The 53,409-nt window shown below is 64.7% G+C and carries 65 protein-coding genes and 1 tRNA gene (2 of these 66 only partly in view); 25 read left to right on the plus strand and 41 right to left on the minus strand.

All coding sequences use genetic code 11. From position 1 onward, the window contains the following. The 4 genes in view from RH831_RS01220 to RH831_RS01235 are tightly spaced (at most 54 nt apart) and all read left to right on the plus strand, a layout consistent with a single transcriptional unit that may run on beyond the window. Nucleotides 1–50, plus strand: partial view of an ABC transporter permease subunit gene (locus tag RH831_RS01220; protein ID WP_310552471.1) — the 3' portion only. The gene continues 739 nt to the left of window position 1, outside the view; only the last 50 of its 789 coding nucleotides appear in the window; the start codon falls outside the window, past its left edge; the stop codon is at nucleotides 48–50. Nucleotides 51–104: 54 nt separating this feature from the next. Then, nucleotides 105–1,298, plus strand: a complete 1,194-nt coding sequence (locus RH831_RS01225) for an MBL fold metallo-hydrolase (protein ID WP_310552472.1) — start codon at nucleotides 105–107, stop codon at nucleotides 1,296–1,298. 2 nt (nucleotides 1,299–1,300) lie between these two features. Beyond that, nucleotides 1,301–1,783 carry a YeeE/YedE thiosulfate transporter family protein gene (locus RH831_RS01230; protein ID WP_310552473.1) on the plus strand — a complete coding sequence of 161 codons (483 nt, stop codon included), beginning with the start codon at nucleotides 1,301–1,303 and terminating at the stop codon, nucleotides 1,781–1,783. After that, the gene (locus RH831_RS01235; protein ID WP_310552474.1) at nucleotides 1,780–2,196 is read left to right on the plus strand and encodes a DUF6691 family protein; all 417 of its coding nucleotides are present in this window, start codon (nucleotides 1,780–1,782) and stop codon (nucleotides 2,194–2,196) included. Before RH831_RS01230 ends, RH831_RS01235 begins: the two co-directional genes overlap by 4 nt. On the opposite strand, the gene RH831_RS01240 is transcribed toward RH831_RS01235, so the two are convergent. Genes RH831_RS01240 through RH831_RS01250 form a run of 3 tightly spaced genes read right to left on the minus strand, consistent with a single transcriptional unit; the run spans nucleotide 2,188 to nucleotide 5,301 of the window. Then, nucleotides 2,188–3,522 (minus strand): MFS transporter, encoded by a 1,335-nt coding sequence (locus tag RH831_RS01240; protein ID WP_310552475.1) that lies wholly within the window; start codon nucleotides 3,520–3,522, stop codon nucleotides 2,188–2,190. The two genes, RH831_RS01235 and RH831_RS01240, sit on opposite strands and share 9 nt — an antisense overlap. A 45-nt stretch (nucleotides 3,523–3,567) precedes the next feature. After that, complete coding sequence (locus RH831_RS01245) at nucleotides 3,568–4,767, minus strand: cation:proton antiporter (protein WP_310552476.1); 1,200 nt, start codon at nucleotides 4,765–4,767, stop codon at nucleotides 3,568–3,570. Between the two features lie 36 nt (nucleotides 4,768–4,803). Beyond that, nucleotides 4,804–5,301 carry a TrkA C-terminal domain-containing protein gene (locus RH831_RS01250; protein WP_310552477.1) on the minus strand — a complete coding sequence of 166 codons (498 nt, stop codon included), beginning with the start codon at nucleotides 5,299–5,301 and terminating at the stop codon, nucleotides 4,804–4,806. A 150-nt stretch (nucleotides 5,302–5,451) separates the two neighbouring features. Between RH831_RS01250 and RH831_RS01255 the strand changes: the two genes are divergently transcribed. Genes RH831_RS01255 through RH831_RS01270 form a run of 4 tightly spaced genes read left to right on the plus strand, consistent with a single transcriptional unit; the run spans nucleotide 5,452 to nucleotide 8,620 of the window. Further along, nucleotides 5,452–5,964 (plus strand): ester cyclase, encoded by a 513-nt coding sequence (locus RH831_RS01255; protein ID WP_310552478.1) that lies wholly within the window; start codon nucleotides 5,452–5,454, stop codon nucleotides 5,962–5,964. A gap of 51 nt (nucleotides 5,965–6,015) precedes the next feature. Further along, the gene (locus RH831_RS01260; protein WP_310552479.1) at nucleotides 6,016–6,987 is read left to right on the plus strand and encodes a metal-dependent hydrolase; all 972 of its coding nucleotides are present in this window, start codon (nucleotides 6,016–6,018) and stop codon (nucleotides 6,985–6,987) included. Between the two features lie 46 nt (nucleotides 6,988–7,033). After that, nucleotides 7,034–7,576, plus strand: coding sequence for a hypothetical protein (locus tag RH831_RS01265; protein ID WP_310552480.1), 543 nt, complete (start codon nucleotides 7,034–7,036; stop codon nucleotides 7,574–7,576). 33 nt (nucleotides 7,577–7,609) lie between these two features. After that, the gene (locus tag RH831_RS01270; protein WP_310552481.1) at nucleotides 7,610–8,620 is read left to right on the plus strand and encodes an aldo/keto reductase; all 1,011 of its coding nucleotides are present in this window, start codon (nucleotides 7,610–7,612) and stop codon (nucleotides 8,618–8,620) included. Here the strand turns inward: RH831_RS01270 and RH831_RS01275 are convergent. Together RH831_RS01275 and RH831_RS01280 are read right to left on the minus strand one after the other, a co-directional pair. Next, nucleotides 8,617–10,443: a DEAD/DEAH box helicase gene (locus RH831_RS01275; protein WP_310552482.1), complete on the minus strand. Its 1,827-nt coding sequence runs from the start codon at nucleotides 10,441–10,443 to the stop codon at nucleotides 8,617–8,619. The two genes, RH831_RS01270 and RH831_RS01275, sit on opposite strands and share 4 nt — an antisense overlap. A gap of 33 nt (nucleotides 10,444–10,476) precedes the next feature. After that, complete coding sequence (locus tag RH831_RS01280) at nucleotides 10,477–11,637, minus strand: anion permease (RefSeq protein ID WP_310552483.1); 1,161 nt, start codon at nucleotides 11,635–11,637, stop codon at nucleotides 10,477–10,479. Between the two features lie 87 nt (nucleotides 11,638–11,724). Here RH831_RS01280 and RH831_RS01285 point away from each other — a divergent pair, with 87 nt between their 5' ends. Further along, a complete protein-coding gene (locus tag RH831_RS01285) occupies nucleotides 11,725–12,144 on the plus strand; it encodes a universal stress protein (RefSeq protein ID WP_310552484.1) in 420 nt (139 codons plus the stop codon). Nucleotides 12,145–12,177: 33 nt separating this feature from the next. On the opposite strand, the gene RH831_RS01290 is transcribed toward RH831_RS01285, so the two are convergent. Then, a complete protein-coding gene (locus tag RH831_RS01290) occupies nucleotides 12,178–12,936 on the minus strand; it encodes a winged helix-turn-helix transcriptional regulator (protein WP_310552485.1) in 759 nt (252 codons plus the stop codon). Nucleotides 12,937–13,243: 307 nt separating this feature from the next. Between RH831_RS01290 and RH831_RS01295 the strand changes: the two genes are divergently transcribed. The 6 genes from RH831_RS01295 to RH831_RS01320 all read left to right on the plus strand — a co-directional run bounded on the left by RH831_RS01295 (nucleotide 13,244) and on the right by RH831_RS01320 (nucleotide 17,810). Next, nucleotides 13,244–13,438 (plus strand): hypothetical protein, encoded by a 195-nt coding sequence (locus RH831_RS01295; RefSeq protein WP_083258777.1) that lies wholly within the window; start codon nucleotides 13,244–13,246, stop codon nucleotides 13,436–13,438. Nucleotides 13,439–13,483: 45 nt separating this feature from the next. Then, on the plus strand, nucleotides 13,484–14,167 hold the full coding sequence (locus RH831_RS01300) for a TrkA family potassium uptake protein (protein ID WP_310552486.1): 684 nt from the start codon (nucleotides 13,484–13,486) through the stop codon (nucleotides 14,165–14,167). A 33-nt stretch (nucleotides 14,168–14,200) separates the two neighbouring features. Beyond that, complete coding sequence (locus tag RH831_RS01305; protein ID WP_310552488.1) at nucleotides 14,201–15,775, plus strand: TrkH family potassium uptake protein; 1,575 nt, start codon at nucleotides 14,201–14,203, stop codon at nucleotides 15,773–15,775. Further along, nucleotides 15,772–15,990 (plus strand): hypothetical protein, encoded by a 219-nt coding sequence (locus RH831_RS01310; protein WP_310552489.1) that lies wholly within the window; start codon nucleotides 15,772–15,774, stop codon nucleotides 15,988–15,990. Before RH831_RS01305 ends, RH831_RS01310 begins: the two co-directional genes overlap by 4 nt. Nucleotides 15,991–16,098: 108 nt before the next feature. After that, nucleotides 16,099–17,403, plus strand: a complete 1,305-nt coding sequence (locus tag RH831_RS01315; RefSeq protein ID WP_310552490.1) for an amidohydrolase — start codon at nucleotides 16,099–16,101, stop codon at nucleotides 17,401–17,403. A gap of 95 nt (nucleotides 17,404–17,498) precedes the next feature. Beyond that, the gene (locus tag RH831_RS01320) at nucleotides 17,499–17,810 is read left to right on the plus strand and encodes a hypothetical protein (RefSeq protein ID WP_310552491.1); all 312 of its coding nucleotides are present in this window, start codon (nucleotides 17,499–17,501) and stop codon (nucleotides 17,808–17,810) included. Nucleotides 17,811–17,861: 51 nt separating this feature from the next. Here the strand turns inward: RH831_RS01320 and secY are convergent, their stop codons facing one another. The 25 genes from secY to RH831_RS01445 are packed head-to-tail and all read right to left on the minus strand — an operon-like array spanning nucleotide 17,862 to nucleotide 32,023. Further along, nucleotides 17,862–19,343, minus strand: coding sequence for a preprotein translocase subunit SecY (gene secY / locus RH831_RS01325; RefSeq protein WP_310552492.1), 1,482 nt, complete (start codon nucleotides 19,341–19,343; stop codon nucleotides 17,862–17,864). 3 nt (nucleotides 19,344–19,346) lie between these two features. Further along, entirely contained in the window at nucleotides 19,347–19,811 is a 465-nt protein-coding gene (locus tag RH831_RS01330; RefSeq protein ID WP_310552493.1) for an uL15 family ribosomal protein, read from the minus strand. Between the two features lie 2 nt (nucleotides 19,812–19,813). Next, on the minus strand, nucleotides 19,814–20,278 hold the full coding sequence (rpmD, locus tag RH831_RS01335; RefSeq protein ID WP_310552494.1) for a 50S ribosomal protein L30: 465 nt from the start codon (nucleotides 20,276–20,278) through the stop codon (nucleotides 19,814–19,816). Beyond that, a complete protein-coding gene (locus tag RH831_RS01340; RefSeq protein ID WP_070364314.1) occupies nucleotides 20,278–20,916 on the minus strand; it encodes a 30S ribosomal protein S5 in 639 nt (212 codons plus the stop codon). Before RH831_RS01340 ends, rpmD begins: the two co-directional genes overlap by 1 nt. Next, nucleotides 20,913–21,470 carry a 50S ribosomal protein L18 gene (locus RH831_RS01345; RefSeq protein ID WP_310552495.1) on the minus strand — a complete coding sequence of 186 codons (558 nt, stop codon included), beginning with the start codon at nucleotides 21,468–21,470 and terminating at the stop codon, nucleotides 20,913–20,915. The genes RH831_RS01340 and RH831_RS01345 overlap by 4 nt, the downstream gene beginning before the upstream one ends. Further along, on the minus strand, nucleotides 21,470–21,931 hold the full coding sequence (locus RH831_RS01350) for a 50S ribosomal protein L19e (RefSeq protein WP_070364312.1): 462 nt from the start codon (nucleotides 21,929–21,931) through the stop codon (nucleotides 21,470–21,472). Before RH831_RS01350 ends, RH831_RS01345 begins: the two co-directional genes overlap by 1 nt. Beyond that, complete coding sequence (locus RH831_RS01355) at nucleotides 21,924–22,640, minus strand: 50S ribosomal protein L32e (RefSeq protein ID WP_310552496.1); 717 nt, start codon at nucleotides 22,638–22,640, stop codon at nucleotides 21,924–21,926. Before RH831_RS01355 ends, RH831_RS01350 begins: the two co-directional genes overlap by 8 nt. A gap of 1 nt (nucleotide 22,641) precedes the next feature. Further along, entirely contained in the window at nucleotides 22,642–23,178 is a 537-nt protein-coding gene (locus RH831_RS01360) for a 50S ribosomal protein L6 (protein ID WP_070364310.1), read from the minus strand. Nucleotides 23,179–23,180: 2 nt separating this feature from the next. Further along, a complete protein-coding gene (locus tag RH831_RS01365) occupies nucleotides 23,181–23,573 on the minus strand; it encodes a 30S ribosomal protein S8 (RefSeq protein WP_070364309.1) in 393 nt (130 codons plus the stop codon). 2 nt (nucleotides 23,574–23,575) lie between these two features. After that, a complete protein-coding gene (locus RH831_RS01370) occupies nucleotides 23,576–23,731 on the minus strand; it encodes a 30S ribosomal protein S14 (protein WP_070364308.1) in 156 nt (51 codons plus the stop codon). Next, nucleotides 23,728–24,252 (minus strand): 50S ribosomal protein L5, encoded by a 525-nt coding sequence (locus RH831_RS01375; RefSeq protein WP_070364307.1) that lies wholly within the window; start codon nucleotides 24,250–24,252, stop codon nucleotides 23,728–23,730. Before RH831_RS01375 ends, RH831_RS01370 begins: the two co-directional genes overlap by 4 nt. After that, complete coding sequence (locus tag RH831_RS01380; RefSeq protein ID WP_310552497.1) at nucleotides 24,252–24,974, minus strand: 30S ribosomal protein S4e; 723 nt, start codon at nucleotides 24,972–24,974, stop codon at nucleotides 24,252–24,254. Before RH831_RS01380 ends, RH831_RS01375 begins: the two co-directional genes overlap by 1 nt. Beyond that, on the minus strand, nucleotides 24,971–25,327 hold the full coding sequence (rplX, locus tag RH831_RS01385; protein WP_310552498.1) for a 50S ribosomal protein L24: 357 nt from the start codon (nucleotides 25,325–25,327) through the stop codon (nucleotides 24,971–24,973). The genes RH831_RS01380 and rplX overlap by 4 nt, the downstream gene beginning before the upstream one ends. Nucleotides 25,328–25,329: 2 nt before the next feature. Then, complete coding sequence (locus tag RH831_RS01390; RefSeq protein ID WP_070364304.1) at nucleotides 25,330–25,728, minus strand: 50S ribosomal protein L14; 399 nt, start codon at nucleotides 25,726–25,728, stop codon at nucleotides 25,330–25,332. After that, a complete protein-coding gene (locus RH831_RS01395; protein WP_310552499.1) occupies nucleotides 25,728–26,060 on the minus strand; it encodes a 30S ribosomal protein S17 in 333 nt (110 codons plus the stop codon). The genes RH831_RS01390 and RH831_RS01395 overlap by 1 nt, the downstream gene beginning before the upstream one ends. Next, nucleotides 26,051–26,413 (minus strand): ribonuclease P protein component 1, encoded by a 363-nt coding sequence (locus RH831_RS01400; protein ID WP_310552500.1) that lies wholly within the window; start codon nucleotides 26,411–26,413, stop codon nucleotides 26,051–26,053. The genes RH831_RS01395 and RH831_RS01400 overlap by 10 nt, the downstream gene beginning before the upstream one ends. Before the next feature lies 1 nt (nucleotide 26,414). Beyond that, the gene (rpmC, locus tag RH831_RS01405) at nucleotides 26,415–26,633 is read right to left on the minus strand and encodes a 50S ribosomal protein L29 (protein WP_310552501.1); all 219 of its coding nucleotides are present in this window, start codon (nucleotides 26,631–26,633) and stop codon (nucleotides 26,415–26,417) included. Then, nucleotides 26,630–27,517: a 30S ribosomal protein S3 gene (locus RH831_RS01410; RefSeq protein WP_310552502.1), complete on the minus strand. Its 888-nt coding sequence runs from the start codon at nucleotides 27,515–27,517 to the stop codon at nucleotides 26,630–26,632. Before RH831_RS01410 ends, rpmC begins: the two co-directional genes overlap by 4 nt. After that, nucleotides 27,517–27,987 carry a 50S ribosomal protein L22 gene (locus RH831_RS01415; protein ID WP_070364299.1) on the minus strand — a complete coding sequence of 157 codons (471 nt, stop codon included), beginning with the start codon at nucleotides 27,985–27,987 and terminating at the stop codon, nucleotides 27,517–27,519. Before RH831_RS01415 ends, RH831_RS01410 begins: the two co-directional genes overlap by 1 nt. 2 nt (nucleotides 27,988–27,989) lie before the next feature. Further along, nucleotides 27,990–28,412, minus strand: a complete 423-nt coding sequence (locus RH831_RS01420; protein ID WP_310552503.1) for a 30S ribosomal protein S19 — start codon at nucleotides 28,410–28,412, stop codon at nucleotides 27,990–27,992. A 1-nt stretch (nucleotide 28,413) separates the two neighbouring features. Next, the gene (locus tag RH831_RS01425) at nucleotides 28,414–29,133 is read right to left on the minus strand and encodes a 50S ribosomal protein L2 (RefSeq protein ID WP_310552504.1); all 720 of its coding nucleotides are present in this window, start codon (nucleotides 29,131–29,133) and stop codon (nucleotides 28,414–28,416) included. Between the two features lies 1 nt (nucleotide 29,134). After that, entirely contained in the window at nucleotides 29,135–29,389 is a 255-nt protein-coding gene (locus RH831_RS01430; protein ID WP_310552505.1) for a 50S ribosomal protein L23, read from the minus strand. Then, nucleotides 29,386–30,135 carry a 50S ribosomal protein L4 gene (gene rpl4p / locus RH831_RS01435; protein WP_310552506.1) on the minus strand — a complete coding sequence of 250 codons (750 nt, stop codon included), beginning with the start codon at nucleotides 30,133–30,135 and terminating at the stop codon, nucleotides 29,386–29,388. Before rpl4p ends, RH831_RS01430 begins: the two co-directional genes overlap by 4 nt. 3 nt (nucleotides 30,136–30,138) lie before the next feature. Beyond that, entirely contained in the window at nucleotides 30,139–31,152 is a 1,014-nt protein-coding gene (locus tag RH831_RS01440) for a 50S ribosomal protein L3 (RefSeq protein WP_310552507.1), read from the minus strand. Nucleotides 31,153–31,156: 4 nt separating this feature from the next. Continuing rightward, entirely contained in the window at nucleotides 31,157–32,023 is an 867-nt protein-coding gene (locus RH831_RS01445; protein ID WP_310552508.1) for a putative RNA uridine N3 methyltransferase, read from the minus strand. 213 nt (nucleotides 32,024–32,236) lie between these two features. Between RH831_RS01445 and RH831_RS01450 the strand changes: the two genes are divergently transcribed. Further along, nucleotides 32,237–32,455, plus strand: a complete 219-nt coding sequence (locus RH831_RS01450; protein ID WP_310552509.1) for a hypothetical protein — start codon at nucleotides 32,237–32,239, stop codon at nucleotides 32,453–32,455. Nucleotides 32,456–32,512: 57 nt separating this feature from the next. Further along, a tRNA-Gly gene (locus RH831_RS01455) sits at nucleotides 32,513–32,583 on the plus strand. Between the two features lie 585 nt (nucleotides 32,584–33,168). On the opposite strand, the gene RH831_RS01460 is transcribed toward RH831_RS01455, so the two are convergent. Then, complete coding sequence (locus tag RH831_RS01460; RefSeq protein WP_310552510.1) at nucleotides 33,169–34,086, minus strand: DMT family transporter; 918 nt, start codon at nucleotides 34,084–34,086, stop codon at nucleotides 33,169–33,171. Nucleotides 34,087–34,135: 49 nt separating this feature from the next. Next, entirely contained in the window at nucleotides 34,136–34,390 is a 255-nt protein-coding gene (locus RH831_RS01465; RefSeq protein WP_310552511.1) for a hypothetical protein, read from the minus strand. Nucleotides 34,391–34,495: 105 nt separating this feature from the next. On the opposite strand from RH831_RS01465, the gene RH831_RS01470 reads away from it, so the two are divergent. Beyond that, nucleotides 34,496–34,741 (plus strand): hypothetical protein, encoded by a 246-nt coding sequence (locus RH831_RS01470; RefSeq protein WP_310552512.1) that lies wholly within the window; start codon nucleotides 34,496–34,498, stop codon nucleotides 34,739–34,741. A 49-nt stretch (nucleotides 34,742–34,790) separates the two neighbouring features. Here the strand turns inward: RH831_RS01470 and RH831_RS01475 are convergent, their stop codons facing one another. Together RH831_RS01475 and RH831_RS01480 are read right to left on the minus strand one after the other, a co-directional pair. Continuing rightward, nucleotides 34,791–35,861 (minus strand): PKD domain-containing protein, encoded by a 1,071-nt coding sequence (locus RH831_RS01475; protein ID WP_310552513.1) that lies wholly within the window; start codon nucleotides 35,859–35,861, stop codon nucleotides 34,791–34,793. A 394-nt stretch (nucleotides 35,862–36,255) separates the two neighbouring features. After that, nucleotides 36,256–39,177, minus strand: coding sequence for a right-handed parallel beta-helix repeat-containing protein (locus RH831_RS01480; protein ID WP_310552514.1), 2,922 nt, complete (start codon nucleotides 39,175–39,177; stop codon nucleotides 36,256–36,258). Nucleotides 39,178–39,559: 382 nt separating this feature from the next. On the opposite strand from RH831_RS01480, the gene RH831_RS01485 reads away from it, so the two are divergent. From RH831_RS01485 to cruF, 6 genes are all read left to right on the plus strand, one after another. Further along, the gene (locus RH831_RS01485) at nucleotides 39,560–40,348 is read left to right on the plus strand and encodes a hypothetical protein (protein WP_310552515.1); all 789 of its coding nucleotides are present in this window, start codon (nucleotides 39,560–39,562) and stop codon (nucleotides 40,346–40,348) included. 192 nt (nucleotides 40,349–40,540) lie between these two features. Continuing rightward, nucleotides 40,541–42,625 (plus strand): hypothetical protein, encoded by a 2,085-nt coding sequence (locus RH831_RS01490; protein ID WP_310552516.1) that lies wholly within the window; start codon nucleotides 40,541–40,543, stop codon nucleotides 42,623–42,625. A gap of 97 nt (nucleotides 42,626–42,722) precedes the next feature. Next, nucleotides 42,723–43,658, plus strand: coding sequence for a methenyltetrahydromethanopterin cyclohydrolase (gene mch / locus RH831_RS01495; RefSeq protein WP_310552517.1), 936 nt, complete (start codon nucleotides 42,723–42,725; stop codon nucleotides 43,656–43,658). A gap of 49 nt (nucleotides 43,659–43,707) precedes the next feature. Further along, complete coding sequence (locus RH831_RS01500; RefSeq protein WP_310552518.1) at nucleotides 43,708–45,243, plus strand: phytoene desaturase family protein; 1,536 nt, start codon at nucleotides 43,708–43,710, stop codon at nucleotides 45,241–45,243. Nucleotides 45,244–45,246: 3 nt separating this feature from the next. Beyond that, entirely contained in the window at nucleotides 45,247–46,074 is an 828-nt protein-coding gene (locus RH831_RS01505) for a prenyltransferase (RefSeq protein WP_310552519.1), read from the plus strand. Beyond that, nucleotides 46,067–46,909, plus strand: a complete 843-nt coding sequence (gene cruF, locus RH831_RS01510; RefSeq protein ID WP_310552520.1) for a bisanhydrobacterioruberin hydratase — start codon at nucleotides 46,067–46,069, stop codon at nucleotides 46,907–46,909. Before RH831_RS01505 ends, cruF begins: the two co-directional genes overlap by 8 nt. Here the strand turns inward: cruF and RH831_RS01515 are convergent. From RH831_RS01515 to RH831_RS01535, 5 genes are all read right to left on the minus strand, one after another. Then, nucleotides 46,880–47,833, minus strand: coding sequence for a phytoene/squalene synthase family protein (locus tag RH831_RS01515; RefSeq protein WP_310552521.1), 954 nt, complete (start codon nucleotides 47,831–47,833; stop codon nucleotides 46,880–46,882). The two genes, cruF and RH831_RS01515, sit on opposite strands and share 30 nt — an antisense overlap. A gap of 72 nt (nucleotides 47,834–47,905) precedes the next feature. After that, nucleotides 47,906–49,516, minus strand: coding sequence for a GTP-binding protein (locus RH831_RS01520; protein WP_310552522.1), 1,611 nt, complete (start codon nucleotides 49,514–49,516; stop codon nucleotides 47,906–47,908). Between the two features lie 31 nt (nucleotides 49,517–49,547). Next, nucleotides 49,548–50,345: an orotidine-5'-phosphate decarboxylase gene (pyrF, locus tag RH831_RS01525; protein ID WP_310552523.1), complete on the minus strand. Its 798-nt coding sequence runs from the start codon at nucleotides 50,343–50,345 to the stop codon at nucleotides 49,548–49,550. Further along, nucleotides 50,342–50,713, minus strand: coding sequence for a hypothetical protein (locus RH831_RS01530; RefSeq protein ID WP_310552524.1), 372 nt, complete (start codon nucleotides 50,711–50,713; stop codon nucleotides 50,342–50,344). The genes pyrF and RH831_RS01530 overlap by 4 nt, the downstream gene beginning before the upstream one ends. Continuing rightward, nucleotides 50,713–51,159 (minus strand): DUF2240 family protein, encoded by a 447-nt coding sequence (locus tag RH831_RS01535; RefSeq protein WP_310552525.1) that lies wholly within the window; start codon nucleotides 51,157–51,159, stop codon nucleotides 50,713–50,715. Before RH831_RS01535 ends, RH831_RS01530 begins: the two co-directional genes overlap by 1 nt. 89 nt (nucleotides 51,160–51,248) lie before the next feature. Between RH831_RS01535 and RH831_RS01540 the strand changes: the two genes are divergently transcribed. After that, nucleotides 51,249–51,638, plus strand: coding sequence for a 30S ribosomal protein S8e (locus RH831_RS01540; protein WP_310552526.1), 390 nt, complete (start codon nucleotides 51,249–51,251; stop codon nucleotides 51,636–51,638). Here the strand turns inward: RH831_RS01540 and RH831_RS01545 are convergent, their stop codons facing one another. Next, nucleotides 51,639–53,409, minus strand: the 3' portion of a protein-coding gene (locus RH831_RS01545) for a CDC48 family AAA ATPase (protein ID WP_310552527.1). 458 nt of this gene lie beyond the right edge of the window; the window shows 1,771 of its 2,229 coding nt (coding positions 459–2,229); its start codon lies off the right edge, out of view; the stop codon is at nucleotides 51,639–51,641.

Below are 53,409 nucleotides of genomic sequence, written 5' to 3' on the forward strand. Positions count from 1 at the left end.
TGTTGCTCGTGATCGCCAGCGCGGAGTGGTTTCGCCGCCGAGACGTGTGACCCCTTGCAGGGGCACACAGCCTTATACTCGTCCGGAACGAATTCGTGTCAGCGATGCACGAGCGCGATACTGGAGCGGCCGTTCCCGAACCCGAGGCCCCCGTCGAGTCCATCTCCCCGGCGGCGCTCCGCGAACGGATCGATCGGGGCGATCCGGTGACGGTCCTCGACGTGCGGACCACAAGTGACTTCGAGGAATGGCATCTCGAAGGCGAGTCCGTGACGGTGGAAAACCGACCGTACTACGAGTTCCTCGAAGCGCCGGGGCTCCCCGAGGATCTGCCACGGGGCGACCCGCTAGTCGTCGTCTGTGCGGAAGGGGACGCCAGTGACTACGTGGCCGGCGAACTGCGGTCGGCCGGTCGGGACGCCGTCACCCTCGACGGTGGCATGGCCGGCTGGGCGCGCATCTACGACCGCAACGAGATTGCCGGCTACGACGGCCCCGGAGTACTCTACCAGTACCACCGCCCCTCGACGGGCTGTCTCTCCTATCTGCTCGTCGACGGTGGGGAGGCCGCAGTGGTGGACCCGCTGCGGGCCTTCCGGGACCAGTACGTCGAGGACGCCGCCGCGCTGGGCGCGGACCTGGTATACGCGATCGACACACACTGTCACGCGGACCACGTCAGTGGCGTCACTGCCCTCGCAAAAGAGGGTGTGACCGGTGTCGTCCCGGAGCCGACCACCCAGCGCGGGATGGAGGCAGACGTCGACTTGCTCCGCATCGAGGACGGTGACGAACTCATAGTCGGAGCGGCGACGATCGAAACCAGGCACACACCGGGGCACACCAGCGGTATGAGTTCCTATCTCGTCGGCGAAAGCGTAGTGCTAACCGGTGACAGCCTGTTCGTGGACAGCGTCGCCCGGCCGGACCTGGAGGCCGGCGACGAGGGGGCCCCCGAGGCCGCCAGGCAGCTCTACCGGAGCCTCCAGGAGCGGATCCTCTCCCTCGATCCGGACGTGATCGTCGCCGGCGGGCACACCGCCCCAAGTGACTCACCTGGGTCCGATGGCACGTTTACGGCACGGCTGGGCGCGCTCGTCGATCGGATGGCCGTCCTCTCGAAGTCCGAGGACGAGTTCGTGGAGCACGTCCTGGCCGACATGCCACCGCGGCCGGCCAACTTCGAGCAGATCATCGCGGCGAACCTCGGCAAACAGTCCGTCGACGACGAGGAGGCCTTCCGCATCGAACTCGGGCCGAACAACTGTGCGGCCGGTCACGGGACCTCGACCGGGTAAGGATGGTCCTTGGCCCACCCCTCGGGTTGTTTCCAAACGGAATTATCCACTACGCCGTTGGCGGTATCCTCGTTGGCCTGGGTGTCGTCGTCATCTACCTCGGTACTGGCCTGACTCCCGGAGCGAGCACGTTCCTCGAATCCGCCCTCTCTTATGTTTCGGATCGGGAGTGGTTCCAGCGCCCCTCGCTCACTGCCTCCCGGAGCTGGCGGCTCGTGTTCACCCTCGGAATCGTCTCGGGGGCGGCCCTGTACGCACTCCTCCTGGGCGAGGGAGTCTGGACGACCGAGGTCCAGCTCTGGCGGCTGGCGGTCGGTGGCTTCCTGGTGGGTGTGGGCACCCGAGTCGGGAAGGGGTGTACCTCCGGCCACGGGATCTGTGGCATCGGGTCACTCTCCGGGACCTCGATGGTAAACGTCCTGCTCTTTCTTTCCGTCGCCATCCTGACCGCCGGGGCGGTCGCCGCACTGGGGGTGAGTCCATGAGCGACCGCGGACTCGGCTTCCTACTGCTGGTCTACGTCGGCGGCCTCCTCTTCGGCCTGGGACTTGCGGTGAGCCAGATGGCCCGACCGGAGGTCGTCCTCGATTTCCTCCAGCTCGAGGACCTGGGCCTGCTCTTCGTCATGGGTGGGGGCGCAGTCCTCGCCGGCGTCGTGTTTGCGATCGCGAGTCGGTCGGGCCGGGCCGCCCCGCTGACCGGCCGGCCCTACGGCTTGCGACTCCGCGAATTCGACCGGAACGTCGCCATCGGCGGCGTGATCTTCGGGGTCGGATGGGGGCTCTCGGGCATCTGCCCGGGCGCGGCCTACGCGAGCGTTGGCATCGGCAACTACCCGATCCTGGTCGCCATCGCGGGCATGTTCGCCGGCGCGTACGTCCAGGGCGTGTTACGCTGAACGGGCCGAAAGCGCCCGGAGCGACCCGACGAGAACGGCCCCAGCCACCACCAGCCCACCCGCGGTGGCGAAGGCAACGACGTATCCGAAGGTGGCGAGCCAGCCGCCAAGCACGCTGCCGATCCCGCCGGCAAACGCCCCCAGTGCGGTATAACTCCCCAGCACCTCCCCACGGACGCCCGGGGTCGCGAGTCGGGAGACGATCGTGGTTCCGACCACCAGAATGACGGCCCAGGTGAGTCCGATCGCGGCCAGCAACACACCGAGCATAATCGTCCCAAGACTGGTTTGGCCGACGCCAGCGAGCAACGCGACCAGCGGGAAGAGCAGTCCACGAACGAGTAGCGCCCCGGACTGGAGGAGCCGAACGTCCAGGCGATCCGCGAGTGTGCCCACACCCTCATAGAGCACAGCCGAGCCGAGACTGGAGACCAGGTACAGCGCGAAGACCCGCCCAGCGTCGAGGCCGACGGCGGTCAACAGGTGTGGCAGTGGCGCCCAGAACATCGCAAAGCCCGTGAAGAAGAGCGCGGCGGCGAGGAGATAGATCCCGAGAATCGAATCCAGTCTGGCGCGCAGCCGACCGGGACTGATCGCCCGCGTCGACCAGTAGATGCGGTTTGGCGACATCGCGAAGGTCGCCTCCCGAACCCCGCGCCCGGAGCGTTCCACCAGCCGGGCGATTCGACGGATCTCCCGTTCGCTTTGCGGACCGCCCGCCGGTCGTGGAAGGGTCCGCGCAGCGCCGATCGTACTCGCCGCGGCGAGGCCTGCGAGAAGAAAGAAGAGCAGCCGGGAGATCGTCTGTGGCTCGAACACCCGTGTCGTCACGAGCGGGACGACCGTCCCCAGGACCAGTCCCGCGGCCCAGCCATACCCCTGAAACTTGTTCACCCGGCCGATCTGTCGGCTCCAGGCCGACTCCGGTCGGTCGGCGACCACCAACATCGTCACGACCGGTCCGACCGCAGCCACCACCAGCCAGAGCACCGTGTTCGCCGCGATCACCGCGGGAATGGACTGGAGAAACGGGAGGATCACGAGCACGACGGTGACGGTCCCCAGTGTCACCAGCACCAGCGAGCGACGGTGGCCGACGTGACTCGCCAGTCGGCCGAACAGGATAGCCCCGGGAACACCGGCAAAGGCCGCCATCGCGGCCAGGATTCCCAGTTCCGCCGGGCCGGCCCCGAGCTGGACGATGTAGAGCGGAACCAGAAGCGACGCCCCGCCGAACGCCGCGGCTCCGAGCGCCCAGGCGAGAACCCACCCTTCGGTCCCCGGGGCCGCTGACGGTTCGGCGTTCGCTGGGGACGGCTCGGTCACTGACTGTGCGTTGGATCGTCGCCGTCAAAAATCTGGGCGGCCGTTTCAGGCAAACCGCCGACTGACCGCGTTCTCGATCGGGGTGGCATACTGCATCAGTGTGGTCCCCAGCACGCTCATCACGAGCACGTAGCCCACCGCGAAGGCATAAATCGTCTCCGCGAGACCGGTCGACAGCACCCCGCCCGCCCCCGAGAGCGCGAGCGCGGCGATGATGAGCGTGAACTCGCCCCGGGTCGTCATGCCCAGGGCAACCCGAGTCGAGCGACGGACGTTCAACCCGTAGATCCGGCCCGCCAGGTAGCCACTGGCGAGTTTCGTCGGGGTGGTCAGGAAAACGGCCAGGACGATCAGGCCGAGGACCTCTCCCAGCAGGAGCGGGTCGGTCACCAGGCCGATCCAGAAAAAGAAGATCGCGGCGAAGACATCCCGAACCGGTTCGAGTAGGGTCTCAAGCCGCGAGACGTGCCCGGTCGCCGAGAACGCCATCCCGACGAAGAAGGCCGCGACGGCCTCACTCACGCCCAGTAGGAGCCCGAGTCCGGCGATGGGCACCACGAGTCCGAGCGCCCGAAGCACGAGAAACTCCCGGGAATTCGTCTCGAGCAGCGCCTCGAACACCGGCGTTCCGTACTGGACGACGACCAGTAAGCCCAGCATGAAGCCCACGGCGACCCCCATCGACTGGACAGTCTCCGCGAGATCGCTCCCACCGGCCAGCATCGCAGAGGCCACCACGAGATAGAGTGCGATCAGGAGGTCCTCGGCGACCAGGGTGCCCAGGATCGGGCTGGCCTCGTCGTTGGCGATCCACCCGAGGTCGATCAGCGACTTCGAGATGATCGCCGAGGAGGAGATGTAGACCGCACCGGCGATCAGGAACGCCGGCAGGACGGCCCGGAAGAGGACATACCCCAGCAACAGCCCCACCCCGAAGTTGATCGCGAAGTCGATCGCGCCGGCCGCACTGATTCGGGCCCGATCGGCCAACAGTCGATCGAGATTGAACTCCAGGCCCAGGAAAAGCAGGAGGAGCACGATCCCCAGTTCCGCCCCGAGTTCGACGAACGGCGTGGTCTCCAGGGAGATCGGGCCGAGCCGACCCGCGACGAAGGGGTTGAGCACCATCCCGGCGAGGATGTAAAACGGGATGACCGACTGGTCGATCCGGGCCGCAAGCGCCCCGACGAGCCCGACGGCTGCGAACAGCAACCCAAGCTCCAGCAGGGCCGTCTCAGTCGCCACGGGCCCACACCTCCGGGTCGATCCAGTCCAGGGCCATCACTCCTCCGTGACCTCGTCGGCGACCAGCGCCTCGAAGTCGAGGACCTGGGACTGGGTCCCGATCACGACGAGGACGTCCCCGGGCTCGACGGTGGTGTCCGGCCCTGGCGAGGTAATGATCTCGTCGCCACGCTGGATGGCGACCACGAGGACGTCACTGCCCTCCCGAATAGCCGACTCGCCCAGCGAGCAGCCGGCGAGTTCCGAGTCGGGGGTGACGGTGTACCACTCGAGGACGGTGTCCCCCGGGAGCATCGTCCCCTCGTGATCGACTTCGACTGGCTGGAACTTCGCGCCCTCCAGGATCGAGCCGATGGTCTGGGACAGCTGATTCGAGGCCGTAAAGATCTTCTCCGCGTCGGCCTCCGGGTTCGACTTGCGGTAGACCTCCCGCTTGCCCGTGTTGTGGATCACGATGACCAACTGGGCCCCGTCGCCGATGTCGATCTCGAACTTCCGACCGACGCCGGGCAAATCGGTCTCGTAGACGGTCATGGCGTGGGGTTGTCGGCCCGACACATTAAGCGGGTGGGGCGGCCGATCCAAGATTGGTTCTCACTGGCGGAGAATTGCCAGCATTACCTTATACTTTCCCAACATGTTAGAACACGTCGGTGCCCGGTTGGCACCGCAGGGGAGAGGACGATGACAGAAGGGGACACCACGGAACAAACGATCAAAGAGACAGAGCGCAGATTCGTCGAGGAGGTCTGGAACGGTCGACAGTACGATCGAATCGCGGAGATGCACACCGAGGACTTCCTCGGACACTGGTTCGATCCGGAGCAAGACCCGACCGATCTGGCGGGGCTCGAACGGTTCATCAAGACCGCCCACGAGGGGTTCTCGGATTTCGAGATGACGATCGAGTTCATGCACGTCGACGAGTCGACAGTCACCGCCGGGTTCACCGTCACCGGAACCCACGACGGGGAGTACATGGGTATCCCGGCGACCGATGAGCCGGGGGACACGCGAGGGATCTGGGTGCACAGATACGAGGACGGCAAGATCGCCGAGGCCTGGGCGGCCTGGGACGCCCTCGGGCAACTTCAGCAACTCGGGGTCATTCCGGAACAGTTCTCCCTCGCCTCGTTCCTCGAGACCGGGGCGAGCCTGGCGACACGGGGTATCCTCAAGCGGAGCCACTCGGACTGACACGAGCGCCGGCCACAACACCCAGGATACTCCGTCACGAAGGGGGACTCGATGTTCGTCGGCCACGAGTTTTTGGCACTCGCCGCCGGAATCGCCCTCGCCCGAGCCGCCGGCCTGGAGCGCGAGCGGGCACTCACAGTCGGGCTCGTGGCCGGCGTGAGCGCCGCGCTCCCCGACCTCGACGTTCTCGTCGCCGTCGTGGGCGCTGCGGGGGCCCTCGCGGAACTGAGCGTCGCCGGCTGGGAACAGTTCTGGGTCGCCTCGGAAGGGATCCATCGGGGAGTTACCCACACGCTTCTCGCGAGTGCCAGTGCCGCCGTGGTGCTCGCCGCGAGTGCCGTCGGCCAGCGGGCAGCGAGACAGGGCCGCCGCCTGGAGGTATCCGGAGCCATCGCGGTCGGGGCCGCGACGGTGTTCGCGGTACTCGCTTTTCTTGGCCCGGCCGTGCCAAGGACGGGCTGGCTGGGCTACAGCCTCATGCTCTTCGGGGCGATCGTGGTCGGCGGGCTCGTCGGCTCGCGGTCGATCCTCGGTTGGCGGCCCGTCCTCGGTGCTTCCCTGCTCGGGCTTCTCAGTCACCCCTTCGGTGACGTGTTCATGGCGAGTCCGCCACAGGCCTGTTACCCGCTGGGACCGTTCATGACCGCCCCGATCAGGCTGGCCGCCGATCCCACGCTGAACCTGCTCGGGATCGCACTGGTCGAACTCGGGGCGGTCTGGATCGGGCTGTTCGCGGTGGCCCGCGTGCGGGACCTGAATATCGTGCGTGCGATCGACCGGCTGGCACTCGCCGGCCTGACGTTTCCGCTCTTCATGGCATTGCTTCCGACACCGACGATGGCCGCGGCCCACTGGCTGGGGTTCCCACTCGTGCCGTTTGCCCTGCTGGGGCTCGTCCCACTGCGCGACAGCGAGCGAGCGGCTGACGAGCGGCTCTACCGCTCGATCGCGACCGGGACCGCCACGCTCACCCTGGGCCTGCTCGCCTATGGACTACTCCTGCTAGCTCCGGGGCTGGTCTGAACCCGACCGACACAAAACACATGAGTGGATGGCGCAACCTGCAAACATGACCGCCCTCCCACATGTCTCCCTCCACGCCGTCGTCCTCTTTCTCTCGGTGGTGATCGCGGCCATTGCCACCCGCCTGACACTCGCCGCCCGGGGCTCACCAGAAGCTCCCCACCGGTGGCCCCAGGTCTTTCTCGACCGACTGCTGGGTGGGTTGCGAGCGGGGGGCCGAGAGCGGTACTACTGGGTCGGAATTTTGGTCTACGGGGCCGTCGTCTCCGGGCTTCACTTCGGCGGCCTGCACTTTGCCGTGTACGACGCGATCGCCCAGTGGGATCTCTTTACCCACGCTCTGAGCGGGGCCGGCGTCGCCGCGATCCTCCATCTCACCTTCCACCAGGAGAGCCGGCAGTCCCAGTGGTGGATCCTGCCGGCCGTCCTGGCCATCGGGGCCGGCTTCGAGGTCTACGAGTTCGTCTTCAAGAGCTTCTGGCACACCTGGTCCTGGCAGTTCTACCTCACGGACACCGTCCTCGATCTCGTGGTGAACGTCCTCGGGGCGGGCGTGTTCGTCGGGCTGGCCGCGCTCCAGGACAGTTGAACCTTTTTGGCGACCCGCGCCAATTTACTGTCCATGACGGATTTGGCGTCGATTGACCTCGACTTCGTCAAACTCGGTTCAACCGGCATTCAGACCAGCGAACTGCAGTTCGGAACCTGGCGGTTCGGGCGGGAGACCCAGGAAGGGAACGTCGAGATCGACGAACAGCGGGGCAAGGAACTGCTATCGGCCTACGAGACCGCGGGCGGCCGCTACATTGACACCGCCGACATCTACGGCGGCGGCCAGGCCGAGACGTGGATCGGCGACTGGCTCGAAGATCGGGACCGCGAGCGGTTCACCATCGCCTCGAAGATCTACTGGCAGACCCGCGACGGGGATCCGAACAGCCGGGGCACGAACCGCAAGAACATTCGCCATCGCATCGACGCGCTGCTGGACCGACTGGGCACCGATTATATCGACGTCCTCTACATCCACCGCTGGGACGACACCACGAGTGCCCGGGAGCTGATGAAGACGCTGAACGGGCTCGTCGAGGCCGGAAAGGTCCACTATCTGGGGGCTTCGACGCTTCGCCCGAACGCCTGGAAAGTCATCAAGGCAAACCAGATCGCCCGTCGGGAGGGCTGGGAGCCCTTCACCGTCCTGCAGCCCCGGTACAACCTGGCCGATCGGGAGATCGAGGGCGACTACCTGGAGATGGCCCGCCGGGAGGACCTGGCGGTCTGTCCCTGGAGCCCGCTCGGTCAGGGCTTTCTCACCGGGAAGTACAGCCGCGAGGATGGGCTGACCGGCGAATCCCGGGCCGCTGAGTCGGACCGCTTCCAGGCGAACTACCTCACCGAGGCGAACTTCGACCTGCACGAGGAACTCGACGCCGTCGCCGAGGAAGTCGGGGCAACCCCGGCCCAGACGGCCCTGGCCTGGCTCATGCACCGGGACGGCGTGACCGCACCGATCGTGGGGGCCCGGACCGTCGACCAGCTCGAAGAGAACCTGGGCGCGGCGGCCGTCGATCTGAGCGACGAGCAAGTCACCCGGCTCACGGAGGCAAAGCCGGGACCCTACGCAGGACTCTAGTCCGAGCCGAGCGTGCGCTCGGTGACAGGCACTCCCTTGCTCGAGAGGTGATGCATCTGCTGGACGGCGAAATCCGACTCCCGTGAGCCCTCGGTGGCGAGGACCACGACCGAGGCGTTGCCCGAGGGGCGCATGATTCGACCGGCCCGCTGGGTGCCCTGGCGTCTGGACCCGCCGAGTCCCGAGGCGATGACCGCGAGTTCGGCGTCCGGGAGGTCGATCCCCTCGTCGGCCACCCGCGAGACGACGAGGGTGTCGAGGTCGCCCCGGCGGAACGCCTGGAACAGCCGGGCCCGTTCGGCGTGGGGGGTCTCCCCACTCACGAAGGGCACGTCGAGGGCCTCCGCGAGCCGGTCGCCCTGATCGAGATACTCCACGAAAACAAGCGCCTTGGCGGCGGGTCGCTCCCCGAGTGTGTCCCGGACCGCCTCGATTTTCGCCGGATTGGTCGCGGCCAGCATCCGTTTCTGGTGGGTGCTCGCCGCGGCATGCTCGTCCTTGGCCGTTTCCTCGAAGGGAACATATCGGATCTCCACGCTGGGCTGTTCGACGTAGCCGGCATCGAACAGCGTGTCCCAGTCGGTCCCGATCGGCGGCCCGATCAGCGTATAGATGTCCCGCTCGCGGTCGTCCTCCCGCAGGGGCGAGGCCGTCAGTCCCAGCCGATGGCGGCTCTGGAGATCGGCGGTCAGTCGATGCACCGGTGAGGGAACCCGGTGGGCCTCGTCGTAGACGATCAGTCCCCAGCGCCGGCTGTCGAAGAGGCCACGATGGCGGTCCATGCTTGCGATCTGGTAGGTCGCGATCGTCACCGGACGGATCGACTGCTCCCCGCCGTGATACTCCCCGATATCCTCAGGGTCGAGGTCGGTGTGCCGGCGAAGTTCCTCGTGCCACTGACCGGCCAGTTCCCGGGTCGGGACGAGAATCAGGGTCTCGGCTTCCAGTTCCGCGAGGATGCCCATGGCCGCCACGGTCTTGCCGCTCCCGGCCGGCCCGACGAGCACCCCGGCCCCGGCCTCCAGGAAGCGGTCCCGCCAGTCCTGCTGGTAGTCCCGGAGTTCGAGGGAGAGCGAGCACTCCAGGCGGTCGCCAGTGTCGAGTTCCCGCTCGTCGCGGACGGGATAGCCCGCCTCGTAGAGAATGCGCTTGATCTCGGCTTCGGCGCCCTCGACCACCCAGCTCGTGGCGTCGTCGATCGGGCCGTGAAGCTGTGCTTCGCCCAGTTCCTCGCGAGCGACGTTGCCCATCAGCGAATCGCTCTGGGCTTCGAGTATCGTGTAGCCGTCCTCGTGGGTCCGGAGCGTGAACTGGCCGGCGCGTTGCCACTGGGACTCGATCCAGTCTTCGAGGGTTGGTTCGGGCCCGCCCAGCACGTCTCTCACGGTTCCGCGCAAGGACTCGAAGGAATCGTGTGGGGCCGCCCAGACGTCCGCCTGGCGGATCTCGTAGCGATAGCCCGCCTGGCCGTTCGTGTCAGCGAGTCTGGCGAACTGCGAGAGTTGTGCGCGGGTGAACTGGGCGGGCTGGTCGACGACGATCTCGTGGCGGTCGGGAAACGGCACGACCCGCTCGCGGGTGGTCGTGTCCGCCCACTGCTCGGCGTAGAACACCACCGGATCGCCGTCGACTGCCACGCTCGATACCTGTCCCGCCTCGACCAGTTCATCGAGCAGGTCGGCCGCCGCGGCCTGGGTGTATCCCAGGGCCGTCGCCACGTCCGTCGCGGTGACGACGGGTCGTTCGACGGCCTCGATGGCGTCGCGAAACGCCTCGATGGCCGCGTCGGGATCGGCAGGTGGCTCTGATTCGGACCGTGTCACGGCCGGACTAGTCTCTCCGGGTAGTTAAGCCCGTTACAAAAGGAAGAATCGGAAGGTCAGGTAGGAAAGCCCCGTCGCGACCGACGGCCCGATGATCCAGAAGACGACAAAGCGGACCACCGTCGACGGCTTGAAGAGCTTCTTGCCGGATACAACGTCCTCGGGTGCTTCGTCGCCGATCCTGGCGACCGCCTCGCCGGTCTCGACGGTGAGTGAGTCCACGGTCACCGGCGTCCCGGACCCACGCACCAGTTGGGAGACGGTCACGGGCCGGGTCGCCCGGCCCCAGCCCAGCCCCACGATCGTCATGACCGTCGCCAGCGCCAGGCTGATCGGGATGCCAAGCCAGGACGCCACGGTCGTGATCGTCGCCCCGACGACCATGACCACCGTCGCGGCCAGAAGCGGGAGGTCGGTGAGATCGTTTCCGACCGACTCCATCGTGCGCCGGGCGATCGTAAACGCGCCCAGGCCGATGGCGACGGTCCCCAGGATGATGCCCTCGTTCGGGTCGACCAGTCCCCCGCCGACCAGTGGCGCGACCGCGTTGGCGATGTTACTCGCGCCCGCGCTGAAGGCCATGTAACAGGCGATCAGCAGGACGACGACCGTGCTCAGAAGTTCACGCTGGGTCGTTCCGGGACCCAGGGCTGGTCGCGGAACGCCGCCGGAGCGATCGAGAACCAGCAGCGGCCCCGCGGACTGCTGGATCGCGACCCGGCGGTCGAGATGTGGGTACAGATACCGGCCGATGAAGGCACCCGCCCAGAACCCGAGCACCGGCGCGATGAGCCACCAGACCATGATCGAGCCGACGACCGCCCAGTTCAGCTGCCGGGTGGCGATCCCCAGCCCGGCGATCGCCCCGACGGCGGTCATCGAGGTCGACACGGGAACCCCATACAGGTTCGCCAACAGCATCCCCAGCCCGATGAACCCGAGCACGGCGATGCTGGCTTCGATGCTAAAGGCCGACTGGGGCACCAATTCCCCACTCAGGGTCTCGATGACGTTGCGGCCCACCGTCCACCCACCGAGAAAGACAAACCCCGTCATAAGCGCTGCGGCAGCCGTTTTGTTGATGATGCGCGCGCCAACGGCTGGCCCCCAGGCGACCCCCGTCGAGGAGCCCCCGATATTGAATCCCACGAAAGTCGCCGCGAGCAGCGCGATCAAGAGCAACGTCGAAATCATGAGCGGAGTTTGTATCCGTTGTGCTGGCAGCGACCGAGAGAGGTTTCGCTCCGGCGGGTATTAGTTTTCCCGTCCCCTAGAGACGGTATGACAAAACGCGTCCTCGTTCCAATGGACGACTCGGAGATGGCGACGCGGGCACTGGAGTACGCGATCGAGACCCACCCGGACGCGGAGATCACGGTCCTCAACGTCGTCGGCGAGCCCTCCTCGATGATGGGACAGGCGACTGGGCTGGCTCTCGCCGTGGATTTCGAATCGAAAGCCGATGAGTACGCCGCACCGGTCCTGGAGGCCGCCAGAGAGACAGCCGCCAAGGCCGGCGTCGAGATCCAGACGGACGTCGCCGTCGGGCACCCGGCCCGGGCGATCATCAACCACGCCGAGGACTACGATCTGGTCGTCCTGGGAACCCACGGTGGCTCGCTCTCCGATCGGTTGCTCGTGGGCAACGTCGCCGAGAAAGTGTTCCGACGGTCGCCGGTTCCAGTCACGGTCGTCAGGTAGGGTATCCCGACGGAATCGGGGCGGGCCGAGCCGTCACCGCGGGGGCGCACGCTCCCCCAGGAACGCCTCCAGGGTCGTCTTGGAGAGCCCCGATCGGGAGTGCAGCGTGACAAAATCCCCCGTCTCGATTCGCGTCTCGCCGGTTGGCGTGAGTGACTCGCCGTCCCGGTTGATTCGGACGATAAGCACGTCTTCGGACAGCAGTCCGGACCCCTTTGCCGATTTGAGGGTCTGTCCGGCCACGGTGGCGTCCGCCTGGACCAGCAACTCGAAGACCTCGGCGTTGCCCGCGAGACCATCGACACCCGTGACCGGCGAGACGGGATCCGCCTCGCGAGGGCCAAACGGGGCGTAGGGCCGAACGTACTCCCGGTAGACGAGTTTCTCGTCGTCGATATCGACGCCCAGCGAACTCACGTGCTGGGCGATCTGGGTCAGATCGTCGGTATCGTCACCGACGACTTTCACGCTCAGATCGCCGTTCCCCGACATGTACTCCTGGACGTTGATAACCCCGGAGATGTCGAGGATTCGCTGGGCCATCTCCTCCCGGTCGTGATCGCCGGTCGAGCAGACGAAGGTGTAGGTCAGCCGACCGCCGACCTGCTCGTAATCGATATCCGCGTGATACCCACGGATAATCCCCGCTGACTCCAGTTTCCGAATGCGATTGCGTACCGTCGGCGCGGAAACGTCCACCGCCTCGGCGATCTCCGGGGCGGACGTGTGGCGGGCCTCCTGGGAGAGGTAATACAGGATCGTCTCGTCGATGGAATCGATACCCCGTGTCATCGATGACTGAAACTTGGTTTCGATCGGTATTATATGCCCGATATTTCGCTTCGTTCAGCGTCGTTGAAATATTTGCCCGCATTGCCGGGCGGCACCCGGTGAACGGACCTCGAAACAGCCACAGCACTGCCAGCCACCGATCAAACGATACCGTAATTATACGTCCAAAATCGACCGATCGAATCTCTAAGCGTAATTGTTTTACAGTCCCCGGTAAAGGACTCAGTATACCGATAGGGGGACCGGCCACCCGGTCGACGTGGTGGCGTCACCTACCTGACGGAATTCGGTGTGGAGAACATGTCCCATGATCCGTGATACACTTGGCCGGGCCGGAATCGCGCTCCTCGTGATCGTGTTCCTGGTCCTGTTCGTCGAGGACATTCTGATCTGGCACAACTCCGGGATCCTTCCGGCCATCGAGTTCCTGCTGATCGATATCGCCGTTTTGGCCGTCCTGGCCCTCGCGATCAGGGAGGTCCGCCGGCGCAGGCCACCGTAACACAAATACGACAGAAATCAATACAACCGAAAACGACACCCATACATGTATCTCATCATCGTCGGTGCGGGCGATATCGGCACGCCACTGATCGATATCGCGACCGCGGCCGAAAACGAAGTCGTCGTGATCGAACGCGACGAAGCCCGAGCGGATTTCATCGCGAGCGAGTACGACTGCCTGGTACTCAACGCAGACGCGACGAACATCGATACCTTCGCGGACGCCGGCGCAGCGAAAGCCGACGCGATCATCTCCACGGCCGAACACGACGCGACGAACGTGATGACGAGTTTGCTCGCCAAGGAGTTCGGAATTCCCCACGTGCTCTCGGTTATGCACAACACCGATCACCGTGAACTCTTCCGGCGGATCGGCGTCCAGACGATGGAGAACCCGGAGGACCTGATCGCCGATCACCTCTACCGGGCGGTCGAGCGACCGGCGATCAAGGACTTCCTTCGAATCGGTGAGGACGCAGAGGTCTTCGAGATCACGGTGACCGAGGACGCCGAGCTGGCGGGGATGAGCATCGGCGAGGCGGCCGAACAGAGCCGGATCCCCGAAGACGTGCTGTTCGTCGCGATCGATCGGGACGACTGTGACCGGCCGATCACCCCTGGAGGCGATACCGTTCTGCAGGCCGGCGATCTGGTGACCGTCTACTCCGGGTTCGGGGCGTCCCCCGAACTCACCGACCTGTTCGGCCACTACGAGGACCACCTCTAAGGCCACGGCCACCACGAGACGACTTCCACGATCATGTATCACCCACGATTCACCCTCCACGTCGGGACCGGCCCACAGACGGTCATCCGGGACATCGGCCGGATGCTCGAGGCCCTCGGCGGACTGATGGTGCTGTCCCTCCTGGTCCCGCTCGTCTGGCGGGAATTCTACGCCATCCCGGCACTTTTGGTCTCGGCAGCGATCCCAATTGGCCTGGGCCGCTTTCTGCACCAGCGCTTCGCGTCGGCGAGTGACCCCACGCGGTATCACGGGATGGTGATCGCCGCGTCCGGCTGGTTCTTCGTCGCGCTCTTTGGTGCCCTGCCCTTCCTCCTGATCGCCTGGACGGTCAGACTCGACCCGGCCCTGCTGCGCGTGCCCGCGGAAACAACCACTCTGGCGGCGTTTACCGACCCGCTCAACGCGCTGTTCGAGTCGATGAGCGGCTTTACCGGAACGGGGCTGACGATGACCGACGACGAATCGGTCTTGCCACACACCCTCCAGTGGTGGCGGACGTTCACCGAGTGGGTCGGGGGCGTCGGGGTGATCGTCCTGACCGCGGCGATTCTGTCCCGGCCCGGGAGTGGCTCGTTGACCCTCTATCAGAGCGAGGCACGGTCGAAGAAGATCCACCCGAGCATCGTCTCGACGGTCCGGACCATCTGGTGGATCTTCCTCCTCTTTACGTTCGTCTCCATCTTCGCGCTGTTCCTCGCCGGAATGCCCATCTGGGATTCGATCAACCACGCGATGACCGGGCTCGCGACCGGCGGGTTCTCGATCACGGACAACTCGATTGCCACCTACGACAGCGCCGTGATCGACTTCGTGTTGATCCCGATCATGCTCATGGGCTCGATCGCCTTTCCCGTCCACTATCTGATGCTCAACGGCGATCTGCGAAACCTCTATCAGGACCTGCAGACCCGGTGGGTGTTCCTCTACATGGGGGCCGGGTCGGCACTCGTGTGGGCGATCGTGTACGCGACTGGCGTCTACGAGACCGCCTTCGCGGCGCTTCGGTACGGGCTCTTCCAGTTCGTCTCGGCGGCTACCTGTACGGGATTCCAGACTGCCGTTGACGCGACGAACGTCGCGCTGGGCAGTTGGCCGGCCGCCGCCCAGCTCACCGTGACGGGTGGCATGGTCGTCGGCGGTGCAGCCGGGTCGACCGTCGGCGGGATCAAGCTCATCCGGGCGCTCACGCTGGCGAAGGGGATGCGGTTCCAGATCGCCGGCGTCTTCTATCCCGATTCGGCCGTCCGACGCATGAAAATCGACGGGCGAAGCCTCACGCCCGATGAGAGTCACCGCGAGTTCACCGAGGCCGCCATCATCACGCTGCTCTGGGTGCTTTTCCTCCTGATCGGCGTGATGGTGTTGTTGGTGATACTTCCCGACACCTACACCCTGGAGAACGTCCTCTTCGAGGTCGCAAGCGCACAGGGGAACGTCGGCCTCTCGGCTGGCATCACGGGCCCCGAATCCCTGCCCCGGATCGGGAAAGTCCTCTTTCTCTTCCACATGTGGATCGGCCGGCTGGAGATCATCCCGATCCTGGTGACGATGCGCTCGGCGCTTCACTACCTGGGGGGATACAAATGAACCCGACGGCAATCCCCATCGTCGAAACCGTGTTCGAGGTCGGCGCCCAGGACCGCCTGTTCGACGGGCTCCTCCTGATCGGTCCCGTCCTCCTCGCGCTGATCGCGGTCGTGGGTCGAACCCCGCTCACGATGGCATTGGCCGGTGGGTACATCGCGGCCTTCCTCCTCCATATCGGCCACCGATACGTCCGGTCAGATTCGAGCACCGAATAATTCCAGGAGCGCCCGGTCGCTCAGTCTCAGCGACACTTCCGATAGCCGGTGGCCCCGAAAGACGATCGGGCAAAGCTACTTCGAAGCGTCGACGCGTAGCACCGGTGAATGACAGTACTCGACAACGTGCCGGCCCGGCGTCGGCTCAGCAGCCTTCGACGGGCCTTCCATCGCTATCCCGAGCCCGGGTGGCGGGAGTTCTACACGACAGCACGAATCGTCGACGAACTCGAATCCATCGGCGTTGACGAAATCGCTGTCGGGCCGGCGGCCCTCGACACCGCGAAACGGCTCGGCGTCCCGGACACCGAGGAACTCGACGAGTGGTTCCAGAAGGCCAAAGATCGCTACGACGGCCAGTCGGACGTGTTCGACGCGATCGAAGGCGGAAATACGGGCGTCGTGGCCGTACTAAAGCGTGGGGACGGGCCCACCGTCGGCCTTCGGGTGGATATCGACGCGCTCCCGGTCACGGAATCCGAAGATCCGGCGCACGTTCCCGCAGCGGAGGGGTTCCGCTCGGAGAACGAGGGCTACATGCACGCCTGCGGGCACGATGCACACATCACGTTCGGACTCGGAACCATCGAGGCGCTGGGGCGAAGTGACTTCGAGGGAACGCTCAAGGTGTTCTTCCAGCCGGCAGAGGAGTTGCTCGGTGGGGGTAACGCGATGGCCAACGGCCCACACATCGAGGACGTCGATTACATGATCGGGACTCACGTCGGCCTGGGACAGCCGACCGGGGGAGTCGTCGCTGGGGCCAGGGGAGCCCTCGCACTCAACCGGATGCAATTCGAGTTCAGCGGCACACAGGCCCACGCCGGTCTCGCACCGAACCAGGGGGACAACGCCCTCCAGGCGTTCCTCACGGCGGCCGGAAACCTCTATGGGATTCCGCGACACCGGGAGGGTGCGACGCGAGTGAACGTCGGCCAGGTCCGCTCGGAGAACGGGACGAACGTCATTGCCGATCGCGTGCGTGCGGAGGTGGAGGTCCGTGGCGAGACGACCGAACTGATGGAATACATGCGGGATAGAGTCCGCCGAGTGCTGGAATCCGCCGCCGAGATGCACGACTGTACTGTCGAGTACACGACGATCGGCGAATCCATCCGTCACGATTCGGACCCGGAGCTGGTCGATCTGGTGACCGGGTTGGCGGGCGACGTGGACGGCGTCTCCGAGGTGGTCCCGTGGATGGAAATGGGTTCCAGCGAAGACGTCACCTACCTGCTGAAGGCAGTCAGCGACACCGGCGGGTACAGCACGCTACTGGGGATCGGAACGAGCCATCCCGGGGACTATCACACACCGACTTTCGACGTCATCGAGGACAGTCTCCCGATCGGGGTTGGCGTCCTCTCGACGGTCGTCCGTCGGCTCTTCGAAGATCCGCTTTCCGTGGACTGAGCGGTGTGACGGTAGGTCGCCGTTTTCGATCGAAACGCCATCCGACAGATCAGTTCAGTAAGGATTTACCTCGATGCGGGCCAACGTGGCAAGCAATGGTCGATGAAGAGATCGAGCGGGTTCTCTGGTGGTGGACGATTCCGGAGTTGCTGGTTTACCTGGTGCTCTTTTTCCTTCTTTCCGCCAGTCTGCTCGGATATTCGGAACTCTTCGATACGCACTCCAGACACATTCGGCTCCTCGGTCTTGTCCTCACGTTGTTCCAATTTGTGGCCCCGCTCTGGGTGTTCTATGACTTGCGGACCCACTCCGAGTCACTTAGTCGACTATGGTTTCACATCGCCGCGATGCCCGTCATTAATCTCATCGGGGTGGTGGGGTACCTGGAGAAGCGGACAAGAAATTGAGGGAAAACCCTCGAATTACCAGCAAATATTCCGGAAATCCGGAGTAGACCGCTATTCCTGGAACATCTCGCGCATCATGGGGTGCATCTCCATGAGCTGCTCCTCGGCGATCTCCTCGTAGAGCTTGTAGATGATGGAGATCGTCAGGAGCAGGCCCGTGCCGGAGACCTGCCCGATGGTGCCGAGCATGTTGGCCATCACCGCGAGCAGTCCCACGAGGGCGCCCCCGATGACGGTGACCTGGGGGATGTACCGTTCCATGACCTTCTCGATGACCCCGACGTTCTGCCGGAACCCGGGAATCTGCATCCCGGAGTTCTGGATCTGTCGGGCCGTCGACTCGGGGCCCATGTCAGCGGTCTCCACCCAGAAGATGGCGAAGATCGCCCCGCCGACGATCATGATGAAGAGGTCGACCGAGACCCGGAGCATGATCTGTGCCGGGTCCTGGGCCGTCCCGCCGAGCCACCACATCCAGTCCGAACGCTGGTAGATGGGCGCCAGGTAATAGAACAACCCGTCGACCGGGACCAGTTGCCCCTGGGTCTCCTGGTAGACGCCCAGCCAGGTCGGCATGCCGGCTTCGCCGAGTTGGCTCCGCAACAGCCGACCGAGGAACTGAACGTTTGCCTGCAGCGCCCGAACGAGAATCATCGGCAGCACGCTCGCGTAGATGAGCTTCACCGGGAAGCGGCCCCGGGCGCCCTTCACGCGGGCGTGACTGAGCGGAATCTCGATCCGCACCGACTCGGCGTAGACGACCACCGAGAAGATGAGGATCGTCGTGATGATCGCGAGGATCTGCCCGTCGATGAGCAGGAACATGATCCCGTCCGCGGAGAGGATCGAGGGCATCGCCCCGGCGTTACCCAGTGCGATGTCGATCCAGGTGGGGATCACGCCCTCGTTGCCGACCTCGCCCTCCCAGAAGAACAGGCCGCCGACCAGACTCTGGGAGACGCCGGCGACGATGAACAGGCCGATCCCCGATCCGACACCCCACTTGGAGATGACCTCGTCCATGTAGAGGATGAGGATCCCGCCGACGAGCACCTGGGCGAATATCAGCGACTGCACGCCGAAGGTACCGATTCCCAGGCTGGCGGCGATCTGATCACTGGCCGGCAGGAAGTTGCCCATGTAGACGATCGGGATCGCCGTTAGCAGGGTCATCACGATCACGAGGAGCTTCTGGAGGCCCTGATAGAGTGCCTGATCGCGGGGATCGGAGGTATCCAACCCCAGCAAGTTCGCCCCGCCCAGAAGCTGCAAGACGATGGAGGCGGTGACGATCGGGCCGATCCCGACCTGCAGAATCGTCCCCTGACCGCCGGCGAGCAGGCTGCGGAACTGTCCGAACAGGTCCTCGCCCCCGCCCGCCACGCCGAAGAGATACACGTTCGTCAGGAAGAAGTAAAGCACCAGCACGGCGCCCGTCCAGGCCAGCTTGCGCTTGAACGGCACGTGGCCTGTCGGTCGCTCGACCGAGGGCATCCGGGTCAGATAGGGTTCAGCGGCCTCCTTCCATCCCATGGGTTAGTCCTCGCTTTCGTCCGGTTCGTCCGTGGCGTCCTCGGGAACGATGGCGTCCCCGCCGGTCGCTTCGAGTGCGTCCCGGGCACCGTCGGTGAAGGCATCGGCCGTGACCGAAAGCGTGTGGTGGAGTTGCCCCCCACCCAGGACCTTCACGACGTCGGCCTCCTCATCGCCCAGTTCGCGGGCGTCGACCCGGTAGCCGTCGTCGGTCTCGGTGACGACACCCGACTCGACGAGAAGCGGAAGGTCCTCGTCGATCTCCCGGAGTTTGACCTCCGAGACGCTCGTCTGTGCCTTCTCCGGGCGCTTGAAGCCGCTCTTGCCGAGCGGTTCGTAGTGATGATACTCGTGTTTGTCGCGGCCGGCGCGGCCACGGCCCCCGCGATGCCCGGCTCCACGCCGGTTCTTCTGGGACCCGCTGCTGTGGGTTCGCGTGCCGCGCTGGCGTCGTTTCTTGCTCGTCATGGTTATCGCATCGCCGCGAGGAGTTCGTCTATCTCCGCGGTGCTGTGAGTGCCAAGCTGACCGCCCTGGCTCCGGGGGTTCTTGATGCCCTCGTGGCCGCCCCGTGGTGGGTGCAGCCGGAGAGTCGGCGAGAGACCGAGCTCTCGCAGCGTCGTCTCCTCCTCGAGCAGCGCGGCTGCGAGGGACTCGAAGGAGTCGTACTCGGTGTGCTCGGCCAGCCACGCCTCGTTCACGTCGGCGTCGCCTTCGAGCGGTTCGAGGCGCTTTGCCAGAACTGTCTCCAGAGCGTCCTGGCTGGGCTCGCCGAAGGCCACGTAGTCGTTGACCTTCGTGAGCATGCCACGATACGTCTCGGTCTCCGGCACCAGCGTGCAGTGGTTGACGCCATGGAGGTTCAGCATGTCGAGGGTGTCCTCGACGGCCGCCATCATGTTGACGTCACCACGGATCTGAACGACGGCCTGCATCACTCGATCACCTCACGCACGTCGAGCGTGCGGTCGGGGACCCGGGCCTCGGTCGTCCGCTTGAGGGCGTTGAAGGTCGCCTTGCCGAAGTTGACCGTACTCCGGGTCTTCCCCGACGAGCGGGTCCAGATGTCCTCGATCCCGGCGATCGAGAGCACCTGGCGGACCGTTTCGCCGGCCGCGAGGCCGAGGCCTCGGGGCGCGGGGATCAGTTCGACCTCGACGCTTCCGGCCTTGCCGGTCGTTCGGAGCGCGACGGTGTGGGGCAGCCCACAGCCACACTCCCAGGACCCACAGCCCCGAGAGACGTCGATGATGTTCAGCTTCGCGATGTCGATGGCTTTCTGGATCGCCCCGCCGACCTGGTCGTCGCGGCCCTCGGCATAGCCAACATAGCCATCGCGGTTGCCGACGACGACCGCCACGCGGAACTTCACGCGGCGGCCGGAGTCGGTCATCCGCTGGACCATGTTGATGTCGAGTACCTCGTCGTCGAGCCCCGGCAGGAGCGTGTCGACGATTTCCGGCTCCTTCAGGGGAAGGCCGGAGTTGAGGGCGGCGGACATGTCTTCGATCTCGCCGTCCTTGGTGCGACGACCCAGTCGGGTCGTGGGCTCCCAGGCGTCGGTGTGACTCATTCGTTATCCTCCAGTAGGGCCGAACGCACTGTATCGAAGTGGTCCGGCAGGTCTGTTGCGTCGAACGAATCGCTGTAAAGCGGCTCGTCGAGTTGCGTTGCGTACTCGGCGATGTGTTCGCCACGGGTCCGTTCCCAGTCCGCGAAGACCGAATCGTTGTGCGGGATCGAGAGCCCGGCGTCGATGGCACCCTCCTGAATGGCGAATACCTTCGCGCCCGGGGTCGCTCGATTGAGGCCGATGTCGAGCACGGCCTCGGTCAGTCCCGCTTCGAGGGCCCGCGTGCCGGCCAGGAGGCCGGTCAGGTAGGCCGCCGGGAGATTGCCCGTTGGGGCCTCCCAGCCGAACTCGGCCAGATCGGCCGAGATCGCCTTCGCGATCGTTTCGTCTCCGTCCGGACCGAGAGTCACCAGCTGCGCCCTGGCGTGCTGGTTGCTCACGCGAGCAACCAGTCGGGGCTTCCCGGATTTCAGCAGGCGCAACCGCTGATGGTAATCTGTCCGGACCTCGCGGCGTCGCCGCATCGGTACTTTGTAGCGTGGTCCGCTGGCCATTAGATGTCACCTCGTTCGATGTCGTAGTTGTCCTCGATGTAGGCCCGGAGCCGGCGGACGCTGTCGAACTCGCCACCGCTTGCCATCCGATAGAGCTGGCGGTACTGCGAGCGGGAAAGCGGGCCGTCGTCCCGCAGCTCGCGGAGTTCGCGTCGAATCGCCCGGATGCCGTCCCGGTACTCGTCCGCCGGGTCCGAACGAGCCCCGGCCTTCCCTTTGCGGGTGCCCGGGCCCTTCCGATGGCCGGCGGCGCGTTTTTCGTCTCGTTTCCGGGCGCGACCGCGGGAGTTGCCCGACGGCTCGCTCGCCCGGATCGTCCCGTTCTGGACCAGTTCCCGGATGTCCTCGCGGGTGATCGCTTCGGCGATCTCGCTCTGTTCGTCCGGATCGAGCCAGATGCGGTTCTCGCCGACATCGAGCACGTCGGCGGCGAGTCGTTTCTGGGTCGAGAGATCACTCATTCTCGGTCACCTCCACTTCCTCGTAGGTCGGATTGAGCACGCGGATCTCCCGCTCGGCCGCGACGTCCTCGATGCGCTCGCGCTTGCGTCCGCCGACGGCGCTGGCGATCCGGACCGCCTCCCGGTCGGGATCGACGTCTTCGAGGTCCTCGGGGCGGTGAACCCGCACTTCTTCGAAGCCGCTGGGGTGCAGGCCGCGGACGGCCGTCGGGGTCCGGTAGCCGGACTCGACGGTCGCGCCCTTGCCCTTGATACCCAGTCGCTGCTTCGAGAGGTTCCCACGTGGCTTGCGCCACGAGGCACTCACGCGCTTTTTCTTGTGGTGGTCCTGCTGGTTGAACGCCGGTTTGCCCTCCCGTGCCCGCTGGGCGAGCAGCCGGGAGCGCTCCCCGTCGAGGTCGGGCGTCTTGTCGGCCACGCCACGCGGGCGCAGCTCGGTCTCGACGTCCGCGTCCGCAGCTTCTTCCGCTTTTTCGGCTTCGGTCTCGACCTCGGCCTCGGTCTCTTCCTCGATCTCGAGGCCGCCGACGTCCGCCTTGATGCGGGCCGCAAGCGCGTTCCCGATTCCCTCGAGTTCGGCGAGTTCGGACTGGCTTGCCGCCTGCAGGTCCGTAATCGTCTCGTAGCCGCCCTCCCGGAGGGCGTCCGCCTTCGAGGGGCCGATCCCGCTGATGTCTTCGAGCTCTCGTGGCTCGCCGTTGTCGCTCATCTCAGGCACCTCCGCGGGACGGCTTCTCGACGATGTACACGCCGTCCTGGAACACCCGCGTGTCCTTGTCGGGAACCCGGGTGAGTTGTTCGATCTCGCCGGCGGTCTGTCCCACGGCCTCCTTGTCGGGGCCGGTGAGGGTGATCTCGTCGCCGTCGATTGTTACCTCGGTGTCGCCGCGAATGGGGGCCCGTCTCGGGGCCTTCTCGCCGAGGAAGTTCTGGATCACGACCGCGTCGTCCTCGACGGAGACCTGCATCGGGAAGTGGGAGTAGTGGATCTGCATCCGGTACTCGAACTCCTCGGTGACCCCGTGGATCATGTTCTCCACGTGGCTCTGGAAGGTCCCCATCGTGGCGTTGGTCTTGGCGTCCGCCGCGTCGGATTCGATGCAGACGGTCTCGTCCTCGACGGAAACGGTCACGCCGGGGAACCAGAGTCGTCGCTGCACCGAGCCCGCCGGCCCCTCGACCGTGAGGTCAAAGCGCTCGGTCTCGGCGGAGACGTCCTCGGGTAGTTGGATTTCGATTCGTGACATTGTCAGTATACGTACGCGATGAGTTGGCCACCGATGCCCTTCTCGCGGGCCTCGTAGTGGCTCATGATCCCGCTTGAGGTCGTCACGATCAGCGTGCCGTAGTCCCGAGCCGGGAGAAACTGCTTCTCCCACTTCTCGAGTTCGTCCACGCCGGACGAGTATCGCGGGTTCACGGGTCCACACTCGTTGATGGACCCCGTCAGTTCGACCTCGAACTGCCCGGCGCGGCCGTCATCGACGTACTCGAAGCCGCCGATGTACCCGCGGTCATAGAGGACCTCGAGTACCGCACCGATCTCGTTCGAGGCGGGCGTTACCGTATGTGTCAACTGGCCCACACTCTCGGCATTGTTGATGCCCGAGAGCGCGTTCGCCAGTGGGTCGTCTGCTGTCATGATTAGCTGTACTTCTTGAAGCCCATCTGCGGGGCGATCTCCCGGAAGCACTGTCGACACAGCCAGATGTCGTACTTTCCGACGAGACCCTGTTCGCGGTCACATCGGCGACACGTGTGTGTCTGTCCGGTCTCCTGGGTATCTTCTGTGTCGCTCATGTCGTCACCTCCAGGTCGTAGTTGGCTTCGAGGTACGCGATGGCGTCCTCGGCCGTCAGCCGGTGGTTCGACGGGATCTGGCGGGTGGCCTGATCGCGCTTGGAGACGCGATAGCCCGGACGGACCATGTTGACGGTCACGTCGAGGCCGAAGATCCCGATGGTCGGGTCGTACTCCTGGCTGGGGAAGTCGGTGTGCTCTTCGATGCCGAAGCTCACGTTCCCGGTCTGATCGAAGTTTCCACGGGTCACGTCAGCGATCGCGAGTGCCCGGTCGAGGAAGTCCTCGGCGAGGTCCCCACGGATGGTGACCTTCGCGCCGATCGGGTCGCCCGCGCGAATGCCGAACTCCGGTTCGGTCCGCTTGGCGGTCGTCCGGACCGGCTCCTGGCCCGTGATCTCTTCGAGGATCGTCTCCGCAAGCTGGAGATCCTCCCCACCGTGGCCGACGCCCATGTGGACGACGACCTTCTCGATGCTCGGTTCGCGCATCACGTGGAAGTCAGTCTCGGTACTGGACATCAGGCATCACCCTCCGTGGGCAGTTCGGCGTCCTCGCCGACGAAGTTCTCGTCGATGACGACGACGTACTCCTCGACGGTCTCGAAGACGCCCTCGCCGGTGTCGACGGTGACGGTGTTCGAGGCGCTGCCGGGGGTCACGCTGATGTCTTCGACAGTACCGATCTCGCCGGCGTGCTGGCCGGCGACGGCGGTCACGAGTGCGCCCTCCTCGTACACGAAGTGGGCGACGATCTCGTTTGTCTCGTTGTTCAGGACGATCGAGTCGTTCCCGCTGTAGTCCTCCTCCTCGACGATCAGGTTCGCGCCGTCGTGGAGGTTCAGCTGGGTCCGACCGCCCGAGACGGTCGTCTTGCCGATGATCTTCCCGAGTTTGGAGCCCGCGTCGGCCTCGTCGATCGGCGTCAGGCCGAGCCGGCCACCCTCGTCCGGGAACACCCGGTAGTACTCGTCGCGTTCGGGGAACGCCAGGATGTCGAACATCCCGACTGGTCGGTTGCGATCGTCGACGCTGTCACCGTTGATGCGGACGCCACCGGAGTTCACCGCGTAGGTGGCCTCCGTGGCGGTGTCGACGTACCCCAGCACGTCCCGAAGGACGATCACGAGGGGGACGCCGTCCTCGCCGTGCGGTCCGCCGGCGGCTTTCGCCGTGAAGGTGGCGGTCTTGCGTTCGACCGGCCAGGACTTCGGGACCGAGAGTCGTTTCTGATGGTTGCTCATTCTGTCTCACCTTCGAGTCGCGCTTCGCGCACGGGATCCTCCAGGTCCAGCTCCGTGACCCGCAGGTTCGAGGCATCGAGGGGACGAGGCACTTCCTCGTCCTCCGCGGTCTCCTGGGTGACACCCTCGACGTGGACGGTGGCGGCCTTCAGATCGACGGCCAGAACCTCGCCTTCCTCCCCGGCGAAATCGCCGCGAAGGACCTCGACGGTGTCACCGGCGTTGACGGTCACGCTCCGCTGTCCGTACTCCTCGCGGAGGTCGTCGCTGAGCGTGGCCCGAACCTGCTTGTGTCGCTCGTGGAGCGGCGCCCGTTCGGTCCCCATACGCTGTTTGGTTGGTTGTTCACTCATAGCTATACGATCATCGTCGCTGTCGACGCGATGCTTCCGTACCGCTCTGCGACTTCTCGGGCGATGGGGCCTTTGATCTCCGTGCCCCGCGGCTCGCCCATGTCGTCGATGATGACGGCAGCGTTGTCTTCGAATTTGACACGCGTGCCATCCGGTCGGCGGATGGGCTTGCGCTGTCGAACGACGACGGCCTCGAGCACCTGGCGACGCATTTCGGGCGTGCCTTTGGTGACCGAGACGGTCACTTTGTCACCCAGGCCGGCCTTCGGGTGGCGGTTGATCGTTCCCTGGTACCCGGAGACGCTAATTACCTTGAGTTCGCGTGCGCCCGTGTTGTCCGCACACGTGATCAGCGAACCCTTCTCCAGGCCCGGGGTGACATCGGCCTTGATGGCTTCCATCAGGCCTCACCCCCGTCGTCGGTAACTTCGACGACGACGTGGCTTTTCGTCTTCGAGAGCGGTCGTGTCTCTGCGATGCGGACCGTGTCGCCTGTCTGCAAGTCAAAGCACGCCGGGGCGTGAGCCGCGACGCGCGATCGACGCTTCATGTACCGATCGTATTTCGGTACGTACACGTCGTACTCGCGCTCGACGACGACGGTCTTTTCCATGTCCGTCGAGGCAACCGTGCCCTCGATGACCTGGCCGCGCACGGAAAGGCTTCCGTGGAACGGACAGTTGTCATCGGCGCAGGTGCCTTCCGGCTCCGTTACGTTCAGTCCTATCGCCATTGTAATCGTCCTCCTGAAACGGTTCTGCGGGCGGGTCGTGAGAGCAATCGACGTCCATCCACCGTAACGGAGGCCGTCGCCTCGCCAGCCGAGCCAGCCGACACGGCCGGTTGAGCGACGGTCCCGGCGCCCTTCGCGGACGCCGCGGCTTCATCTGTGATCACGAATTCGAATTTCGTTCCCGCCTTGGGAACCCGAACCTCGCCCGAGTCACGCTCGATCAGGAGCGTGTGTTTCGTCTCGTCGACGACCCGGCCCTCGATACCGACCCGCGAGGGATCAGTCGAGCTCGTGACTCGGACCTGCAGTCCGATGAGCTCGTGGCCGGGCAACGTCTCGGGCGAGAGTGTCATCTTACTGTTCCTCCGCAGCTGGGTCGCGCTCCTCGGCCTGGATCGTCTTGATCCGGGCGACGGTGCGCCGCAGCTCCTTGATTCGTGCCGGGTTCTCCGGCGCGCCACCGGCGGCCTTGACCGCCTTGGCGTTGAGGAGTTCCGTCTGCAGCTCCTCGAGTTCGGACTCCCGTTCGGCCGGGGTCATGTCCCGGATCTCGGTGGGGTGGAGGATCGTCATTCCTCCACCTCCTCGTCCATCTCATCCAGGAGTTGTTCGGCCTCGGCCTCGGCGTCTTCCTCGACGTCCTCGATTTCGGGCGCCTCGGCCTCCTCGGTGTCCTCGGTTTCGGGCTCCTCGACGTCATCGAGGAGCTCCTCTTCGATGTCTTCCTCGGGGGACTCCGCCCCGCCGGGGGTCTCGACTTCTTCGAAGTCCTCGGCGGCGGCTTCGGTGTCCTCGGGTTCGCCCTCGAGGAGTTCCTCGACGGACTCGCCCTCCTCTTCGACCACGAGGTCGGAGATATCCGCGTCCTCCTCGATGGTGAAGTCGTCGGGTAGCTCGGCCTCGGGCGGGATGATCTTCACGTTGACCCCGATCGTGCCGAGTTTCATGACCGCGACGGCCTGACCCGCGTCGACGATCTCCTCGGCGGGTTCGCCGTTGTGCTTGATGTAGCCGCGGTTGAACTTCTCGACCCGGGACCGAGCGCCGGTCACCTTGCCGGCCAGTACGATCTCCGCGCCGAGCGCGCCGGCTTCCATGATCCGGTCGATCGTCGTGTGACCGGCCTTCCGGAAGTACCAGCCGCGTTCGAGGGCGTTCGCGAGCCGATCGGCCACGATCTGGGCGTTCAGGTCCGGCTCCTCGACCTCCTGCACGTCGATCTGTGGATCTTCGAGGTTGAACCGATCCTCGAGTTCGGTCGTGATCTTCCGGATGTTCTTTCCGCCCTTGCCGATGACCATGCCGGGCTTTTCCGCTTCGAGGACGATCTGGGTCCCCATCGGCGTGTGGGCGACTTCCATGCCGCCGTAGCCCGCACGGGCGAGTTCGTCCGCGAAGAACTCGTCGATCTGGGAGCGCTGTAGCCCCTGCTCGATGAATTCGAGTTCGTCTGCCATTATTGCTCACCTGCCTCCGGATCGACGACGATCATCTCGACGTCGACTTGGGTCGTGTTCCAGGGCGAGGCCCGCCCGAACGCGCGAGGCTTTCGTCCCTCCTGCTCGCCGACCTTGTGGGCGGCGACGTGGGCGATCTCCATCTCGGCGGGCTCGTGCCCGGCCTGTTCGGCGTTGTTGGAGACGTTCCCCAAAAGCGATTGGAAGGCCGCGGTGGCCTTCTCGGGGTATCGACCGGCGTCCCAGCCGTCGATGTCCCCGCGGTGACCGACACCGCTGTTGTGCTGTTTGAACGGCACGGACTGCTCGCCGGCCGCCACCGCTTCGAGGTACGCTTCGGCCTCCTCGACGGTCCGCCCTTTGATGGCACGGGCGATGGCCTTGCTGTGCTTCAGGCTCATAGGCCGATCGCGGAGCATCCCCTTCGCGGAGGACTCCGGATCGACGTCGACGCTGTAACTGATTCCCATGCTCATTTCAGTGGCACGAACTTCGAAGAGCGGGTCGCGCCGATGCCCGCCTGCCCGTGCTCGACCTGTGTCCGGGTCTGCTGGAACTCGCCGAGGTAGTGCCCGAGCATCTCGGGTTCGACCTTGACGCGTTCGAAGCTCTGTCCGGTGTACACGGCAAACGTCAGGCCCACGAACTCCGGAACCACCGGCATATCACGCAGGTGGGTCCGGATCGGGTCGTCGGCCGTCTGTTCGGGTTCAGCGTCTCGCGCCTCGGCGAGCAACTTCTCGTGTTCCGTGGACAGGCCACGGGTGATAGTTCGCCGCTGTCGTGCGGGAAGCAGTTCCGCGACCTCCTCGAGAGCCATCTCCTGCAACTCCTCTAGTTCGTAGCCGCGATAGGTGAATGCCTCGTCCTCGCGGCCGGTGCGTAGTTCGCTCATGTTAGTTCCCTCCGCGGCCGGTTCGTCGTGATCCGATGTCGCCGACCTTGCGACCCGGCGGGGCGTTCTTCGAGACGCTCTTCGGGCGTCCCGGGTGCTGTCGGCCGCCACCACCGAACGGGTGGTCGACGGCGTTCATCGCGACCCCGCGAACCCGCGGCCACTTCGTGCCGCGGGATTTCATTTTGTGATGTTTCTTCCCTGCCTTGACGAAGGGCTTCTCGGTCCGACCGCCACCGGCGACGACGCCGATGGTCGCCCGGCAGTCCGGGGAGAGCCGTTTGACCTCGTCACTCGGGAGCTTGACGACCGTCGCGTCCCGTTCGTGGGTGACCAGGTCGGCGCTGACCCCGGAGGCCCGGGCGTACTTCCCGCCGTCGCCCGGCTGGGCTTCGACGTTGACGATCGGAACCCCTTCGGGGATCTCCGCCAGGGGCAGCGTGTTGCCCGGTTCGATGGCGGCGGAGACGCCGACCTCGATCCGGTCGCCGACCCCGATCCCTTCCGGCGCCAGGACCAGTCGCTCGTCGCCGTCTTCGAAGGCAACGCGAGCGACGGGGGCACTCCGGGCGGGGTCGTGTTCGATGTCCGTGACCTCGCCGACGAGGAGATCGCCCTCCTCCTCGACCTTGTGGGAGAGTTCCGCTTTGTACCGATGGGAGGGGGCCCGGAACGTCGAGGTCCCGCGGCCGCGTCGTTGTCCCTGAATGCGTCGTCCCATCTCAGAACACCCCGATTCTGGAGGCGACGTCCTGTGCGTCGTCGTCCTCCGAGAGCGTCACGATTGCTTTCTTCGTCCCGTTCATGGTGATCATCGTGTTGACGTCCAGTACGGACACGTCATAGCGGTCCTCGACCTCGTCGCGAACCGCCGGCTTCGTCGCGTCCATGTCGACGACGAACTGGAGCTTGTTGTCGAAGTCCATCGCGTTCATCGCCTTCTCGGTCACGAGGGGGTGGTCGATGACGTCGCTCATCGGTCTGCCACCTCCGCGAGGCCGCTTTCGGTGAAGACGGTGAGCCGACCGACCTCGCCACCGGGGGCCAGGTCCTCGGCGTTGACCTCCCGACCGGTCGCCACGGTGACGCCGGCCAGGTTGCGGGCGGCCCGCGAGGGACCGCTCTCACTGGAGGTGACCACGAGGACCGAGCTAGGACGCCGGTACTTGCGGCCACGGCGCTTGCCCTGGCCAGCCCGGATGGATCGTCCCTCGTCGGCGCGCTCGATGTCGGCCCCGAGGCCCACGGCCTCGAGGGTGGCGAGTGCCTCCTGGGTCTTCTGCATGTCCTCGAAGTCGTCCTCGAGAACGATCGGGAGGGTCTCGGCGTCGAACTGGTGACCACGTTCGGCGACCAGTTCGGGATCCGTCGTCGCCGCGATGGCGCTGCGGACCGCTGTCTTTCGCTCCTTGTCGTTGATGGTTCGCGTGCGATCCTTCTCGGCTTTCGGCGGGTGGGCCGTGCGGCCCCCGACGGTGTGGGGAACCCGAACGCCCTGTCCCTCCGAGCGCGGCACGTGGGCCATCCCACGACCGCTCCCGAAGGACTCGCCGGACGTTCGCATCCCGGCGTACTCGTCGGCACCGTAGTCCTGTCGACGGTTGGCCTGGGCGGCAGTCACAGCCTGCCGGACGAGGTCCGGTCGGACTGGCTCGTCGAAGACCGTCGGTAGCTCGACGGTCTCGACTTCCTCGCCGTCCAGGTCTCTGAGTGGTACCTGCATGGTTTATCCTTGGTTCGAGGCGGTGCTCACGTGCCGCACCTCGGGATCGAGACGCGGCGACTGGTTCGGCCGTACAGCCGGCCGGAACCGCACCAGGCGCTTCTCCGGACCGGGAACCGATCCTTCGATGAGCGCGTACGGGCCCTCGATTTCGCCGTAGTTGGGGAAGCCACCGTCGACGGTGACATCGTCCTCGTCGCCGAATTCGAGGAGCCGCTTGTTGAGTTCAGTTCGCTGGTGGTAGCCGGTCTGCCCCTGCTGGGGGACCGTCGAGCGAACGCGTGAGGGGTTCCACGGGCCGAGGTTGCCGATCCGGCGACGCCAGCCCTGTCGGGCGTGTTTGCCCTTTCGCTTCTGGACACCCCAGCGCTTGACGGGCCCCTGCAGGCCCTTGCCCTTGGTGACGCCCGCGACGTCGAGGAACTCGCCGGCGCGGAACACGTCGCCGAATTCGAAGGCCCCCTCGGCATCGAGGAGGTCGAGGGCGAACTCCACGCGGTCGCCGATCGTGCCGCCGCCGACGCGATTCTCCATCACGTCGGGCTTCTTGCGCGGCACGCTCGGCACCTCGGCGGGAACCGTATAGGAGACGACGCGCACGTCGTCGACGGATCCGTCTTCGAGGGCCGCAGTCAGTGTGTCTCTGTTCTCGTCCTGTGCACCGTCCGGTAGGGAGACAGCTCGATCGAGGTCGGGATGGGCGTTCTCGGCCCAGACCTCAGTGAGGGGACGTTTCCCGTAAGCCGTGTCTTCGTACGCACGCACGGCTGCTACGCGCATGGGCGGGGTCTCCACGACGGTTACGGGCACGGTCGTCTCCATGCCTTCGGTCGCGGAATTGGCCTGGTCGTCGATCATGACGACGTGGGACATGCCTGCTTTGTAGCCGGCAAATCCCTGCAGGCCCACCTGCCCGTCGTCGTCGGGCCACGAGCCGAATCGTGGCACGACGCTCTGAGCGCGCTTGCGGGGGCTGAACCCCATCGAGCCTTTTCGTGGTCGGTTTGGTTGTGGCATCGTATCACTCCGTGAGCGTCAGGTGAGCGAGGGTCGCGAACATCGCCTCCTCGGTTCGAACGACCTCGCTGCCCTGGTCCGGGATAGTATTCAGCCAGGCGTCGAATCCGGCCGGTGAGTCGGTGGGACGGGTCTCGCTGTCCATCGGGGGGCCCGAATCGGCCGCCAGTTCGCCCGGATCGAATCCGAGCATCGCCGGCAGGCCACGACCCGGGGCCCCAAACGCGACGGTCAGTCCGTCCTCGACGCCCTGGGTCGCTACCTCGGCCGCCATGGACGCCGTCAACGGCGTGCCGTGACGAGAGGTACCGACCCGGAGTCCGGCGTCGGGACGACCGAGAGCGTCCCGGAGGTCCACGCGCTCGACGCCAAAGCCCGGAAGGGGCTCGGCCACGAGCTTCGCGCGGACCGGTCGTCGCGAAGAGACCCTGATGGTCACGCGTTCTCCCTCCGCCACGTCCATACCGGGTGGCGTGTGGAGGGAGACCGGGTGTTGCAGTCCGCAATTGACCCGAACGCGCCCGTCAGATCCGACCTGGGTCACTACTCCCTGACGTAACGACCCCGAACCGCTCGATTCGGAGCCGGTCCATGCCGAGAGACGGAGCGGGGGAAGCACACCAGCGTACTCCAGTTCGTCCCGCGTCCCGAATACCTCCTTTCGGAGGTAGGGCGGTGTCGCGGCGTACCGGAGGACCGTCTCGACGAACCCGCCGCCCCATCGATTTTCCCCCTCGGGGTCCGGAAAGACCTCGAGGCGGTCAGCCCGGAAGACCGCCGCCGCCCGGGCGACGTACCCCAACTTGAGGGTCGCCGTCCGTTTGTCGGTGGTCTCCCGGACGAGGGACGACGGCACGAGTACACTGATCATGCCGGCCCGCGTCCGCGTCTCGCCATGAGACTGTAGGCATCTTTTTCGACTCGCCCATATAAGCATGGCGTTTCAATCCGCGAGTGTGCGTCGGTTTGACGTACGTTTTCGGACGTTTCGGGGTGTTTTGGAGCCGGTCGAAATCCTGGGTCCTGTTCGGGGCGGGCACTCGTCGCCGAACGAAGTATGTGGTTGGAACACATACACGTTCGTATGTTGCCCCTCCAGGTTCCCGGCGGGATGGAGCTGCTAATCGTCCTGCTCCTCTTTGTCCTGCCACTCGTGGTGATCGTCGGCCTGCTCATCATTCTGAAACGCATGCTCACCGGGGACAACGTCGACGAGGAGCGGATCGACGAACTCGAATCGGAGCTGGAGGACCTGGAGCGGACCGTCGAACGGTTGCAAGCGGAGCGAAGCGACGGGGAGTGAGCCCCTCGATTCGAAAGGGTTTTTCCCGTGGCTCACTCAGAGACAGTTGCAAGGCCTGCGCTGGTAGTGTAGTGGTATCACGTGACCTTGCCATGGTCACAACCGGGGTTCAAATCCCCGCCAGCGCACTTCTCAATTACATCGACACCGAGCGACCCGCAGGTGTCGCTCGGTTCGATTTGCGGCCGTGAATGCGGAGGGATTTGAATCAGGGAACGAGCGGAGCGAAGTGACCGTGGTTCAAATCCCCGCCAGCGCACTTCTCAGAAACGTTCACCGGCGAGCGACCAGCTTGCTGTGTCGCGAGCCGTGAACTCGGGTGATGAATGCGGCTGGGATTTGAACCCTATCAGGCGCGCGCAGCGGAGCGAGCACGGCTGATTTCGGTTCAAATCCCCGCCAGCGCACTCCCACTTTTTCCGAGGGGCTGCGGAGCAGCCCCTCGCAAAAACTTGGGGAAAAAGACCGCTATCGGCTGTGAAGGTCTATTTCGGTTCAAATCCCCGCCAGCGCACTTCTCAATTACATCGACACCGAGCGACCCGCAGGTGTCGCTCGGTTCGATTTGCGGCCGTGAATGCGGAGGGATTTGAATCACGCAAATCCGACTGGTGCGAGACGCGAGCGAAGCGAGTGGCTCGCAATGTGAGCGGTGAAACCGCGAATAGGGAGGATTTGCAATCGGGTTCAAATCCCCGCCAATAGCGGCCCAGTCACAGGAAAAGCCCGGGTTCGACCGTCACGAACACCACCCCGATCACCACGAGCACCGCACCCAGGACGATCCCACGCGTGACCCGTTCGAGGTCCTTGAGGAAGAAATAGGCGAAGACGGTGGTGAAAAGCGGGGCCGTCGAGGCCAACGACTCCACGATGGCCACTCGCCCGGCCGGAAGCGCGAGCGCCCCGAACATCGAGAGCAGGGCGACGGCGGTGAGGACGCCACTCCCGGCGAAGTAGAGGTAGGAACGGCGTTCTGCCGACCGAAAGCCGGCAGTCCCACTGACCGCGGCATAGCCCAGAAAGACGAGCAGGGCCCCGGCCTCGTTGAGCGCGACGGCCTGCAGCACGTCCGCGCCGTCGGTTCCAAGCCCCAGCCGTCGGAGCACGTTCCCGAAGGCAAAGAGCGTGCCCGAGGCGAGCGGGTAGGCCAGATCCCGGGTCTCCCAGCCGGAGATGTCACCGCCTTTCGAGAGGCTGAGAATCGCCAGGCCCGCGACGAGGACGACGATCCCCACGCCGGTCGCGAGCGAGACAGGTTCGCCGAGCAGTCCGAAAGCGAGGGCCGTCGCGAACAGCGGTCGGGCGCTGACGACGGCGCTGTTGATGCTCGCCCCCACCCGGTCGACACCGACGAAGATGGCCAGCCGACCCAGGGCCGTTCCAGTCATACCGGCGAAGAGAAAGAGCCCCGCCACGGCCAGGTCGAGTCCGGCCAACAGCGCCGGGCCACGGAGCAGGAGCAACGCCAGGACGAAAAGTGTGAGGTCCACGACGACCACCGTCAGCGACGCCTGGAGTGCAGTCCCCGAGAGGGACATTCCGCGCTTGTCGAGCACGGGGGTGAATCCCCAGATGACCGCCGGAACGAACGCGAGGAGATAGACCGTGGCGTCGGGACCGAGAGCCATACCGGCCCTCCGACCGACGGGCCCAAGAAGCCACCCGTTTGCCGACGACTCAGTCCACCCGGGTGACGACGAGCGGCTGGGCTTCGTCCATCGGCACCTCGATCTGGAGGAACGATTCGTTCTCGGTGTCGTAAATCACCATGATGTCCTCGCCGGTGCAGAACATCTGGCAGGTCGCACAGGTGTACTTCTTCCCGGTCTCCAGCCCCGCGGCGATTTCCTGCAGTTCCTCGGCAGTCACGTCCTCGTCGCCGGTGAGCCGGTCGACGACCGATTCGAGTCTGGCCTGTGTGTCTTGTTCCATGGTAACACTCGTATAGTAATTGGTTCTCTCACATGAAAACACTGATGCCACAATACGCGGGGAACGCGACGAACGGCTTTTCGTGCCGGGGGCAAAATCACCACTATGTCGCAGTTGGGGATCGTCGATCTGTTCACGCTCGGTGGGACGCTTCTGTTCGCGCTCCCGATCGGCGTGTTCGGGCTTTCGCTTCTCGCCCGCGGGGAGTTGCTGTTGGGGCTCTTCGGAACGGGGGTGGCGGCTGGCCTCGTGGTGGTCGAGCGACTGCTTTGGACCCCGGAGGACCTACCCGGCGAGTTCCTCCAATCGCTCGCCGATCGGATTGTCGAACGGCCGCCCGAGGATCGATAGAAAAAGCGGCCCAATTTGGGCCGAAGACCGCTTTCGGCGGTCAGTCGTCTTAGTCGGAGCGACGCAGGACCAGCAGGGCTGCACCGAGCAGCGCGACCAGTGCCAGGCCCATGGTGAATCCGGGCGTCTCCGTGGTGGTCGTCTCGGGACCCACGGTCGTCTCGACTGCTGTCGTCGTCACGGTCCCCTGTTCGAGGACAACGACCTGCCTGCTCGTCGTGTTGGTCTTGCCAGCGTCGTTCTCGACGGTGAGTTCGACAGTGAACTCACCGGCCGATTCAAAGGTGTGCGAGAGCGTTTCTGCACCCTCGACGGCCTCGCCGTCGACAGTCCAGTCGTAGCTGACGATTTCCGAGTCATCGTCCATCGACTCGCTCGCGTCGAAGACGATCTCCTCACCCACTTCGACCTCGGCGGGAGCATCGAGCGCGGCGGTCGGTGCATCGATGGCCGTCACGGCGAAGTACGAGAAGCCGGGCGTCTCGGCTTCGAGGCGGACGGCCGAGTCGGTCGCTTCGAGAACCTCAGTCTCGAGTGTCTGCCACTCGCCAGCCTCGTCGTTGTAGCGCGTGACAGTCAGTTCCTCGGGTTCGGCGTCGATCGACTCGATGCGATCGAGCGGGACGCTGTTCTCGATGGTTGCCGAACTGTCGGCCGCCGCCTCAGGGACCTCGATCTGGGTCACTGCGACGGACTGGCCGGGTGCATCACCGGTCGATTCGGGTTCGGACTCAAGTTCGACGACGGTCGCGGAACCCGAGACCGACTCCGACATAGTGATCGATTGAGCTGTCGACTCCTCGGAGAAGGTGACCGTGGCACCCGCACCATCAGAGCCGGGCGATATCTCGTTCACCTCCGCTCGTGTGGGTTCGACATCGCTCGGGAGTTCGACCGTTTCGGGGACGAGTTCTTCGATCGCGTCGGGCGAGTCAGCGACCTCCGGTTCGGGTTCGGTGGGTTCCTCGGTGGTCGGTTGCTCGTCCGTATCGTCGTCCTCGTCTTCGTCGTCGGCGTCGTCATCACCGGTGTCGGGGTCATCCGTGTCGTCGTCATCGGTACCATCATCACCAGTGTCGGGGTCCTCATCTTCCTCGAACGCGCCAGCGGGGAAGGTCAAGTCAAGTTGGTGCGTTCCAGATTCGAGGTTCGGGCTTTCCTGAGCTTCTGGGCCATTCGGGCCAGTAATGTGGAAGCTTACCGTATCCCCTGCACTGCTGTCGAGACTCAGTTTTTCCCCGAAAGCGTCCTCTTCACCGTATTTGCCAGCAGTACTGACGGTTATTTCTCCTTCTACTTCACCGTCGACCACCGCAACAATCGTCGTTCCAACAGGAGCATCGTTACCGTTAGCGTCAGCTGCCGTGCCATAGAAGTTAGCTGGCTCTCCAGGTGCACCTTCCTGAGCAGCAGCGACTGGCGTTCCGACAGCTCCGACTACCAAGACTGCAACAATCACAACGGCAATTTGACGTGCGAAAGACATGGATAAAATTAAATTGGATCCTCTTCGCTTATTGGTCCCCGTCCAGGAGGTCAGCTCGCTCTGTCGGGTCGTAGGTTGGCGTCACAAGTCCTCTATCGTTACGTTCGGGGCTGTCCACGAAAACCCAGTAGGTATCGAAGGCCCCCACCTCGGTGCCACCATGGAGCTGTAGACTTTGATCAGGGCTAAAGACAGTAACACCCGGTCCATCCACGTCGATATTCATCAAATCGTTCTGCAATTGCCGAGTGTCGTAGGTTTTAGAAGATCCATCTTCGTACTGGCGAGTCTCTTCTGTATCGATATCGTAATTTGAACCCAGGAGATGCCAGCCGTCCTCTAATTCAGTTTGACCAGGTGTTGGGACGCCCTCCGTTGCGAATTCGTATCCTAGCCGCGCATCATCATCTTCTGCCTCGACGTACATCCCACGGTTGAGATTCTCGGCGTCACTGATCTCACCGTCCGGGATGCCAGCATCATACGAGCCATCGCTCGGGTTCCACTGGTTCACGGACTCAATGCCCTGTTCGTGAAGCGTCGCAGGTTGTGGGATCGACTTCAGATTCCACCCTTTCTTGAGGGCGAGTGCCTCGTGGACAAGATCAACTGTGCCAACACCTTCAACGGCGGTTGAGCTATCGTTCCCGACCACGTCGATATCCGCTTCTCCAGTCTCTGTGGAGACGTCAATTTCCGCAGGCCCGTTGGAGGAAGCGGTTTCAGTAAGCTTCCCATCCTGAATCGCGTCCTCGAAAACGTACTCGGTATCCGCGATCTCGATCACAAGGGTACCGGAGACCGATTCTCCAGTGTCTTCGCGGATGAGGTTCGCTTCTTTGTTTTCAGCAACGGTTAACGAGCCTGCATCGTCCTTTACGATGCCAAGGAAGTCTTTCTGTAGGTTGACATTCTCAGCCTCGATCGTAGCGGGGTCAACCGTTACGGGACCGGTGACCTCAGCACCATTTCCATTGAAGTTTTCACCGCTAGGACCATCGGTTGCGCCCCACCAGTTCGAGGTGGCGTCAATAGGTTCCTCGTAACGAGTGTCCGTATTTATGACGGCCGTAGTCTCCCCATCAAAGTTGGGGAAGCTATTGTTATTGATTGTAACTTCCGCTGGCTCATCCGCAGTCTCCCAAATCTTAATCGCGCCGTTATCTGGGTTCTGGTCACCGTAGAAGTCGTTGTTTTCTATTGTGATATCTGAAGAACCACCGACACCGATCCCTTCGGTTCCGGTTTCAAAGGTATTTTCCTCGGCAGTGAGTTCAACGTATTCGGTCTGAGCGATACCGTGCTCCCCTTTGAATACGTTATTATCGACCGTTACGCCAGCAGCGTTTTTGAAGTCCTCACTAGCTGCCTCAGCCGCGCTATCAAATCGAAGGCCTCGGTAAGTGGTGAACTCATTGTTCGTGACGGTCAGATTACTGGTTCCGGCGGCATGGATGCCCGCGGCCCAAACGTCATCAACGTCAGATGTCAGGTTAAATCCGTCAATAGTCACCTCGTCTGCAGAGACATCGATGACAACTGATTTGTCTCCACTGTTAATCGTCGTCTCGTCAGCACCGGCCGTCGATTCGAGCGTGACGTTCTTCTTGTCGATGGTCACGCTCTCGTCATAGGTACCCGGCGTAACTTCCACCGTATCCCCATTTTCCGCGATATCAACAGCGGACTGGATTGTATCCGAGTAGGCGACGACTGCACCTGTGTCATTGTACACAGTTACAGCTTCGCTGAAGTCTTCAGCCGCATACCACGGCTCAACGTCAACGTCTCCGTTCATCGTCGCATCGAAGTTCGGATTGGCTTGCCCCCACCAGTTGTGGGTGGCATCTAGCGTGCCTTCTGCCTGGTAGTCAATTGAGAGACCATCTGCATTGATATTATTGTAATTTACCTCAACACCGGACACTTGGCCCGTTCCGGATTCCACGATTGAAATCCCGGCGTCAGAGCTTCCGGTGATATCGTTGTGATTGATCTCGACATCGGAGATGGATCCATTGTCATAAACCTCCATTCCAATACCTTGTGTACCGCCTGAAATGGTATTGTTAATAATTTTGAGGTTTTCAATGGGCGAATAAACATTCTCATATGCTTTATCGGAACCAGCGACACCTGCCTGGTCACCGAAGTCAGCTACTGCAATTCCTAGCTCATCAGAATCTACGCCATTAAGAATCTCGTTGTTTTCAACTACCACATCACTGGATTTTGCGACAAGGATAGCCCCAACTTCTTGGGCGGTTTTAAGACCTTGGATATCCAATGTGTTGTCAGCTATGGTTCCAGACGTACCGTAGGCTATGGTGACACTATAACTGAAGTCGCTAGCAGATGCCCGATCGATATCGTTGTTTAAAATATCAACCCGCTCAGGGTTCATATACTGAGTGGGATTGTCAACATCGTCAACATCGTGCCAGCTACCGGCAGTAATTCCACCATTGACGAAATTATTTACTGCAAATCCTTTGATAGTCGCAACAGTGTCATTTCCGCCCACATAGATGCCATAATCGGCTCCGGCTGCATTAATTGCCGTCTCGCTTGGACCGGATTCAGATACGAGTGTGAGTTCTCCGCTCCAACCTTGGTTATCCAAGCTTGAGTTTATGTTAATCAGAACTGACCTCGAGGTGCCATCCCTGTGGGTGAAAGTATCATCCACACTCTCTTGACTACTGTCATAATCGGATGTTACCAGAATTACAGGGTCAGTTGCAGTAGTCGACTCTAACGCACCTTGAATGGTATCACCATTCCCGACGACGACATCTGCATCTTCCTGGGTTACATCCGTACTGTAATCCGGAATATCGGCTCCTTGTGCTGCTGCCGTCCCTGCAAACGCCACGCCCATGCCCACGACGGACATGACCATGAGGAATGTCAGGAACAGCGCGCGTCCTTTTTCGCGTCTATTACTCATGATCCGCTCACCTCCTGCGGGGTACCCGCTCCCGCATACGAGGTCGCTGTTCCACTCCTCGCAAGTGTCGAATGTACTACGCTCATAGTTGAATTCCGAGTTCCATTGTTGGTTGACCGGTGACAGAGCACCCGACACACCAGCTGAGCCCCACATCGCTACAGCATATAGCGTCGGTATACTCTGTACCCATTCGGCCATGATTCCTTCAACCACGATAAAGATTAGGATGGAATTTACCGACGGTATCCGCTTCGCTTGGTCGCGTAAACCACCGATTAAACCGCCAGACGACGATCCGGACTCCCAAAAACCGTGACTAGCCGGCCACGACCCACCACAACTGATTTACCCCACCGAGGAGCAGTCCGACCTGCCACATATGGCCGTCCTGAATGCCCTGCGTCGGACCCCCGGCGCGGTCTGGCGCAACCCAGTCGTACTGGTTCCCGTCGTCCTCCTGGCCCTCCTCCAGGTCCCGACCGTCGCGGCAAACGCTATCGATCCGGTGACCGCAGCCCTCCTCTCGGTCGGACTGACGCTGGTCTTCGTCCTGCTGATGCCCCTCTTCCAGGGCGGGCTGATCGGCATGGCCGACGAGGCACTCGCGGGCACGACCTCCCTTGGCACCTTCCTCCGGGCGGGCAAATCCAACTACGTCTCGATCTTCGGGGCGTACCTGCTCGTACTGGGATTTACCGTGGCGGTCGGCATCGCCGCAGTCATCCTCCTGGTCTTCCTCGGTGCTGGCGCGGCGTATCTCGGTGAGGGAGCAGGCGGTGCCCCCGTGGTAGTCCTGTTGGCCATGCTGGGGCTCACCGTCGCGTACCTCCTGCTCGCCTTCTTCATCCAGTTTTACCCCCAGGCGATCGTCCTCGACGGACAGACTGCGGTCGGCGGGCTCAAACACAGCGCGGGCGTCGTTCGTGCGAACCCCCTCGCGACGCTGGGGTACTCACTCTTGGTCGGATTTGTCGCGGGGCTCCTCGGACTTTTCGGCAGCGTCATCTCGATCCTGGCCTCGCCACGGGCGATGGGCGCGATCACCGGAGAGGCAGTCCCACTGGAGTGGATCCTGGGTATGGGGCTGCTCGGTGGCGTACTCACCATCGTCGTGGGAACGTTCCTGGCGATCTACAGCGTGTCGTTCTATCGGGCGGTGACGACCTGATCGACCAGGGGGTTGACGGAGCAGCCGATCGAAGGAATCCCATGACCGACCCGGAAACCGAGGCAGAGGAGTCCGAATCGAGCGGTCGCCTCGACAAGCTAATCGAGGTGGCCATTGAGTTGCTGGATCTCTTCTGAGCAAAGGCGTCCAACGGCCACCCTTTAACGGCTCAATCCCTTGTGGAGACATATCGTGACACTCGACGATTCGACCACCGTCGACCGGCGGGCCTTCCTCACAGCAGCCACTGCGCTGGGTGTGTCGTCGCTGGCGGGCTGTTCGTCGATCTCGCCTGCGGAGGACGGCAAAACGAGCCCCCTGGACGAACAGCGCGCTCGCGAACTCGCCGAGCAGTTCGCCCCGACGCTGTACTTCGATGCCCACGAGAAGTGGTATCCGACCGATCCACGGGTCTACGAGACCGAACAGGACGGCGAGCCCATCGTGGACGGGTTCGACGCGTTCGACGGGTACACCGAGCGAGCAAAACAGTCCGACAGTCCGCCAGACCCGACGGTGTTCTATCACGGGGTCACCTACGAGGACTCGCCACTCGCAGTCGTTCAGTTCTGGTACTACTCGACGTTCGACCAGTTCACGACGAACTTTCACTGGCACGACTGGGAGGTTCTCCACGTCTTCGTGGATACGGACACCGGAGAGCCACAGCTGTACGTCGCAAGTTCTCACTCGGGCACCGTGCCCAACAACGAGTTTCTCGACCCCGCCCCGGGCCGTATTCCGCGCATCCTCTCGGAACTCGGTTCACACTCGAGTGCGCTTTCGGTCAACGACGTCGCGGATCGCTTCCAGCGGTTCTCCCTCGAAGACACCTTTGCGGACATCACCAACAGCAGCATCGAGGGCCTCGAAGACATCATCAACATCCCGATCGCGTACGGCCTGCCGCGGGACGAGGGGTCACGGCTCCCCTACGTGGTGCCCGAACTCGATGGCGAACCGATTTACGACCACGATCGACTGCCCTCGATCGAGCCCGAGGACCTCATCGCCGACGAACTGACGATCCGATCGTTTGCCGACCTCGCTTCGCCACCGGGGGACTTGCCCGGCCGGGCGACGGGCACGGTCTTTCAGTACGGAGAGACCGACCGAGACGAGGCCGTGGCGTACGACCTCGTCCCGACGAGCGAGGTCGAACACATCACCGACTTCACGGGCCCCCAGTTGAGCTTCGAGTTCGCCATTCCCGATTTCGCAGATGACACACTGGCGAGTCACATTACGACGGCCGGAGTTCCCTGGGAGCAGGCCCGGTATGACGACCCGGCCGAGGACATCACCGAGCCAAACCACCGGTCGACGCTGGCCGACCGATACGACGTGATTTCCCAGCCGCCGTCGATTAATACGGTCATCGCCGGGATCACGGAGACAGTGACCAGCGAGGACGCCCCCGACGACGAGGGCCTGACCACACAGGACCTCGCGGTCGAATCCGTGGCGCTCCTCGAGAGCGAACCCGAAGCACTCCCCACCTTCCGCGGCGTGGCAGTCGCTCGGGACGTCCCGAGTGGGGACCATCGGTTGACGGTCAACGGCCCCGGTGTGGAACCCCATAGCGAGTCGGTAAGAGTCGACGACGAAGCGAGCGGACCCACGACCGCCGGCGTCGAAGGAGAGATCCCGCTTGTCGCTCGCGAACACTCGATGAAGCTCGAAATCGACCCCGAGGGCGCGGACAGCGAGCTAAATGCCATGGCCATCGAGGACGATTTTGCCGGCCGCATCTACGATGCCCCGCTGGCCGACCGGGATGGCGTGTACCTCCACCAGGGCGGTGCCTACACGACTGAAGTCAGAGACACCGACGACGAAATCGGCGCGTATCGCGTCAACCCGACCGACCAGGGGCGGGTCCGCCTCTCCGAACCCCGGACCGGCAAAGCCTCGCTTGCGACCTACCTCGCCGACGTTGCCAGGGAGACGAGCGCGGCCGTCGGGGCAATCGCTGACGAGGATAGCGAGACCGATTCGGAGCCCGGTGGTGGCGCCGAAAACGCGATCCAGGGGCTCGCCCGCGCCCTCGAAGCCGTCGGCGAGGCCGCCCAGCGAGCGGCCGACCAGGCACGGGCCGGGGATCGGGGCCGTGCGGATGAAAGTTTGCGAACGGTCCAGGAGCGTCTCGGCCGCGTCCAGACGAGACTGGCCGAGGCGAGCGATCAGCTTCCGGCCGATCTCGAAAACGCGAACGAGCGTCGACTCGAACAGTTGAATCGTCGGGCCGATCAGGCACGGGAATCCTCGAAAGTGTGATGGTCGCGGTCGCAAACGGGCCGGAAGTAGAGCGCCATAGAGCTCGGTAACTCTCCAGGTACGAAACTCTTTATCCGAGGACGGAAAACCCCGGGCCATGGAGCCGCTCAACCGGATGGCCATCGAACTGGCCGACGAGGCGCTGGATTTTGCCGACGAACTCGGGGTCGTCCCCCACGAACTCCCCTCGGGCGCGACAGTCATCGACTTCGGCATCGAGGCCGACGGCGGGCTGGAGGCCGGCCTGCTGCTCGCCGAGCTACAGACCGCCGGGCTGGCCACCGTCCAGACCCGGATGGACACCGTCGCCGATTTCCCCCGTCCCCACGTCGAACTCGCGACCGACCAGCCGGGGCTCGCCCTGCTCGGCTCCCAGAAAGCCGGCTGGGAACTCGCCCTGTCCGATTTCGAGGGCCTGGGTTCGGGCCCGGCCCGTGCGCAGGTCGCCGAAGAGACCGAGTACCAGCGCCTGGAGTACGCAGAGGCCTTCGACCTGTCCGTCTTGAGCGTCGAGACGGACCAGCAGCCAACGGATTCGGTCGCCGAACACGTCGCCGAGCGGGCCGGCGTCGACCCCCAGGCCGTCTACCTGCCGGCCTACCGCACCGCCAGCCTGGCCGGGAGCGTCAGCGGGGCCGGCCGGGCCGCCGAACTCGCCGTCTTCCGGCTCTTCGAGCTAGGGTATGACCCCACGGACGTAATCACCGCAAGCGGGTCGGCCCCAGTCCCGCCTGTCGCGGCAAGTGAGGAGACCGCCATGGGTCGGGTCAACGACGCCGTCGTCTACGGCGGGGACGTCCATCTCACCGTTCGCGAGGACGATTCGGTGCTGGCAGACGTGGCCTCGACCGCCGCCGTGACCTACGGCGAGCCCTTCGAGGCCATCTACGAGCGTGTCGACTGGGACCTCTCCCAGATCGACCCGGCGGTCTTCGGCCCCGCTCGGGTGACCATCGACGTGCTTGGCGGGCCGACCTACACCGCCGGCGACCGCCACGAGTCGATCCTCGCGAGTAGTTTCGGCCTGGAGTGAGGTTACCGCGGCCCATCGCTTTTTGGTACCACCCGCCGAACTCCCTGACATGACTGTGCTCTCCGGGCGAGACGTGACCGTCGTCGGGGCCGGCTTCGGCGGGCTGGCCACCGCCGCCTACCTGGCCGACGCCGGGGCCGACGTGCGCGTGATCGAGAAAAACGAGGAACTGGGCGGGCGGGCGGCGGTCATGGAGGCCGAGGGCTTTCGCTTCGACATGGGGCCCTCCTGGTACCTGATGCCGGATGTGTTCGAGCGCTTTTTCGACCACTTCGATCGGTCGCCAGGGGAGTTCTACGACCTGGAGCATCTGGACCCACACTACCGGCTCTTCTTCAAGGAGAACGTCGGGCCACGTCCGGACGGGGACCCACCAGGGCTCGACCGCCAGCCCGAGGGCGATCGGATCGACATCACCCCCGATCTGGACCGAACCATCGAACTCTTCGAGGCCTTCGAGGATGGGGCCGGCGCGGCCCTGCAGGACTACCTCGATAAGTCACAGGAGAACTACGAGATCGGGATGGAACACTTCGTCTACGAGGATCGCTCGCGCCTGCGGGATTTCCTCGATCCGCGGCTGGTGAAGTACGCCCGCGGTCTGACCCTCCTCGGGACGATGCAGGACCACGTCGAGGGCTACTTCGAGCACCCCAAACTCCGCCAGATCATGCAGTACACCCTCGTCTTCCTCGGGGGCGCACCGCGAAACACCCCCGCGCTCTACAACCTGATGAGCCACGTCGATTTCAACCTCGGCGTGTTCTACCCCGAGGGCGGCATCGGCGGGGTCGTCGACGCCCTCGTCGAGTTGAACGAGGATCTGGGCGTCGAGTTTCACGCCGACGAGCCGGTGACGGCGATTCGCGGGACGCGAGGGAACTTCACCGTGCGCACGGACACGGGCGAGTACGCGACCGACCTCGTCGTCTCGGACGCCGACTACGCCCACACCGAGCAGGAACTCCTCCAGCCGGAAGCCCGCCAGTACGACGCCGAATACTGGGACTCTCGAACCTACGCTCCCTCGGCGTTCATGCTCTACCTGGGCGTCGAGGGCGAGGTGCCCGAACTGGCCCATCACACCCTCGTCCTGCCCGGGAACTGGGAGGACCACTTCGATACCATCTTCGAGCACCCGGCCTGGCCCGAGGACCCGGCCTACTACGTCTCTGTTCCGTCCGAAACCGACGACACGGTCGCGCCCGCGGGCCACAGCGCGGTCGTGGTCCTCGTGCCAATCGCGCCTGGCCTGGATGACGACGAGGCGACCCGCCAGGCCTACCGGGACAAGATCCTCCGGGACCTGGCCGATGAGACTGATACCGACCTTCGGGACCGGATCGTCTTCGAGCGGATCGTCTCGGTCTCGGAGTACGAGCAGTTTTACAACAGCGTCCAGGGCACGGCACTCGGCCTGGCTCACACGTTGCGCCAGACTGCAGTGTTCCGCCCCGGCCATCGCTCCGGGGCCCTGGATGGGCTGTACTTCACTGGCTCGTACACCACGCCGGGCATCGGCGTTCCGATGACCCTGATCAGCGGCGAGCACACCGCGAACTACGTCCTCGCGGACGAACGGTAGGGCATGCTCCGCTATCTCTTCGTCCTCTCCCGGCCCCGCTTCTGGCTCTACCTGGCCGGGCCCGTGCTCGTGGGGGCCGCCTACGGCGCGACAACTCTGGATGGGCTTCTCTCGCCCACCGTCGGGTTGCTCTTTGGCTACTTCCTCCTGCCGGCGAACGTCTATCTCTACGGCGTCAACGACATCTTCGACCGAGACACGGACCAGCACAACCCGAAGAAAGCGGGCCGGGAAGCCCGCTACCGAGACCGGTTGCCGGTCACCGCCGCGGTGCTGGGTAGCGGGCTGTTGCTGGTGCCCGTCGCGGCCACGCTTCCCCGGGCGAGTTGGCCGGCTCTGGCCGGCTGGGCCCTCCTCGCGACGGCCTACTCCACCCCGCCACTCCGGTTCAAGGCGCGACCCCTGTTCGATTCGCTCTCGAACGGGCTCTACATCCTCCCGGGGTTGGCGACGTTCACCGCACTCGCGGGGAGCCAACCGCCGCTCGCTGCCGTCCTCGGGGGCTGGCTCTGGGCGATGGCGATGCACACCTTCTCGGCGATCCCCGATATCGAGCCGGATCGAGCGGCCGGCCTGCGAACCACCGCCACCTGGCTGGGCGAGCACGGCGCAGTCCGGTACTGCGGGCTGCTCTGGACCGGCGCGGCCCTGGCTTTCGGGCTGCTGGACTGGCGACTCGGGGCCGTCCTCGCGGTCTATCCGATCCTGCTCTGGGGAATCCGTCGGGCCGGAATATCGATCGACCGGGCCTACTGGTGGTATCCCGCGGTGAACACCCTCGTCGGTGGGCTCTTGACCGTCGGCGGCCTCTTGTCATTCGTCTATGGATAGGCGGGCGATCGAGGGCCGGCTGGAGACCCTGGTCTCCGAGAACCGGTTCACCATCGCGGTCGTGTTCCCCGTGATCGGCGCACTCTTGCTCCTCGGGAGTGCGGAGGGGTGGGTCCCGGAGCCGTTCGCCTTCCAGCCCACGATGGTCCTCTTCGGGACCGCGGTGATGCGGCTCCCGCTGATCGTCGGCGTGCTCCCGCTACTCGACCGCCGCGGCGCGATCGGCTTGCTCGCGCTCACCGGCTACGCCTACGGCATCGAACTGGTGGGCGTCCACACCGGCCTCCCCTACGGCGACTTCGCCTACCTGGTCGAACTGGGACCGATGCTCTTTGGGTCAGTGCCCCTGGGCCTGCCGGTCTTTTTCTTCCCGCTGGTGTTGAACAGCTACCTGCTCGTCGTCCTGCTGGCCGGGGACCGGGCCCGCTCGACCCCGGTCAGGCTCCTCGGCACGCTCGGGATGGTCCTCGCGATGGATCTGGTGCTCGACCCCGGCGCGGTCGGCCTGGGCTTTTGGGCCTACGCCGAGGGCGGGGCCTACTACGGCGTCCCGGCCTCGAACTACGCGGGCTGGGTCCTCTCGGGAGCTATCTCGGTCTCGGTCTTCGACTGGATGCTCGATGGCACCGCGTTGCTCGATCGACTGGCTCAAACTCCCTTCATGCTCGATGATCTGGTGAGTTTCGTCATCCTCTGGGGCGGGATCAACCTCTACTTCGGGCAGTTGGTCCCCGCGGCCCTCGCGGTCCTCCTGGGACTGGGACTGGCTCGAACAGATCGGTTCGATTCCGCGATCCGGCCGACGCTACTGGGCCGGCGCCTCGACTGGCGGTAGGGACTCCCGATCGACGTGGTCGGTCTCGCCGATGGCGGCCACGCGGTCGAAGACCGCCACGGGATCGCCGGAAAGCGCCCAGTGCAGTCGGGTGCGAGCAACCAGGGAGAGCTTGCGCCAGGTCGAAAGGGAGGGGCGCTCGCCCAGCACGTCGTACTCCTGGCTCGCGATGACCCGGTGGTACTCGGCGTACAGCACCGCGGCGGCGAGCACCGGAAACTGGGTCCCTTTGGGGAGGTGACGGATCCCTGCCACACCGGTCCGGTACCGCGCTTCGGTCCGGGCGAGTTCGACCTGCATCGCCCGGCGGAACCCGGCGTCGGCCTCGCCGGCTTCGAGTTGATCGATCGTAACCCCGTAGGCCGAGCGGACCTCTCCCGGCAGATAAACCCGGTCGTAGTCCCGGATGTCCTCGCGCACGTCCCGGAGGAAGTTCGTCAACTGGAAGGCCTCAGCGAGGGCGGCGGCGTGGGGACGCGCCGCAGCCTCGTCTTCGACATCCATGACCGCGAGCATCATGTTCGCGACGGCTACCGCCGACCCGCGCATGTAGGCGTCGAGTTCGTCTCGTGTCGCGTAGGGCTCGTGGTCGATGTCGGCGATCATTGCGTCGATGAAGGAGTCGACCTCGCTCTCCGGGATGTCGTACTCGACGAGGAGCTCCCGGGTGGCGAGCAAGACTGGTTCGTCGGTCTCGGCCCGCCCGAGTACGGCCGCCCGGATGTGTTCGAGTCGCTCACGCTGGGCGTCCGGCGAGCGATCCTCGGTGGTGTCCACGATGTCATCGGCGATCCGGAAGAAGGCATAGAGGACGTAGGTCGCCTCACGCACGTCCTGGGGAAACAGGCGGGTGGCGAGATAGAAAGTCCGGCCGGTACGGCGGTGGATTCGCTTGCTTTTCGCGAGTTGTGACCGGGAGGGCATGGATTGGGTTGACGTACCGTGGTATTGGGTCCTCGGGTGGTTTGCTGTGGTGGTTCAGGCAGAACACGCCCCCTAACGGGAATCGTGTCCTGAAATAGCTGTTACGGTCCCAACACCTTTGCTCTGTCCCTCGCGGAAGACGAACTGCTGGCCTGCTTCGATGAGGTAGGGGTTGAACTTGAACGTGATTTGTGCCCGGCCGGAGTCACCCGGGAGCAACTGGCCGTCCAGCGGGTCGATGCGAGCGGCCTCGCTCACCGTCTCCAGATGGACGACCGGTTCGTAGCCCGTGTGAATGCGTGTCGGGTGGTTGAGCACCATCACCTCGGCCTCGAAACTCCGGGTCGGGGTCGGATCGGCCGATCGGGGCACCAGTGCCATCCCCCGAGCGAGTTCTGACTCCTCGATCCCCGACAGGGCGATCCCGACGATCCGGCCCGCTTCGGCTCGATCGACGCGATGGTAGTGGGTCTCGATCGACCGGACCTCGACCGGCCGGAATCCCGTCTCCCCGACCGGACCGACGAGCAGTTCGTCCCCCGTTTCGACTGTCCCCGACTCGATGGTTCCCGAGGCAACCGGCCCGACTCCCGTAATTCCGTAGGTCCGGTCGATGTACATCCGAAAGTCGCCGCCCGCTGCAGCAGTCTTGGGCAGGCACTCGAAGAACGTATCGAGGATCGAGAGGCCATCCATCGTGACCGCACTCGTCCGGACGATGGGCACCACGCCGTCCCCGATTTCCTCGATCGCTGCCTCGACGCCGTGACGGGACACCGAAAGCGGGCTCCGGCCCGCCTGGCGGAGCAGCCGTTCGACGTCCCGCTCGACGGTCTCGACGGTCTCTTCGTCGACCATGTCGGTCTTGGTGATCGCGACGATGGTCGGGAGGTCCGTCGCCAGAAGCACGCCCAGGTGCTCCCGGGTGGTCGGGGTCGGTCCGTCGTCGGCGGCGACGGTGAGTAGCCCGTAGTCCAGTTTCTGGCCGAGCAACCCCCGAATCGTCGTCGAGAGCCAGGGTTCGTGGCCCACGGTGTCGACGAAGGAGACCACCCGGTCGGCGGACTCGACGACGGCCGCTCGGTCGGATTTCCGGTCAGGGCGTTCGACCCGAACTGGACCCGCCGCGTCGAAGCCATAGACCCCATAGGAGAGATCCGCGCTCAGTCCACGCTCGACCTCGTGGGGCTTGACGTCCAGGTACGAGCGCATGCCGCCCTCGCCGTCGTCCGGGCGTCCGGTCACGAGGCTGCCGACCAAAGTGCTCTTCCCGTGGTCGACGTGGCCCGCCGTCCCGACGATGAGGTGGTCGGTGGCGACCTCCAGGGCCCCGCCGTCCTGGATCGTCGCCACTCCGACCAGCCCACCACCCTCGGTCCCCCAGGTCTCGACGGATTCGAGGTGGGCGCCGGCCTCCTCGGCCAGCAGGCTCAACACGTCCATCGACTCGGAGAAGGCCGCCTGGGAGATCCCCGCGATCGCGCCGTCGTCGGTCACGCCAACGACGTAGGTGGCCTCGCCGTCCCCGGAGAGCACGCGATGGCGAAGCTGTGCCGCCAGGCTCTCGAAGCGCGCCTCGGAGAGATGGACCTCCCGGGAGAGCCGTTCTTTGAACTCGACGCGGCCGTCGGTCCGTTCGCCCTGCGACAGCGCCTCCTGGAGCAGGGCCCGGTCACCGGCCATGAACGGGGGTTCGGGAGAGTCGGAGTTAAGCCTACCCCCGGTAGGCGTTCAGCTCATCGCGCAGCCGTTTGGCCGCAACCCCGGCCGCCCGCTCCCAGTTCGGCCCGTCCTCGCCGGCGAAGATGATCCCCCGTGAAGAGTTCACGAGCCCCACGCCGTCGGCCAGGCCGGCCGTTGCCGCTGCCTCGAGGTCCCCGCCCTGCGCTCCGACCCCGGGGACGAGAAACGGCAAGTCGGGCACTCGATCCCGCAGGGCTTCGAGTTCGTCCGGTGCCGTCGCCCCCACCACCAGCCCCACGTTGCCGTGTTCGTTCCAGCCGGCCGCGAGGTCGGCCACGCGCTCGTAGACGGTCCGACCGTCGGCCAGTTCGCGGTCCTGGAGGTCCGCTCCGCCCGGGTTCGAGGTGCGACAGAGGACGAACACGCCCTTCTCGGCCTTCGAGAGGAACGGCTGCAGGGAGTCACCGCCCAGATAGGGGTTGACCGTGATCGCGTCAGCGTGTTCGAGCAGGTCGGCGTACTGGCGGGCGGTGTTCCCGATGTCCCCGCGCTTGGCGTCCAGAAGCACCGGCACGTCCTTCCCGTGGGCGTACGCGATCGTCTCCCGGAGGGCCCGCCAGCCATCGGGATCCTCGTAGAAGGCGGCGTTTGGCTTGTAGGCCGCGGCGTACTCGTGGGTCGCGTCGATGATCCGGCGGTTGAAGGCGAATCTGGGCAGGTCTGTGTCCCGAACCGAGTCAGGAAGCCGGGCCGGGTCGGGGTCCAGCCCCACGCTCACGACGCTGTCGATCCGGTCGATGCGGTCGGCTAAATCCGTGAAGAAGCTCATTGGGACGGCAGTACCGCCCGGAGCACATCAATGACCCGTTTCACCGCCGCCCCGCGCTCGACGAAGAGCAGTGTCGCCGGCGGCGTCGTCGCCTTCGGTCGCACCCGGAGCCCGGCCTCCCGACCTGCCTCGGCCACGGTCGCGGGGTCCTCGCTGAAGGAGAGAACCAGACGCGTGTCCTGTTTGGTCGCCTCGAAGACCGGCTCCGAGCCGTCCTGAACGGCAAAGGCAGGGGTGTCGAGGGCGTCGGGTTCGGCGTCGAGGTCGACGACCGTTAGTCGATCGAAGGGTGGGTCGGTGAGCCCCTCGATTTCGGCCCGGAGGAGCGTCGCCAGCCGGTCGGGATCGATGATCTCGTCCTCGACCATCAGGAACGCAACTCCGTGTTGACTTCGGTGGCGATCTCCGAGACGTCGACGCCCCGCTTTCGAGCGTAGAGCACGCCAGCCGTCCCGGCGGTCACCGAGAGGGACTCCTGGAGGGTGTTGATCGCGGCGACGGTCTCGCGGCGGTCCAGCCCCGACGCGACGAGCGTGTCGATTATCGCCTCGATCGGCGATCGGTCCTGGAAGAGCGTCTCGTCCGGGACGAACCCGTCGGGGACGGTGACCGAGGTGGGATCGAACGTGGCCTGGAGTTCCTCGTCGACCGACTGGAGAAGGCCCCGCTTCCGGCCGAGTTCGATCAGCGTCTTTGCCTGATCGGGGGAGACCCAGTTGCGATCCACCGCCAGATCGACGACGAAGGCCTGTTCGGAGAGTTGCTCCCGCCCCGCCCGCTGGAAGGGCGCGGCGACCGCGACACGCAGACTCATCGTGGGAGAGTGGAGCCGCCGACCCTAAACGGTTCGGTTCCCCGGCCCCAAGCGAGAGGTTAAAGTGTGCGCTGGGGCTCGATACGGATATGCAAGATCAGGGTCGCTCCACGCGCACCAAGACCGGCGGCCGCGTCCACCGGCACACGACCAAGAAGAAGAAACACCAGCTCGGCAACAGCCCGACCGAGACCCAGTTCGACGAGCCGTCCTACCGGACGGTTGCCGGCCGGGGCAACACCACGAAGATCCGCGCGCTCGCGACCAACGTCGCCAACGTGACGACCGAGGGCGAAACCGAGCGTGTCGACATCGAGAACGTCGTCGACAACCCCGCGAACCCGAACTACGCTCGCCGGAACATCATCACGAAGGGTGCGATCATCGAGACCGAACTCGGCTTCGCGCGAGTGACCTCCCGACCCGGCCAGACCGGCCAGGTCAACGCGAAGACCGTCGACTACGAGCCCGAGGAGTAGTTACTGGAAGCCGACGTGACGTTCGTGGTCCCGGCCAGCAGCACCGGGGCCCGTCCCTCCGGTCAACTCTTCTTCGACCTGGTCGTAGTACTCGAGCAGGTCGTCAGTGACCGTCGGCCGCACGTCCTCCAGGGCCGCCCGGAAGTGTGACATCTCCACGACCTCGGCGTCGGGGTCGTCCCGCAGCGCCTCGATGGCGGCCTCCCGGGCCACCGTCGCCAGGTCCGAACCCACGAAGCCGTCGGTCCGTTCGGCGATCTCCCGCAGACTCACGTCCGGCGAGAGCGGCGTGTCCGCCGTGTGGATCCGCAGGATCTCCTCCCGACCCGCCTCGTCGGGCTGGCCGACCATCACCAGGCGGTCGAACCGACCCGAGCGAATGAGCGCGGGGTCGATGATATCGGGGCGGTTCGTCGCGGCGACGACCATGACCCCCTCCATCTGTTCGAGGCCATCGAGTTCAGTCAACAACTGATTGACCACCCGCTCGGAGACGTTGTTCCCCGCGTCCTGCCCGCGCCCGGGAGCCAGGCTGTCGAGTTCGTCGAAGAAGACCACCGTGGGGCTGACCTGTCTGGCCTTCCGGAAGGTCTGCCGGATGGCCTTCTCGGATTCGCCGACCCACTTCGAGAGGAGCTGTGGCCCGCGCACGCTGATGAAGTTGGCGTCGGTCTCGTTTGCCACCGCCTTGGCCATCAGGGTCTTGCCCGTCCCGGGCGGCCCGTAGAGCAACACGCCCGCAGGCGGGTCCACGCCCAGGCGCTCGAAGTTCTCCGCACCGGAGAGCGGCCACTCGACGCTCTCTTTGATCTGGGATTTGACCGATTCGAGGCCACCCACGTCGTCCCAGGTGACCTTCGGGAGTTCGACCAGCACCTCCCGCATCGCCGAGGGCTCGACCTCGTTGAGCGCCCCTTCGAAGTCCCGTTCGGTGACGATCATCCGGTCGATCAGCGAGGCGGGCACCTCCTGTTCGTCCAGGTCGATCTCGGGGAGATAGCGACGGAGCGCCCGCATCGCGGCCTCCTTGGAGAGGGACTCGATGTCCGCGCCCACGAAGCCGTGGGTGTCATCCGCGAGTTCGGAGAGCGCCACGTCCTCGGCCAGGGGCATCCCGCGGGTGTGGACCCGCAGGATCTCCTCGCGGCCGACCTCGTCCGGAACGCCGATCTCGATCTCGCGGTCGAATCGACCGGGGCGACGCAGCGCCGGATCGACGGCATCGACCCGGTTGGTCGCCGCGATCACGATGACCTGGCCGCGACCCTCCAGGCCGTCCATCATGGTCAATAACTGGGCGACGACCCGGCGCTCGACCTCGCCGGTCACGTCCTCGCGTTTCGGCGCAATTGAGTCCAGTTCGTCGATGAAGACGATCGCCGGCGCGTCCTCTTTGGCGTCCTCGAAGATCTCCCGGAGTTGCTGTTCGGATTCGCCGTAGTACTTCGAGATGATCTCCGGGCCGGCGATGGAGAAGAAACTCGCGGCGGTCTCGTTGGCCACGGCCTTCGCGAGGAGGGTCTTGCCCGTCCCGGGCGGGCCGTGGAGGAGCACCCCCTGCGGTGGCTCGATGCCGAGTTTCTTGAACACCTGTGGGTGTTTCATCGGCAACTCGACCATCTCGCGGACCCGCTGGATCTCCTTGTCCAGGCCGCCGATGTCCTCGTAGGTGATGCCGCCGCCGGTGCGCTCGAAGCCGGCGATGGGCTCCTCGCGGAGTTCGACCTCGGTGTCCTCGGTGATCAGCACCGTACCCTCCGGCTCGGTCTCG

Origin of the sequence: Halodesulfurarchaeum sp. HSR-GB (genome assembly GCF_031432215.1) — an archaeon.
In the GTDB taxonomy this organism is placed as follows: Archaea; Halobacteriota; Halobacteria; order Halobacteriales; family Halobacteriaceae; genus Halodesulfurarchaeum.

Bases quoted from the DNA above. Each gene is read 5' to 3' on its own strand.
- RH831_RS01225 (WP_310552472.1), top strand. From the start codon at position 105: ATGCACGAGCGCGATACTGGAGCGGCCGTTCCCGAACCCGAGGCCCCC.
- RH831_RS01230 (WP_310552473.1), top strand. From the start codon at position 1,301: ATGGTCCTTGGCCCACCCCTCGGGTTGTTTCCAAACGGAATTATCCAC.
- RH831_RS01235 (WP_310552474.1), top strand. From the start codon at position 1,780: ATGAGCGACCGCGGACTCGGCTTCCTACTGCTGGTCTACGTCGGCGGC.
- RH831_RS01250 (WP_310552477.1), bottom strand. From the start codon at position 5,301: ATGACCGTCTACGAGACCGATTTGCCCGGCGTCGGTCGGAAGTTCGAG.
- RH831_RS01255 (WP_310552478.1), top strand. From the start codon at position 5,452: ATGACAGAAGGGGACACCACGGAACAAACGATCAAAGAGACAGAGCGC.
- RH831_RS01260 (WP_310552479.1), top strand. From the start codon at position 6,016: ATGTTCGTCGGCCACGAGTTTTTGGCACTCGCCGCCGGAATCGCCCTC.
- RH831_RS01265 (WP_310552480.1), top strand. From the start codon at position 7,034: ATGACCGCCCTCCCACATGTCTCCCTCCACGCCGTCGTCCTCTTTCTC.
- RH831_RS01270 (WP_310552481.1), top strand. From the start codon at position 7,610: ATGACGGATTTGGCGTCGATTGACCTCGACTTCGTCAAACTCGGTTCA.
- RH831_RS01280 (WP_310552483.1), bottom strand. From the start codon at position 11,637: ATGATTTCGACGTTGCTCTTGATCGCGCTGCTCGCGGCGACTTTCGTG.
- RH831_RS01285 (WP_310552484.1), top strand. From the start codon at position 11,725: ATGACAAAACGCGTCCTCGTTCCAATGGACGACTCGGAGATGGCGACG.
- RH831_RS01290 (WP_310552485.1), bottom strand. From the start codon at position 12,936: ATGACACGGGGTATCGATTCCATCGACGAGACGATCCTGTATTACCTC.
- RH831_RS01295 (WP_083258777.1), top strand. From the start codon at position 13,244: ATGATCCGTGATACACTTGGCCGGGCCGGAATCGCGCTCCTCGTGATC.
- RH831_RS01300 (WP_310552486.1), top strand. From the start codon at position 13,484: ATGTATCTCATCATCGTCGGTGCGGGCGATATCGGCACGCCACTGATC.
- RH831_RS01305 (WP_310552488.1), top strand. From the start codon at position 14,201: ATGTATCACCCACGATTCACCCTCCACGTCGGGACCGGCCCACAGACG.
- RH831_RS01310 (WP_310552489.1), top strand. From the start codon at position 15,772: ATGAACCCGACGGCAATCCCCATCGTCGAAACCGTGTTCGAGGTCGGC.
- RH831_RS01315 (WP_310552490.1), top strand. From the start codon at position 16,099: ATGACAGTACTCGACAACGTGCCGGCCCGGCGTCGGCTCAGCAGCCTT.
- RH831_RS01320 (WP_310552491.1), top strand. From the start codon at position 17,499: ATGGTCGATGAAGAGATCGAGCGGGTTCTCTGGTGGTGGACGATTCCG.
- secY (WP_310552492.1), bottom strand. From the start codon at position 19,343: ATGGGATGGAAGGAGGCCGCTGAACCCTATCTGACCCGGATGCCCTCG.
- RH831_RS01330 (WP_310552493.1), bottom strand. From the start codon at position 19,811: ATGACGAGCAAGAAACGACGCCAGCGCGGCACGCGAACCCACAGCAGC.
- rpmD (WP_310552494.1), bottom strand. From the start codon at position 20,278: ATGCAGGCCGTCGTTCAGATCCGTGGTGACGTCAACATGATGGCGGCC.
- RH831_RS01340 (WP_070364314.1), bottom strand. From the start codon at position 20,916: ATGAGTCACACCGACGCCTGGGAGCCCACGACCCGACTGGGTCGTCGC.
- RH831_RS01345 (WP_310552495.1), bottom strand. From the start codon at position 21,470: ATGGCCAGCGGACCACGCTACAAAGTACCGATGCGGCGACGCCGCGAG.
- RH831_RS01350 (WP_070364312.1), bottom strand. From the start codon at position 21,931: ATGAGTGATCTCTCGACCCAGAAACGACTCGCCGCCGACGTGCTCGAT.
- RH831_RS01355 (WP_310552496.1), bottom strand. From the start codon at position 22,640: ATGAGCGACAACGGCGAGCCACGAGAGCTCGAAGACATCAGCGGGATC.
- RH831_RS01360 (WP_070364310.1), bottom strand. From the start codon at position 23,178: ATGTCACGAATCGAAATCCAACTACCCGAGGACGTCTCCGCCGAGACC.
- RH831_RS01365 (WP_070364309.1), bottom strand. From the start codon at position 23,573: ATGACAGCAGACGACCCACTGGCGAACGCGCTCTCGGGCATCAACAAT.
- RH831_RS01370 (WP_070364308.1), bottom strand. From the start codon at position 23,731: ATGAGCGACACAGAAGATACCCAGGAGACCGGACAGACACACACGTGT.
- RH831_RS01375 (WP_070364307.1), bottom strand. From the start codon at position 24,252: ATGTCCAGTACCGAGACTGACTTCCACGTGATGCGCGAACCGAGCATC.
- RH831_RS01380 (WP_310552497.1), bottom strand. From the start codon at position 24,974: ATGAGCAACCATCAGAAACGACTCTCGGTCCCGAAGTCCTGGCCGGTC.
- rplX (WP_310552498.1), bottom strand. From the start codon at position 25,327: ATGAGTGAACAACCAACCAAACAGCGTATGGGGACCGAACGGGCGCCG.
- RH831_RS01390 (WP_070364304.1), bottom strand. From the start codon at position 25,728: ATGGAAGCCATCAAGGCCGATGTCACCCCGGGCCTGGAGAAGGGTTCG.
- RH831_RS01395 (WP_310552499.1), bottom strand. From the start codon at position 26,060: ATGGCGATAGGACTGAACGTAACGGAGCCGGAAGGCACCTGCGCCGAT.
- RH831_RS01400 (WP_310552500.1), bottom strand. From the start codon at position 26,413: ATGACACTCTCGCCCGAGACGTTGCCCGGCCACGAGCTCATCGGACTG.
- rpmC (WP_310552501.1), bottom strand. From the start codon at position 26,633: ATGACGATCCTCCACCCCACCGAGATCCGGGACATGACCCCGGCCGAA.
- RH831_RS01410 (WP_310552502.1), bottom strand. From the start codon at position 27,517: ATGGCAGACGAACTCGAATTCATCGAGCAGGGGCTACAGCGCTCCCAG.
- RH831_RS01415 (WP_070364299.1), bottom strand. From the start codon at position 27,987: ATGGGAATCAGTTACAGCGTCGACGTCGATCCGGAGTCCTCCGCGAAG.
- RH831_RS01420 (WP_310552503.1), bottom strand. From the start codon at position 28,412: ATGAGCGAACTACGCACCGGCCGCGAGGACGAGGCATTCACCTATCGC.
- RH831_RS01425 (WP_310552504.1), bottom strand. From the start codon at position 29,133: ATGGGACGACGCATTCAGGGACAACGACGCGGCCGCGGGACCTCGACG.
- RH831_RS01430 (WP_310552505.1), bottom strand. From the start codon at position 29,389: ATGAGCGACGTCATCGACCACCCCCTCGTGACCGAGAAGGCGATGAAC.
- rpl4p (WP_310552506.1), bottom strand. From the start codon at position 30,135: ATGCAGGTACCACTCAGAGACCTGGACGGCGAGGAAGTCGAGACCGTC.
- RH831_RS01440 (WP_310552507.1), bottom strand. From the start codon at position 31,152: ATGCCACAACCAAACCGACCACGAAAAGGCTCGATGGGGTTCAGCCCC.
- RH831_RS01445 (WP_310552508.1), bottom strand. From the start codon at position 32,023: ATGATCAGTGTACTCGTGCCGTCGTCCCTCGTCCGGGAGACCACCGAC.
- RH831_RS01450 (WP_310552509.1), top strand. From the start codon at position 32,237: ATGTTGCCCCTCCAGGTTCCCGGCGGGATGGAGCTGCTAATCGTCCTG.
- RH831_RS01460 (WP_310552510.1), bottom strand. From the start codon at position 34,086: ATGGCTCTCGGTCCCGACGCCACGGTCTATCTCCTCGCGTTCGTTCCG.
- RH831_RS01465 (WP_310552511.1), bottom strand. From the start codon at position 34,390: ATGGAACAAGACACACAGGCCAGACTCGAATCGGTCGTCGACCGGCTC.
- RH831_RS01470 (WP_310552512.1), top strand. From the start codon at position 34,496: ATGTCGCAGTTGGGGATCGTCGATCTGTTCACGCTCGGTGGGACGCTT.
- RH831_RS01480 (WP_310552514.1), bottom strand. From the start codon at position 39,177: ATGAGTAATAGACGCGAAAAAGGACGCGCGCTGTTCCTGACATTCCTC.
- RH831_RS01485 (WP_310552515.1), top strand. From the start codon at position 39,560: ATGGCCGTCCTGAATGCCCTGCGTCGGACCCCCGGCGCGGTCTGGCGC.
- mch (WP_310552517.1), top strand. From the start codon at position 42,723: ATGGAGCCGCTCAACCGGATGGCCATCGAACTGGCCGACGAGGCGCTG.
- RH831_RS01500 (WP_310552518.1), top strand. From the start codon at position 43,708: ATGACTGTGCTCTCCGGGCGAGACGTGACCGTCGTCGGGGCCGGCTTC.
- RH831_RS01505 (WP_310552519.1), top strand. From the start codon at position 45,247: ATGCTCCGCTATCTCTTCGTCCTCTCCCGGCCCCGCTTCTGGCTCTAC.
- cruF (WP_310552520.1), top strand. From the start codon at position 46,067: ATGGATAGGCGGGCGATCGAGGGCCGGCTGGAGACCCTGGTCTCCGAG.
- RH831_RS01515 (WP_310552521.1), bottom strand. From the start codon at position 47,833: ATGCCCTCCCGGTCACAACTCGCGAAAAGCAAGCGAATCCACCGCCGT.
- RH831_RS01520 (WP_310552522.1), bottom strand. From the start codon at position 49,516: ATGGCCGGTGACCGGGCCCTGCTCCAGGAGGCGCTGTCGCAGGGCGAA.
- pyrF (WP_310552523.1), bottom strand. From the start codon at position 50,345: ATGAGCTTCTTCACGGATTTAGCCGACCGCATCGACCGGATCGACAGC.
- RH831_RS01530 (WP_310552524.1), bottom strand. From the start codon at position 50,713: ATGGTCGAGGACGAGATCATCGATCCCGACCGGCTGGCGACGCTCCTC.
- RH831_RS01535 (WP_310552525.1), bottom strand. From the start codon at position 51,159: ATGAGTCTGCGTGTCGCGGTCGCCGCGCCCTTCCAGCGGGCGGGGCGG.
- RH831_RS01540 (WP_310552526.1), top strand. From the start codon at position 51,249: ATGCAAGATCAGGGTCGCTCCACGCGCACCAAGACCGGCGGCCGCGTC.